The sequence below is a fragment of the Mesorhizobium sp. B2-5-7 genome (assembly GCF_006440875.1).
Taxonomy (GTDB): Bacteria; Pseudomonadota; Alphaproteobacteria; order Rhizobiales; family Rhizobiaceae; genus Mesorhizobium; species Mesorhizobium australicum.
Genome location: NZ_VFUO01000009.1, coordinates 111,429 through 157,950, shown reverse-complemented (window position 1 = coordinate 157,950; position 46,522 = coordinate 111,429). Strand labels below are relative to the sequence as shown.

At 62.6% G+C, this 46,522-nt stretch carries 49 protein-coding genes and 2 pseudogenes (1 of these 51 running past the window's edge); 34 read left to right on the top strand and 17 right to left on the bottom strand.

What is annotated here, in order from left to right; translation table 11 throughout:
- Positions 1 to 974 (bottom strand): annotated as a pseudogene (locus FJ543_RS29460) (lytic transglycosylase domain-containing protein); the annotation flags it as partial.
- 347 nt (positions 975 to 1,321) lie between these two features.
- On the opposite strand from FJ543_RS29460, the gene dapA reads away from it, so the two are divergent.
- The 3 genes from dapA (at position 1,322) to FJ543_RS29445 (ending at position 3,617) form a co-directional block, all read left to right on the top strand.
- The gene (dapA, locus tag FJ543_RS29455; RefSeq protein ID WP_015318586.1) at positions 1,322 to 2,203 is read left to right on the top strand and encodes a 4-hydroxy-tetrahydrodipicolinate synthase; all 882 of its coding nucleotides are present in this window, start codon (positions 1,322 to 1,324) and stop codon (positions 2,201 to 2,203) included.
- A 150-nt stretch (positions 2,204 to 2,353) separates the two neighbouring features.
- Positions 2,354 to 2,833, top strand: coding sequence for an SsrA-binding protein SmpB (smpB, locus tag FJ543_RS29450; RefSeq protein WP_006202221.1), 480 nt, complete (start codon positions 2,354 to 2,356; stop codon positions 2,831 to 2,833).
- A gap of 73 nt (positions 2,834 to 2,906) precedes the next feature.
- Positions 2,907 to 3,617, top strand: a complete 711-nt coding sequence (locus FJ543_RS29445) for a GH25 family lysozyme (protein ID WP_140878637.1) — start codon at positions 2,907 to 2,909, stop codon at positions 3,615 to 3,617.
- Positions 3,618 to 3,679: 62 nt separating this feature from the next.
- On the opposite strand, the gene FJ543_RS29440 is transcribed toward FJ543_RS29445, so the two are convergent.
- Complete coding sequence (locus FJ543_RS29440) at positions 3,680 to 4,603, bottom strand: DMT family transporter (RefSeq protein ID WP_140618496.1); 924 nt, start codon at positions 4,601 to 4,603, stop codon at positions 3,680 to 3,682.
- Positions 4,604 to 4,749: 146 nt separating this feature from the next.
- Between FJ543_RS29440 and FJ543_RS29435 the strand changes: the two genes are divergently transcribed.
- On the top strand, positions 4,750 to 5,223 hold the full coding sequence (locus FJ543_RS29435; RefSeq protein WP_015318584.1) for an Lrp/AsnC ligand binding domain-containing protein: 474 nt from the start codon (positions 4,750 to 4,752) through the stop codon (positions 5,221 to 5,223).
- A 33-nt stretch (positions 5,224 to 5,256) separates the two neighbouring features.
- Here the strand turns inward: FJ543_RS29435 and FJ543_RS29430 are convergent, their stop codons facing one another.
- Together FJ543_RS29430 and FJ543_RS29425 are read right to left on the bottom strand one after the other, a co-directional pair.
- Positions 5,257 to 5,913 (bottom strand): uracil-DNA glycosylase, encoded by a 657-nt coding sequence (locus FJ543_RS29430; RefSeq protein WP_140663089.1) that lies wholly within the window; start codon positions 5,911 to 5,913, stop codon positions 5,257 to 5,259.
- Positions 5,914 to 5,924: 11 nt separating this feature from the next.
- Complete coding sequence (locus FJ543_RS29425) at positions 5,925 to 6,506, bottom strand: NYN domain-containing protein (protein ID WP_015318582.1); 582 nt, start codon at positions 6,504 to 6,506, stop codon at positions 5,925 to 5,927.
- Positions 6,507 to 6,823: 317 nt separating this feature from the next.
- Here FJ543_RS29425 and rpoZ point away from each other — a divergent pair, with 317 nt between their 5' ends.
- The 18 genes from rpoZ to FJ543_RS32330 all read left to right on the top strand — a co-directional run bounded on the left by rpoZ (position 6,824) and on the right by FJ543_RS32330 (position 25,140).
- Entirely contained in the window at positions 6,824 to 7,225 is a 402-nt protein-coding gene (rpoZ, locus tag FJ543_RS29420; RefSeq protein WP_015318581.1) for a DNA-directed RNA polymerase subunit omega, read from the top strand.
- A 212-nt stretch (positions 7,226 to 7,437) separates the two neighbouring features.
- Positions 7,438 to 9,666 (top strand): bifunctional (p)ppGpp synthetase/guanosine-3',5'-bis(diphosphate) 3'-pyrophosphohydrolase, encoded by a 2,229-nt coding sequence (locus FJ543_RS29415; protein WP_023771627.1) that lies wholly within the window; start codon positions 7,438 to 7,440, stop codon positions 9,664 to 9,666.
- 24 nt (positions 9,667 to 9,690) lie between these two features.
- Positions 9,691 to 10,269, top strand: a complete 579-nt coding sequence (pyrE, locus tag FJ543_RS29410) for an orotate phosphoribosyltransferase (protein ID WP_140878636.1) — start codon at positions 9,691 to 9,693, stop codon at positions 10,267 to 10,269.
- A gap of 13 nt (positions 10,270 to 10,282) precedes the next feature.
- A complete protein-coding gene (locus FJ543_RS29405; protein ID WP_140878635.1) occupies positions 10,283 to 10,663 on the top strand; it encodes a VOC family protein in 381 nt (126 codons plus the stop codon).
- A 335-nt stretch (positions 10,664 to 10,998) separates the two neighbouring features.
- Positions 10,999 to 11,598 (top strand): DUF2062 domain-containing protein, encoded by a 600-nt coding sequence (locus FJ543_RS29400; protein ID WP_015318577.1) that lies wholly within the window; start codon positions 10,999 to 11,001, stop codon positions 11,596 to 11,598.
- On the top strand, positions 11,595 to 12,008 hold the full coding sequence (acpS, locus tag FJ543_RS29395; RefSeq protein ID WP_015318576.1) for a holo-ACP synthase: 414 nt from the start codon (positions 11,595 to 11,597) through the stop codon (positions 12,006 to 12,008). Before FJ543_RS29400 ends, acpS begins: the two co-directional genes overlap by 4 nt.
- Before the next feature lie 78 nt (positions 12,009 to 12,086).
- Positions 12,087 to 12,836 (top strand): signal peptidase I, encoded by a 750-nt coding sequence (lepB, locus tag FJ543_RS29390; RefSeq protein ID WP_027144187.1) that lies wholly within the window; start codon positions 12,087 to 12,089, stop codon positions 12,834 to 12,836.
- Positions 12,836 to 13,552, top strand: a complete 717-nt coding sequence (gene rnc / locus FJ543_RS29385) for a ribonuclease III (protein ID WP_140618724.1) — start codon at positions 12,836 to 12,838, stop codon at positions 13,550 to 13,552. The genes lepB and rnc overlap by 1 nt, the downstream gene beginning before the upstream one ends.
- A complete protein-coding gene (gene era, locus FJ543_RS29380) occupies positions 13,549 to 14,469 on the top strand; it encodes a GTPase Era (RefSeq protein WP_015318573.1) in 921 nt (306 codons plus the stop codon). The genes rnc and era overlap by 4 nt, the downstream gene beginning before the upstream one ends.
- A gap of 728 nt (positions 14,470 to 15,197) precedes the next feature.
- The gene (locus tag FJ543_RS29375) at positions 15,198 to 16,358 is read left to right on the top strand and encodes a porin (RefSeq protein ID WP_140878634.1); all 1,161 of its coding nucleotides are present in this window, start codon (positions 15,198 to 15,200) and stop codon (positions 16,356 to 16,358) included.
- A gap of 133 nt (positions 16,359 to 16,491) precedes the next feature.
- Positions 16,492 to 17,268, top strand: a complete 777-nt coding sequence (recO, locus tag FJ543_RS29370) for a DNA repair protein RecO (protein WP_140878633.1) — start codon at positions 16,492 to 16,494, stop codon at positions 17,266 to 17,268.
- Positions 17,265 to 17,783 (top strand): PaaI family thioesterase, encoded by a 519-nt coding sequence (locus FJ543_RS29365; protein WP_015318570.1) that lies wholly within the window; start codon positions 17,265 to 17,267, stop codon positions 17,781 to 17,783. Before recO ends, FJ543_RS29365 begins: the two co-directional genes overlap by 4 nt.
- A gap of 82 nt (positions 17,784 to 17,865) precedes the next feature.
- A complete protein-coding gene (locus FJ543_RS29360) occupies positions 17,866 to 20,613 on the top strand; it encodes a DUF2339 domain-containing protein (protein WP_140878632.1) in 2,748 nt (915 codons plus the stop codon).
- Between the two features lie 161 nt (positions 20,614 to 20,774).
- Positions 20,775 to 21,293 carry an RNA polymerase sigma factor gene (locus FJ543_RS29355; protein ID WP_140618480.1) on the top strand — a complete coding sequence of 173 codons (519 nt, stop codon included), beginning with the start codon at positions 20,775 to 20,777 and terminating at the stop codon, positions 21,291 to 21,293.
- Positions 21,290 to 22,081, top strand: coding sequence for an anti-sigma factor (locus FJ543_RS29350; RefSeq protein WP_140663082.1), 792 nt, complete (start codon positions 21,290 to 21,292; stop codon positions 22,079 to 22,081). The genes FJ543_RS29355 and FJ543_RS29350 overlap by 4 nt, the downstream gene beginning before the upstream one ends.
- Positions 22,082 to 22,289: 208 nt before the next feature.
- On the top strand, positions 22,290 to 23,387 hold the full coding sequence (locus tag FJ543_RS29345) for a peptidase C39 family protein (RefSeq protein ID WP_140663080.1): 1,098 nt from the start codon (positions 22,290 to 22,292) through the stop codon (positions 23,385 to 23,387).
- A complete protein-coding gene (locus tag FJ543_RS29340) occupies positions 23,387 to 24,850 on the top strand; it encodes a RimK family protein (protein WP_140663078.1) in 1,464 nt (487 codons plus the stop codon). Before FJ543_RS29345 ends, FJ543_RS29340 begins: the two co-directional genes overlap by 1 nt.
- Complete coding sequence (locus FJ543_RS32330) at positions 24,814 to 25,140, top strand: DUF3303 family protein (RefSeq protein WP_224622142.1); 327 nt, start codon at positions 24,814 to 24,816, stop codon at positions 25,138 to 25,140. The genes FJ543_RS29340 and FJ543_RS32330 overlap by 37 nt, the downstream gene beginning before the upstream one ends.
- A 14-nt stretch (positions 25,141 to 25,154) precedes the next feature.
- Here FJ543_RS32330 and FJ543_RS29330 read toward each other — a convergent pair whose 3' ends face one another.
- Positions 25,155 to 26,072 carry a LysR substrate-binding domain-containing protein gene (locus tag FJ543_RS29330; protein WP_140878631.1) on the bottom strand — a complete coding sequence of 306 codons (918 nt, stop codon included), beginning with the start codon at positions 26,070 to 26,072 and terminating at the stop codon, positions 25,155 to 25,157.
- Between the two features lie 111 nt (positions 26,073 to 26,183).
- Between FJ543_RS29330 and FJ543_RS29325 the strand changes: the two genes are divergently transcribed.
- Positions 26,184 to 27,074, top strand: a complete 891-nt coding sequence (locus FJ543_RS29325; RefSeq protein ID WP_015318563.1) for a fatty acid desaturase family protein — start codon at positions 26,184 to 26,186, stop codon at positions 27,072 to 27,074.
- Positions 27,075 to 27,089: 15 nt separating this feature from the next.
- On the opposite strand, the gene FJ543_RS29320 is transcribed toward FJ543_RS29325, so the two are convergent.
- The 3 genes from FJ543_RS29320 to FJ543_RS29310 all read right to left on the bottom strand — a co-directional run bounded on the left by FJ543_RS29320 (position 27,090) and on the right by FJ543_RS29310 (position 30,792).
- A complete protein-coding gene (locus FJ543_RS29320; protein WP_140878630.1) occupies positions 27,090 to 29,231 on the bottom strand; it encodes an EAL domain-containing protein in 2,142 nt (713 codons plus the stop codon).
- A 65-nt stretch (positions 29,232 to 29,296) separates the two neighbouring features.
- Positions 29,297 to 29,932, bottom strand: a complete 636-nt coding sequence (locus FJ543_RS29315) for an HD family hydrolase (RefSeq protein WP_015318561.1) — start codon at positions 29,930 to 29,932, stop codon at positions 29,297 to 29,299.
- Positions 29,932 to 30,792, bottom strand: a complete 861-nt coding sequence (locus FJ543_RS29310) for a folate-binding protein YgfZ (RefSeq protein ID WP_140878629.1) — start codon at positions 30,790 to 30,792, stop codon at positions 29,932 to 29,934. The genes FJ543_RS29315 and FJ543_RS29310 overlap by 1 nt, the downstream gene beginning before the upstream one ends.
- Positions 30,793 to 30,868: 76 nt before the next feature.
- Here FJ543_RS29310 and FJ543_RS29305 point away from each other — a divergent pair, with 76 nt between their 5' ends.
- Together FJ543_RS29305 and FJ543_RS29300 are read left to right on the top strand one after the other, a co-directional pair.
- Positions 30,869 to 32,200, top strand: coding sequence for a dihydroorotase (locus FJ543_RS29305; RefSeq protein WP_181173086.1), 1,332 nt, complete (start codon positions 30,869 to 30,871; stop codon positions 32,198 to 32,200).
- A gap of 62 nt (positions 32,201 to 32,262) precedes the next feature.
- Positions 32,263 to 32,489 (top strand): annotated as a pseudogene (locus FJ543_RS29300) (hypothetical protein).
- Positions 32,490 to 32,693: 204 nt separating this feature from the next.
- Here the strand turns inward: FJ543_RS29300 and FJ543_RS29295 are convergent.
- From FJ543_RS29295 to FJ543_RS29280, 4 genes are all read right to left on the bottom strand, one after another.
- Entirely contained in the window at positions 32,694 to 33,479 is a 786-nt protein-coding gene (locus FJ543_RS29295) for a hypothetical protein (protein WP_015318557.1), read from the bottom strand.
- 70 nt (positions 33,480 to 33,549) lie between these two features.
- Positions 33,550 to 33,807 carry a hypothetical protein gene (locus tag FJ543_RS29290; protein WP_015318556.1) on the bottom strand — a complete coding sequence of 86 codons (258 nt, stop codon included), beginning with the start codon at positions 33,805 to 33,807 and terminating at the stop codon, positions 33,550 to 33,552.
- Between the two features lie 351 nt (positions 33,808 to 34,158).
- Entirely contained in the window at positions 34,159 to 34,536 is a 378-nt protein-coding gene (locus FJ543_RS29285) for a TIGR02301 family protein (protein ID WP_140718306.1), read from the bottom strand.
- A 129-nt stretch (positions 34,537 to 34,665) separates the two neighbouring features.
- Complete coding sequence (locus FJ543_RS29280) at positions 34,666 to 35,088, bottom strand: NUDIX domain-containing protein (RefSeq protein ID WP_140823755.1); 423 nt, start codon at positions 35,086 to 35,088, stop codon at positions 34,666 to 34,668.
- A gap of 128 nt (positions 35,089 to 35,216) precedes the next feature.
- Here FJ543_RS29280 and FJ543_RS29275 point away from each other — a divergent pair, with 128 nt between their 5' ends.
- Positions 35,217 to 35,978 (top strand): SOS response-associated peptidase, encoded by a 762-nt coding sequence (locus FJ543_RS29275; protein WP_140663063.1) that lies wholly within the window; start codon positions 35,217 to 35,219, stop codon positions 35,976 to 35,978.
- A 75-nt stretch (positions 35,979 to 36,053) separates the two neighbouring features.
- Here the strand turns inward: FJ543_RS29275 and FJ543_RS29270 are convergent, their stop codons facing one another.
- Positions 36,054 to 36,209 (bottom strand): hypothetical protein, encoded by a 156-nt coding sequence (locus tag FJ543_RS29270; RefSeq protein ID WP_015318552.1) that lies wholly within the window; start codon positions 36,207 to 36,209, stop codon positions 36,054 to 36,056.
- A gap of 414 nt (positions 36,210 to 36,623) precedes the next feature.
- Here FJ543_RS29270 and cysS point away from each other — a divergent pair, with 414 nt between their 5' ends.
- The 8 genes from cysS (at position 36,624) to rarD (ending at position 43,690) form a co-directional block, all read left to right on the top strand.
- The gene (gene cysS, locus FJ543_RS29265; RefSeq protein WP_140878627.1) at positions 36,624 to 38,075 is read left to right on the top strand and encodes a cysteine--tRNA ligase; all 1,452 of its coding nucleotides are present in this window, start codon (positions 36,624 to 36,626) and stop codon (positions 38,073 to 38,075) included.
- A 280-nt stretch (positions 38,076 to 38,355) separates the two neighbouring features.
- Positions 38,356 to 38,760 carry an endonuclease domain-containing protein gene (locus FJ543_RS29260; RefSeq protein WP_015318549.1) on the top strand — a complete coding sequence of 135 codons (405 nt, stop codon included), beginning with the start codon at positions 38,356 to 38,358 and terminating at the stop codon, positions 38,758 to 38,760.
- Positions 38,757 to 39,143 (top strand): VOC family protein, encoded by a 387-nt coding sequence (locus FJ543_RS29255; RefSeq protein ID WP_015318548.1) that lies wholly within the window; start codon positions 38,757 to 38,759, stop codon positions 39,141 to 39,143. The genes FJ543_RS29260 and FJ543_RS29255 overlap by 4 nt, the downstream gene beginning before the upstream one ends.
- 6 nt (positions 39,144 to 39,149) lie before the next feature.
- Complete coding sequence (locus tag FJ543_RS29250; protein WP_015318547.1) at positions 39,150 to 39,641, top strand: GFA family protein; 492 nt, start codon at positions 39,150 to 39,152, stop codon at positions 39,639 to 39,641.
- A complete protein-coding gene (locus FJ543_RS29245) occupies positions 39,638 to 40,114 on the top strand; it encodes a GFA family protein (protein WP_140663054.1) in 477 nt (158 codons plus the stop codon). Before FJ543_RS29250 ends, FJ543_RS29245 begins: the two co-directional genes overlap by 4 nt.
- Positions 40,111 to 41,061, top strand: a complete 951-nt coding sequence (pip, locus tag FJ543_RS29240) for a prolyl aminopeptidase (RefSeq protein WP_140878626.1) — start codon at positions 40,111 to 40,113, stop codon at positions 41,059 to 41,061. The genes FJ543_RS29245 and pip overlap by 4 nt, the downstream gene beginning before the upstream one ends.
- On the top strand, positions 41,058 to 42,680 hold the full coding sequence (gene cimA, locus FJ543_RS29235) for a citramalate synthase (RefSeq protein ID WP_181174111.1): 1,623 nt from the start codon (positions 41,058 to 41,060) through the stop codon (positions 42,678 to 42,680). Before pip ends, cimA begins: the two co-directional genes overlap by 4 nt.
- Positions 42,681 to 42,763: 83 nt before the next feature.
- Positions 42,764 to 43,690 (top strand): EamA family transporter RarD, encoded by a 927-nt coding sequence (rarD, locus tag FJ543_RS29230; protein ID WP_140878624.1) that lies wholly within the window; start codon positions 42,764 to 42,766, stop codon positions 43,688 to 43,690.
- Here rarD and FJ543_RS29225 read toward each other — a convergent pair.
- The 4 genes from FJ543_RS29225 to FJ543_RS29210 form a co-directional block, all read right to left on the bottom strand.
- Complete coding sequence (locus tag FJ543_RS29225) at positions 43,668 to 44,666, bottom strand: transporter (RefSeq protein ID WP_015318542.1); 999 nt, start codon at positions 44,664 to 44,666, stop codon at positions 43,668 to 43,670. The two genes, rarD and FJ543_RS29225, sit on opposite strands and share 23 nt — an antisense overlap.
- Positions 44,667 to 44,774: 108 nt before the next feature.
- On the bottom strand, positions 44,775 to 45,557 hold the full coding sequence (locus tag FJ543_RS29220) for a glucose 1-dehydrogenase (protein WP_140878623.1): 783 nt from the start codon (positions 45,555 to 45,557) through the stop codon (positions 44,775 to 44,777).
- A 159-nt stretch (positions 45,558 to 45,716) separates the two neighbouring features.
- The gene (locus FJ543_RS29215; protein WP_140878622.1) at positions 45,717 to 45,947 is read right to left on the bottom strand and encodes a hypothetical protein; all 231 of its coding nucleotides are present in this window, start codon (positions 45,945 to 45,947) and stop codon (positions 45,717 to 45,719) included.
- Between the two features lie 29 nt (positions 45,948 to 45,976).
- Positions 45,977 to 46,522: the 3' portion of a TIGR00730 family Rossman fold protein gene (locus tag FJ543_RS29210; protein ID WP_140878621.1), read on the bottom strand. Its footprint extends 66 nt past the window's final position; only the last 546 of its 612 coding nucleotides appear in the window; its start codon lies beyond the right edge, outside the window — the gene reads right to left on this strand; the stop codon is at positions 45,977 to 45,979.

The window sequence follows — 46,522 nt, the reverse complement described above, 5'->3', positions numbered from 1 at the left end:
GTGGCGACTATCTTGTATGCCGTCTTCATGTCGCCCCGGTCGACCAGTTCGCGCGACAGCACCCGGCGTTCGACCCACCAGGCATCCGGATCGACCAGGAAGTCACGGTCCGCCGGCGCCTTCATGACAACCGCCGCGGCGCCCGCAAAATCCTGCTGCTTGCGCAGATACTCGGCCTGCGCGAAGAAATAGCCGGCCGAACGCTGCGCCGCCGGTACCGCCTTTAGGAGTTTGGCGGCATTCTTGTCGCTCCTGTCGGCCGCCGCCCAGGCGTCGGCAAGCTGCTGGGCGCCGGCGAGGCCGGCGACACGCAAGGCGGAACTCACCCGGTCGGCATAGAACATGCGCTCCATGCGAAAACGGTGGTCGGCTGCAGGAACAAGGCTGCCGAACTCCTTGATCAGAGCCGTCTCGTCCTTGGCCTCCAGGATCGCGGTGCGCCAGAACGGCGACAGCACCGATCGCGCCGCCTTGGCGTTGCCGGACGACACATAGGCGCGCGCGAGAACCATCACGCCTTCGAATGTCTGCGGCTGGCTGCCGTCGAATGCCTTGACGACGACATCCGCCGCCGGGTTTTCGCGGTAGAGCGCGCGCTCGCTGTTCTTGCGCAAGGCGACGGTGCCCGGCCAGTTGGGCAGCATCTTCGCGGCCGCCGCGATGTCGCCGCTCGGAACCTTGTCTCCGCCGTAAAGCGCGATCGCCCAGGCCAATATGTGCTGGTCGAGCGATTGTGCGGGCAGTGCATCACGCACGCCGCGCGCGCCGGCAATATCGCCGGCCGCCAGCGCATCCAGCCCACTTTTCAACCGCGCGACGCTGGGTGAGGGGGCCTGTTGCGCCTTGTCCTGTACACCAGGCACCGGGATGGCCGAGGTGACCCGCACATCGACGCTGCCGCTGATCGCCACGCCGGGCATCAGCGCGGCGACGGCGCCAAGCAGCGCGAAGAGATGGGGCCGACTGGTCGGCATGATCGCGTGTCTTTCCTTAATCCAGTATTTTACCGGCGGCGAAGAAGCCTTGAAGCCTAAACTTAGGTCGTGAAGGGCTCGTAAACAAAGGGTTATCGAGGCCGTTCGAATTACGCTTGCTGGCACCATGGCAATGCTTGCCGCGCAACAATGTCGAGACTATGGTGCGCGGCTTCGCTTTCGGTTAGAAGGCGCACCACGAAACACCGATGCATGGCGCCCAAAAGTGGATACCGGTTTTGGGGTAACGACATGCACAACCAACAAAGTGCATGGCGCCCAAAAGTGGATACCGGTTTTGGGACAACGACATGCGTGAACCGAGAAGTCCCAAGGAGTTGGACGACATGCTGAGAGGCTCGCTTACCGCGCTCGTGACACCGTTCGAAAAGAGCGGGCGTTTCGACGAGAAAGCCTTTCGCGCATTCGTCGACTGGCAGCTTGGCGAGGGCACGACAGGCCTGGTTCCTGTCGGCACAACGGGCGAGTCGCCTACGCTGTCGCATGACGAGCATCGCCACGTCGTCAAGATCTGCATCGAGGTGGCCAAGGGCCGCGCCCCGGTGGTTGCCGGTGCCGGTTCCAACAACACCGAGGAAGCCGTCGGGCTCGTGCAGTATGCCGAAAAGGCCGGCGCCGATGCTGCCCTGGTCGTAACGCCCTATTACAACAAGCCGACACAGCGCGGCCTCTACGAGCATTTTGCCGCGGTCGCCCGGGCGACCAAGCTGCCGATCATCATCTACAACATCCCGCCGCGCTCGGTCATCGACATGATGCCGGAGACGATGGGCCGGCTGGCGCACGACTTCAAGAACATCGTCGGCGTCAAGGACGCCACCGGCAAGGTCGAGCGCGTGTCGGAGCAGCGCATGACCTGCGGCAAGGATTTTATCCAGCTTTCGGGCGAGGACGCTTCCGCGCTGGGTTTCAACGCGCATGGTGGTGTCGGCTGCATCTCGGTGACCTCGAACGTCGCGCCGCGGCTCTGCGCCGAATTCCAGGAAGCAACGCTTTCGGGCGACAGTGCGAAGGCGCTGGAGCTGCAGGACCGTCTCTTGCCGCTGCACAAGGCGATCTTTATCGAGCCCGGCGTGTCCGGCGCGAAATATGCACTGTCGAAGCTGGGCAAGGTCGAGAACGTGCTGCGTTCGCCGCTGGTGACTGTTGAACCGGCAACGGCCGAGAGGATCGATGCGGCCATGAAGCACGCCGGCTTGATCAATTAGCGAGCCGTTTGGGAAGTCTGCTCCCGCGATCATCTGAAGGCGCCACCTGCGCTTCCGGTGTTCCCGTACTATATGTACGCTCCGCTCCGGTTCCCGGTAGCACCATCATCTGACTCGCGGGAGCGAGTTTCGAAACGGACTCTAGACCTCATGAACCAAGTCAGAAAAGCCGATCCCAACAACAAGACCGTTGCCGAAAACCGCAAAGCGCGGTTTTCCTATGAGGTGCTCGACACGATCGAGGCCGGCCTTGTGCTGACCGGAACCGAGGTCAAGTCGCTGCGTCAGGGCCAAGCCAACATCCAGGACAGCTATGCCTCGGTCGAAGGCGGCGAGATCTGGCTGATCAATTCCTATCTGCCCGAATATCTGCAGGCCAACCGCTTCAACCACGAGCCGCGCCGCCGCCGCAAACTGCTGCTCAACAAGCGCGAAATGGCCAAGCTGTCGCAGAGCGTGGACCGCGAAGGCATGACGCTGGTGCCGCTGAAAATCTATTTCAACGACCAAGGACGCGCCAAGCTGCTGCTTGCCGTCGGCCGCGGCAAGAAACTGCACGACAAGCGCGAGACCGAAAAGCAACGCGACTGGTCGCGCGAAAAAGGCCGGCTGTTGAAGGAACGCGGGTGATCGGGAGATAGCCTGGAAAGCCAGCGGTCGGGTTTTCAACGTCGAACACCGGCAAGTTCAACAGGGGATGGTCTTGAAGAAGCGGATTGTTCTCTGGGGCGTAGCCAGTCTTGCCCTGGCATGTGTCATTGCTGCGGGGGGAGTGGCCTATTTCCGCACCTACTCTCCCGACCGCGGCCGATATCCGGTCAGGGGCATCGACGTCTCCCATCATCAGGGCCGGATCGACTGGCGGCGTGTTGCCGCCGATGATGTGGCTTTCGTCGTCATCAAGGCGACTGAAGGCGGCGACCATGTCGACGACGCCTTCGCCGGCAATCTGCGCGAGGCCCGCGCCGCCGGACTCGCCGTCGGCGCCTATCATTTCTTCACCTTCTGCCGGCCGGGCGCCGACCAGGCGAGGAATTTCATCTCGGTGGTGCCGCACGATCAACCGCTGCTGCCGCCCGTGGTCGACATCGAGTTCGGCGGCAACTGTCCGCGGCGTCCGTCGCCCGAACAGTTGAATGCCGAACTCCAGGCCTTCCTCGGACCTGTCGAGGCGGCATTCGGCAAGCCGGCGATCGTCTATCTTACGGATGAAGCCGAGGCCGCTTATGCCGGGCAAATCGCCGCTCGCCCACTCTGGCTACGCTCACTGCTCATGGAACCGGACCGCCGTGACTGGATCTACTGGCAGTACCACAACAGGGGGCGCGTGAACGGCATCGAGGGGGACGTCGATCTGAACGTTTTGCAGGGCGGGCCGGAGAAGTTGGCGGCGCTGCTCGCCTCCACACCTTGATGAACAGGCCCGATCCGATGCCGGTCCGGTTCTTCGGCAGCCTGCCATGCCCCTCAAACCATTCACGATCCAGCTGATGTCGAGACAGCCAGATTTTCCCTGGTGCTGCGTCGACCCATCGCCGAATAACCCATCCCGGCGGCCATGATGGCGATGGCCACGCATTGGATAGCCAGCGGGGTCTCGCCAAGCACGACCATGCCGACCATCACGGTGGCGACCGGCACACCCGGCAGGAACAATGATGCAGCCTGTGAGCCCAATCGGTCGACAATGTAAGTGTAGAGGAACATTGCGGCAGCGCCCGCGAGAAGACCTTGAATGACGATCTGGCTGGCGATTTCGGCGCCTGCGGCGGCATGGAGGCCGCTTGGCGCCAAGACATAAAGAAGTGGCAGCGGCAGGCAGGACAAAAGCACGACGCTCGCGGTCGCCGTGACCGGGTCGACACGCCATCGCTGCACAAGAACGGCATATGTGGAAAACATCGCGCCCGATCCGATAAACAGCAGGTCCCCGAACAGGACATCGCTGGCGCCGGTGCGCGCCGGCGCTATGAACAGCAACAAGCCGGCGATGATCGTGACGACGCCAATGATCCGCCGACGCGACGCGCTTTCCCTGAACAGCGACAATAGGAACGAGAAGAACACGATCGAGGCCGGGCAGAGCGCCGCGGCATGGGCGGCGGGCGCGTGGGTTAGACCCCAGTTGATGATCAGCGGATAGGGCAATCCGGCCAGTGCAGCCAACGTCAGTCCACGCCGCCAGCCCAGCGCCTTCATGGTCGCCAGGCCGCGCCTCCAGACGATCGGCAGGAACACCGCGCCGGCACCGGCAAAGCGCAGGCTGGCCATGTCGGTGGCCGTCAGATGCTCCCTGAGGCTGAAGCGGGCGGCGACGAACTGCGCTGCATAGATGGCGATCATGACAAGGCCGGCGATCACCGCCAGTCTTGTGTCTCCCGTGTCTCGTCCGTCCGCCATGTCAGTTCCGCCGCATGTTCATGTCGCCAGGAGGAGACAGCCCTCGACCTTGCGATGAAGCGCAGCCTATGGTCGAAATGATCGCGACAAAATACGCTGTTTTTTAGAATTTGAAGTGTAATTCACGCAAATAGGAGGGCTTGAACGTGAATCCTGAACCAGTTGACCTGGACGCCGTCGACCGCAGTCTTCTGCGACTGCTGCAGGAAGATGGGCGCCGCACCACGCTCGACCTGGCAGCGCGCGTCGGCCTGTCACCAACCGGGGCCAGCCAGCGCGTGAAACGCCTGTTTCGCGACGGGTTCATCACCGCCGTCAGGGCGGTGCTCAATCCGGCAAAGATTGGCCGCGGCATGCTTGTCTTCATCGAGGTGCGGCTCGATCACGCGGCCCCGCATATCTTTGACCGCTTCGCCGAGGCGGTGGCAAAGGCGCCCGAGGTTCTGGAATGCCACATGGTCGTCGGCGGCTTCGACTATCTCGTGAAGGCCCGCATTGCCGAGATGGCCGACTATCAGGACTTTCTCAAACGCGTCATCCTGCCGCTGCCGGGGGTGAAGGAGACACATACCTATGCCTCGATCGGCGACGTGAAGCCGGATGCCTTGCTGCCGGTGTGAGCAGGCACCGCAGACCGCGCGGTATCCGAGAGCTCAGTTCTTCAGGAATGCCGCGATCTCGCCAAATACCCTGACGAACATGTCTTCGGTCAACACACCGGTATTGGTGTTGTAGCGCGAGCAATGGTAGCTCGAAAACAGCATGATGCCGCCGGCTTCCAACTGGCCGCCATGTTTGAACGGATAGGCGGCGACGCGCCCGCCCAGTGCCCGCACGGTCGACTGGTGCGCGATCGATCCCAGCGCCAGCACGGCGCGCAGGTTGGGAAAGCGAGCGATCGTCGGCACCAGGAATGTCCGGCAGGTAGCGATCTCGGCACCGACCGGCTTGTTCTCCGGCGGCACGCAGCGCACCGCGTTGGTGATCGCCGTGCCGAGGAGTTCCAGCCCATCATCGGGCCGCGCCTTGAACTCGCCGCGTGCGAAGTTGTGGGCAATCAGTGTCGAATAGAGCAGGTCGCCGGCATAGTCGCCGGTAAAGGGGCGCCCGGTGCGGTTGGCGCCGCGCAGGCCAGGCGCCAGACCAACGATCAGAAGCTGGACGGTATCTTCGCCGCCCAGTGGCAGGAAGGTCGGCACCGGCGCGTTGAACCATGACGGCTCGCGCTGCCGCCATTCGGCGATGAAATCATGCAGCCGCGGGCAGAGCGGGCAATCGCGGCTGGGTTCGGAAAGCGAAGGGGCGGTCAAGTCGACCGGCCTCAGTAGTCGTCCTCGTCGACTTCAGCCGGTTCGGGCCGCCGTGCCGGTCGTTCGGAGGGATCGCGGCCGACTTCGTTCTTCAGCGTCGCCAGGTCGATGAAATGGTCGGCCTGCCGGCGCAGGTCGTCTGAGATCATCGGAGGTTGCGAGGCCATGGTCGAGACGATCGACACCTTGCGGCCACGCCGTTGCAGCGCTTCGACCAGCGTTCGGAAATCACCGTCTCCGGAGAATATGACATAGTGGTCGACGACATCGGCGAGTTCCAGGGCATCGACGGTAAGCTCGATGTCCATGTTGCCCTTGATCTTGCGGCGGCCCGTCGAGTCGGTGAATTCCTTGGCCGGCTTGGTGACCACCTTGAACCCGTTATAGTCGAGCCAGTCGATCAGTGGCCGGATCGAGGAGTATTCCTGGTCCTCCACCAGCGCGGTGTAATAATAGGCGCGCAACAGGTAACCGCGCTTATGGAAGCTCGCCAGGAGCTTGCGATAGTCGATGTCGAACCCGAGCGCGCGCGATGTGGCGTAGAGATTGGCGCCGTCGATGAACAGGGCGATTTTTTCACGAGGGTCGAACATGGAAATAATCCTTTTCGAAAAAACGGCCGTCTAAACGAAATGCGGTAGCGACTATCGGTCAGGCTCTAATAACCGGCCGACCTTGGACCAATCGAGATAACGCCAGTTTGGTGGCAATCCAAGGGCATGTGGCGCACTGCAAGCAATTGTGATCGTGGCGCCGAACCCTGGACCCGGCTGCTTTGCTAGATCGGGAGTTCGATATTGAGATTGAGTGCCCTGTGGGCCCGCATTGCCATGATGCTTGTATTTTGGCGCCGTTCGGGTTATGGACCGCGCCTGTTTTCCATCAAATCCAGGCATGAAAGGGGCAGTCCATGGCCCGCGTAACCGTTGAAGATTGCATCGACAAGGTCGACAACCGCTTCGAGCTGGTGCTTCTGGCCGGCCACCGCGCCCGTCAGATCAGCCAGGGCGCGCAGATCACCGTCCCGCGCGACAACGACAAGAACCCCGTCATCGCACTGCGCGAGATCGCCGACGAGACGCTGTCGCCCGATGATCTCAAGGAAGATCTGATCCATTCGCTGCAGAAGCATGTCGAGGTCGACGAGCCCGAAGCCGATGGCGAAGTGATCGCCGATCAGACCGGCGGCGCTGTTGCGGCCGCCGAAGCCGACGACGCCGAGGAGAACGTCACCTTCGACCGGATGACCGAGGAAGATCTCCTGGCTGGCATCGAAGGCCTGGTGCCCCCGGAAAAGAGCGACGACTACTAAGCCCTCCGTTCCGGCGGTCGCTGGAACAATCTTCCGGCACTTCCGTCCCGGCGGTTTCGTGGCTATCTAGTACCAACTGTCGCAAATACCAGAATGCAGCTTTGGCCGCACTTGGCATAATGCGTGAATCTGGTATTTGCGACAGTTGGTACCGGCATGCGCCGTACGACAGTGCGGCGCATGATTCATTTCATCGCCGAGAGATTTAGCCCATGATGCGTCAGTATGAGCTTGTCGAGCGCGTCCAGCGCTACAAGCCTGACGTCAACGAGGCGTTGCTCAACAAGGCCTATGTCTACGCCATGCAGAAGCATGGTCACCAGAAGCGCGCTTCCGGCGATCCCTATTTCTCGCATCCGCTCGAAGTCGCCGCCATCCTCACCGAGATGCACATGGACGAGGCGACCATCGCCGTCGCACTGCTGCACGACACCATCGAGGACACGACGGCGACGCGGGCCGAGATCGACGATCTGTTCGGCCCCGAAATGGGCAAGCTGGTCGAGGGCCTGACCAAGCTCAAGAAGCTCGACCTCGTCTCCAAGAAGGCCGAGCAGGCGGAGAACCTGCGCAAGCTTTTGCTGGCGATCTCGGAAGATGTTCGCGTGCTGCTGGTCAAGCTCGCCGACCGTTTGCACAACATGCGCACCCTCGATCACATGCCCGAGGCCAAACGCCTGCGCATCGCCGAGGAGACGATGGATATCTACGCGCCGCTGGCCGGGCGCATGGGCATGCAAGGCATGCGCGAGGAGCTGGAAGAGATCGCCTTCCGCTTCATCAATCCGGAAGCCTACCGGGCCGTCACCGCGCGGCTCGCCGAGATATTCGAGCGCAACAAGGGCGTGCTGACCGACATTGAAAAGGCGCTGTCGGCCCTGTTTGAAAAGCACGCCATCAACGCCGGCGTGAAGAGCCGGCAGAAGAAGCCATGGTCGGTGTTCCGCAAGATGGAGGCCAAGGCGCTGTCCTTCGAGCAGCTGTCCGACATTTTCGGCTTCCGTGTTGTCGTTGACAGCGTCGAGGACTGCTATCGCGCGCTGGGTGCCATCCACACCACTTGGTCGATGGTGCCCGGCCGTTTCAAGGATTACATCTCGACCCCGAAGCAGAACGACTACCGTTCGATCCACACCACCATCGTCGGGCCTTCGCGCCAGCGCGTCGAACTGCAGATCCGCACCCGCGAGATGAACAAGATCGCCGAATACGGCGTCGCCGCCCATTCGATCTACAAGGACACCGGCGGCAAGACGAACGGCGCCGGCCATGCGATCTCGAAGGAGACCAACGCCTACGCTTGGCTGCGCCGTACCATCGAGCAGTTGGCCGAGGGCGACAATCCCGAGGATTTTCTCGAGAACACCAAGCTGGAGCTGTTCCAGGACCAGGTGTTCTGCTTCACGCCGAAAGGCATGCTGATTGCGTTGCCGCGCGGCGCCACGCCGATCGATTTCGCCTATGCGGTCCACACCGATGTCGGCGATACCTGCGTCGGCGCCAAGGTCAATGGCCGCATCATGCCGCTGATGACGGAACTGAAGAATGGCGACGAGGTCGAGATCATCCGCTCCAAAGCGCAGGTGCCACCAGCCGCATGGGAATCGGTCGTTGTCACCGGCAAGGCGCGCGCCGCCATCCGCCGCGCCACCAAGAATGCGATCCGCAAGCAGTATTCTGGCCTTGGCGCGCGTATCCTGGAGCGTGCCTTCGAACGAGCTGGCAAGACCTTCACCAGGGAAAGCCTGAAGCCCGTGCTGCACAGGCTGGCACGCAAGGACATCGAGGATGTGCTGGCATCCGTGGGGCGCGGCGAACTGGCCTCAACCGATGTCATGAAGGCGGTGTTCCCCGACTACAAGGACGAGCGCGTCACGCCGGCAGCGCCCAAGCAGCGCGAGGAGGGCTGGTCGAAGATCCGCAACGCCGCAGGCATGCTGTTCCAGATACCTGGCCGGGCCGCGCGCAAGGACAAGGACCAGCCAGGCGCCGGCGCCGTGCCGATCCGCGGCGTGCGCGGCGACCTGCCGGTGCGCTTCGCGCCGGAAGGCGCGGTCCCTGGCGATCGTATCGTCGGCATCGTCCAGCCGGGCACCGGCATCACCATCTACCCGATCCAGTCTCCGGCGCTGCAGGCCTTCGACGATCAGCCGGAGCGCTGGATCGACGTGCGCTGGGACATCGACGAGCGCACCAAGGAACGGTTCCCCGCGCGCGTCTCGGTCACCGCCATCAACGCGCCGGGTTCGCTTGCCGATATCGCCCAGGTCGTTGCCTCCAACGACGCCAACATCCATACGCTGTCGATGGTGCGCACCGCGCCCGATTTCACCGAAATGCTGATCGATCTCGAAGTCTGGGACCTGAAGCATCTCAACCGGCTGCTGTCGCAGCTCAAGGACAATTCGAGCGTCAGCGATGCGCGGCGCGTCAACGGCTAGCGATAGCCGACCATGGGGGACGAGATGAATACCGACGAAGTGCTGGACATATTCCGCGGGGCTGGCGCTGTTCTGGAGGGTCATTTTATCCTGACGTCGGGCCTGCGCAGTCCAGTTTTCCTGCAGAAGGCACGCGTCTTCATGCATGCCGACAAGACCGAGCGGCTGTGCAAGGCGCTGGCCAAGAAGATCCGCGCCGCCGAGCCAGGCAAGATCGACTATGTCGTCGGGCCGGCGATCGGCGGCTTGATCCCGGCATACGAAACCTCGCGCCACCTTGGCGTGCCGGCGATCTGGGTGGAGCGGGAAGGGGGCGAGTTCCGCCTGCGCCGCTTCGAGATCGATCGAGGCGCCCGCGTCGTCATCGTCGAGGACATCGTCACCACCGGTCTGTCGATCCGCGAAACCATTGATTGCCTGCGCGACGTTGGCGCAGAGGTGGTCGCGGCCGCCTGCATCATCGACCGTTCGGCCGGCAAGACCCATGTCGGTGTGCCGTTGATCGCGCTTGCCGAATATGAAGTTCCAGCCTACCCGCCGGACAGGTTGCCGCCGGAGCTTGCCGCCATCCCGGCCATCAAGCCGGGCAGCCGCAACATCTGACGAGGAGGTCGAAATGATCGCCGGCATCGACCATTTCGTGCTGACGGTCCACTCGGTTGAAGCGACCTGCGACTTCTACCGGCGCGTGCTTGGCATGCGGCGCCTGGATCAGCCGAACCGGCCGACAGCGCTTCTGTTCGGTTCGCAGAAGATCAACCTGCACGAAGTCGGCCGCACTTTCGAGCCAAAGGCGAGGACGCCGACGCCGGGTTCTGGCGATTTCTGCCTCGTGTCGGCGGTGCCTCTCGCCGAAATCCAGGCCGGCCTCGCGGCCGACGGCGTTGCCATCGAAGTCGGTCCGGTTGAGCGCATCGGCGCGCGAGGACCTATGATGTCGGTCTATTTCCGCGATCCCGACGACAATCTGGTCGAGGTCAGCGAATATCTGAAGTAGGCACCGCGCCGGAAGGATATCGTCTCGGCCCCGGATGGTGACCTTGTCGAAGCCGGCCGGAACCCTTGGCCGCATATCGGTCATCCGGCTGCGACAATTAGCCGAAACCACTTCTCAAATTCGCCGCGATTGTCCGATGTGGAGAAGATGGATCTGACCAAAAATCTGGCGCTGCGGACGCTGAGCGTACGGCCTTCGGTTGTTGTTGGGCTTGCGGATGGCTATATCAAAGTCGCGATTGCCTTCTGGCGACCGTAAAGCGCAAGATGTGGCGGTCGAAGCCTGGCTGGAAACAGCCGGCGTGTAGGCTGTGAACTGTCGGGAATTGGAAGAGAGTGCTTTTTCGTCGCCGCAAGCCTGATGGCCTTTTCGAGCGGGTGCGTACCTATCTGTGGCCGCGCCGTTCGTTTTCGCGCTCGCTTCAATATTTCTCCAAGCGCATTCTGCGGCTGAAGGCCACCCCGCATGCGGTGGCGGCCGGCGTCGCCGCGGGTGTCTTTGCTTCGTTCTTCCCCGTCGGTTTCCACTTCATCATTGCCGCCGTTCTGTGTTGGGTGATCGCCGGCAATCTGGTGGCCGCCGCTCTGGGAGCCGTATTCTTCGGCAATCCGCTGACTTTTCCGCTCTTGTGGGGCGCATCCTGGGAAACCGGCAAGCTCATCCTGCACGATCGCCTGCCGACACACGGTCCGCCGGCGCATCTGGGCGAGATGCTGCACACGCTGTCCTTCGCCAAACTATGGCATCCCGTCCTGGAGCCGATGCTGATCGGCGCGGTGCCGCTCGGGCTGGTGTTCGGCCTGGTGTTCTACGGCATCACGCGCTGGGGCATGAATGTCTTCCGCGAACAGCGGCGCAAGCGGCTGGCCGAGCGCGCGAGACGCCGTGAGCATTCGCCTCATCCCGGCGGAAGCGTCGGTTCCGCCGCCCAATGATCATCGGCATCGGCAGCGACCTGATCGACATCACACGCATCGAGAAATCGCTTGAGCGTCACGGCCAGCGCTTCATCCAGAGGATCTACACCGAGGTGGAACAGGCGCGTTCGGAGAACCGGCGCGCCCGCGCAGCTTCCTACGCCAAGCGCTTTGCCGCCAAGGAGGCGTGCGCCAAGGCACTGGGCACTGGTCTGGCACAAGGGGTCTTCTGGCGTGACATGGGTGTCGTCAACCTGCCCAGCGGTGCGCCGACGATGGCGCTGACCGGCGGGGCGCTGGCGCGGCTGGAAAAGATCCTGCCTCAAGGTCATCGGGCGGCGATCCACCTCACCATCACGGATGATTTCCCGCTCGCTCAAGCCTTTGTGATCATAGAGGCGTTACCGGTCGAAGAAGCGCCACATTGATTGCATCTGACGACCGGCATGGACGTTGCCCAGCGCGCGCCGAGACTCTATACCATCCAACGCACAATCGAGGACGACATGAGCGTGGCTGAAAAATCTCAGAAGAAATCCGGCGGGCTTGGCGAAACCGTCAGCGTCATCGTCCAGGCGCTTTTGCTCGCCCTGGTCATTCGCACGCTGCTGTTCCAACCGTTCTCGATCCCGTCGGGCTCGATGCGGCCGACGCTTCTGGAAGGCGACTATCTGTTCGTCACCAAATGGTCCTACGGCTATTCACGCTATTCGCTGCCTTTTGGACCGGACATTTTCTCGGGCCGCATCTGGGGCTCCGAGCCCAAGCGTGGCGACGTGGTGGTGTTCAAGTTCCCGCCTGATCCGTCCGTCGACTACATCAAGCGCGTCATCGGCCTGCCCGGCGACAAGATCCAGATGAAGGATGGCCAAGTCTTCATCAATGGCGTTGGCGTGCCGCGCGTCAAGACCGGCCAGATCGACAATCCCGACATCACGGAAAAGGATTATCCGATCGACGTCTATCGCGAGACGCTGCCCGATGGTGTCAGCTACGACACGCTCGACCTGTCGCCGAACTCGATTGGCGACAACACCCGCGAATTCGACGTGCCCCCCGGCCACTATTTCATGATGGGCGACAACAGGGACAATTCCGCCGACAGCCGCTTCACCGTCGGTTATGTTCCGGCCGAGAACCTGGTCGGCCGCGCCAACCTTGTCTTCTTCTCGATCGCCGGCAAGGCTAGCCCGCTCGAAATCTGGAAGTGGCCGTCGCTGATGCGCGCTTCGCGCCTGTTCCACTTCGTCAACTGATGGCCTTGAAGCGCCCGACAGGCGAGACTCTGGCCGGTTTGGTGATGGCCAGGACCGGCCATGTTTTCAGGGACATCCGCTTACTTGAGACCGCCTTGACGCATTCCAGCGCGGTCAAGGCGGCAAGCAACAATCAGCGTCTTGAATTCCTTGGCGACCGCGTGCTTGGTCTTGTCGTCGCCGATATGCTTTTCGAGAAATTCCCCGATGCACCGGAAGGTGAAATCGCGCCCCGTTTCAATGCGCTGGTCGATGCAAAGACATGCTCGGAAGTCGGCATCGAGATGCAGCTGGAGAATCTGGTTCGAGCCGACGCCGCCTTGAAGGCGCGATCGCGCGGCTCTGGCGGAAATTATCTGGCTGATGCCGTCGAAGCGCTAATCGCGGCAGTTTATATCGATGGCGGTATCGACGCCGCGCGGCGGTTCGTTCTGCGTTATTGGGAGCCACGTTCGAGCACGGTTGTGACGAAGCCACTTAATCCGAAATCCGATTTGCAGGAATGGATTGCCAAGACGAGTGACGCGCGACCCGAATATGTGATCGAAAAACGCGAAGGGCCCGACCATCAGCCGGTCTTCACTATTTCTTTGCAGGTTAGCGGCTTTGCACCTTCCGTCGGTACCGGCGGCTCCCGCAGGGCGGCTGAAGAAGCGGCGGCTTCGGCATTTCTCGTGCGCGAAGGCGTGTGGGCCAATAAAGGGAGCGCGGCATGACCGCAGAAGACACTGCAGCCGCTCCCGTCACGCACTCCGGCTTCGTTGCGCTGATCGGCGCGCCTAACGCGGGCAAGTCAACGCTGGTCAACCAGCTGGTCGGCGCCAAGGTCTCGATCGTCACCCATAAGGTGCAGACGACACGCGCCATCGTGCGCGGCATCGCCACGCACGACAACGCGCAGATCGTCTTTGTCGACACACCGGGCATCTTCAAGCCCAAGCGGCGGCTCGACACCGCGATGGTGACCACCGCCTGGGGAGGCGCCAAGGACGCCGACATCGTGCTGCTGCTGATCGATGCCGAGCGCGGCATCAGGGGCGATGCTGATGCCATCCTCGAACGGCTGAAGGACGTGCGCCAACCGATGGTGCTGATTCTCAACAAGGTCGATCGGGTCAAGCACGAGGCGCTGCTGGCCCTGTCTGCGGCAGCGAACGAGAAAGTGCCGTTCCAGCGCACCTTCATGGTCTCCGCGCTGACCGGTTCCGGCTGCAAGGACCTCCTCGACTATCTGGCGCAGGCGCTGCCGGCCGGCCCCTGGTACTATCCGGAAGACCAGATTTCGGACCTGCCGATGCGCCAGCTGGCTGCCGAGATCACCCGCGAAAAACTCTATCTCAGGCTGCATCAGGAACTGCCCTATTCCTCGCACATCGAAACGGAGAAATGGGAAGAGAAAAAGGACGGCTCGGTGCGCATCGACCAGACCATCTTTGTCGAGCGCGACAGCCAGAAGAAGATCGTGCTCGGCCACAAGGGCGAGACCATCCGCGCCATCGGGCAGGCCGCGCGGATGGAAATATCAGGCATACTGGAACAGAAGGTGCACCTGTTCCTGTTCGTGAAAGTGCGCGAGAACTGGGGCGATGATCCCGAGCGCTACCGCGAGATGGGGCTGGAGTTCCCCCGCTAAGGCCGAAAAATCCTGGCGCGCCATCGCGCGGTGGCCGACCACAAGCATTGGGCGTGAGGCTAATGCATGTCGCCCGGAAGTGTCCTCGGTTCCGGGACAACGACAAAATCAGAAGCTTACAGCAGGTCGGCGAATCCGATTCGCCGCGACGTGCTGTAGAGCACGTCGCGGTTTACGCGAACCGCTCCCGGGTGCTGGGAAGCAGACTAAGGCGAAGCGCGGGCTCCACCATGCGGCCCGCGTTGGCGCGAGACCAACTCAGATTCTTGGCAAGCCGCCAACGAAGCGGCGACGCGCGCTGAGGCCGGCTTTCCGCGCCGTGATCTGGAGCCGCCGCTGGTTTTGTTTTCACAACAACAGCAATACGAGGATCGAAACACAAATTTATCGAGCTATTTTAGATTTAGAAGACCAAAATTCATAGAGTATACTGGTAAATGGCAAGAGATTCGCTGAATTATTACAAAAATATGACGATGTTCCATTTGTGCCATTTTAAATTCAAGCCAGCTCTCATTAGTGTTATTTGTGCAACACGTATTTAATCTGTGGCGAGAATCCAGCGCATTTATGGAATTGTCATTGAAGGTGGACGATTGGTGGGTATGTTCGCCGCGAAAAGGGGACGCGGTGCGGGCCTTTTTCATTGTGGGGGTGAGGCGGGAAAACATATCCGCCAGCCACAATTCAGAAGCCATTTTTTCAAACTTGACTGGAGAGGTCAGAAAATGAACATCAAGAGCCTCCTTCTCGGCTCAGCCGCGGCTTTGATCGCGGTGTCCGGCGCGCGCGCCGCGGACGCGGTTGTCGTCGCCGAACCGGAACCGGCCGAATACGTCAAGATCTGCGACGTCTACGGCGCCGGCTATTTCTACATCCCGGGCACCGAGACCTGCCTGCGCATCGGCGGCTATCTCCGCTATGACATCGGCGTCGGCGATTCCGGCACGCTGGATGGCGTCAACAACGTTGGCGATCACATGGACGGCGGAAACCACGACACCTACTACAAGAACATGCGCTTCACGCTGAGGACGTATACCGGCCAGGAAACCGAACTCGGCACGTTGAAGACCTTCACCGAGACCCGCTTCCAGTTCGGCAACTCCTCGGGCGACTATGATGGAAGCTCGAGCACTGGCTGGCAGGCCGGCAACAAGACCACCAGCCTCAACTTCGCCTGGATACAGCTCGGTGGCCTGCGCGTCGGTAAGGATGAAACTGCATACGACCAGTTCATCGGTTACGCGGGCAACGTCATCCAGGACACGATCATCCCGTACGGCGTCAAGGACACCAATGTCGTCCAGTACTATTTCGACGCTGGCAGCGGCTTCACGGGCGTGGTCTCGCTCGAAGAAGGCACGGGCGTCAACACCATCGACAGCTATGTTCCGCATGTCGTCGGCGGCTTGAAGTACAAGGGCGACTGGGGCGCGATCACCGGTGTTGTCGCCTATGACAGCAACTACGAGGAAGTGGCCGGCAAGGTTCGCCTGGATGTCAACGTCAGCAAGGAACTGTCGCTGTTCATCATGGGCGGCTACGGCACCGACGACAACCTCACAGACGACGCCCACAATGCCATCGACGTACATGGCCGCAGCCAGTACAAGCCGTGGGGCGGCAACTGGGCCGTCTGGGGCGGCGGTACCTACAAGTTCAACGAGAAGACCTCGTTCAACGTCCAGGCTTCGGCTGACGACGACAAGAACTATGCTCTCGCCGCGAACGTCGCATACACCATCGTCCCGGGCTTCACGGTCACGACCGAAGTCGACTGGGATCACTACGGCAATTTCGGCAATCCATCCATCTACGGCAACTGGTCCAAGGCCGACAAGAAGGACAGCGTCGGCGGCATCGTCCGCTTCCAGCGCAACTTCTAACGGATCGACTGACCTCACCAACCGCCCGCAGCACATTGCTGCGGGCGGCTTTTTTATGCCTCGTTGCGAGAGCCGGCACAGGCGCCAGACCCATACCTTGATTTCGCCACCCGATCGGTGAAAAGCTCCTGATATGGAATGGCGCGACGAGGGAATCATTCTCGGCACCCGCAGGCATGGCGAAACCAGCGCCATTCTCGAGGTGATGACGCGCGCCCATGGCCGCCATCTCGGCCTCGTGCGCGGTGGCCGCTCGCGCAAGCAGCAGCCCGTTCTCCAGCCAGGCAATCGTGTCGATCTCTTGTGGCGCGCGCGCCTCGACGAGCACCTGGGCACTTTCCAGGCCGAAGCCATCGAGATGAACGCCGCCCGGCTGATGGACAGTGCCATTGCCGTCTACGGCCTTCAGACGATGGCGGCGCATCTGCGCCTGCTGCCCGAGCGCGATGCCCATGGCGGCCTCTACGAGGCGCTTTCGGTGATGATCGTTCATCTCGACGACGCAGATGCCGCCGGCGAATTGGTGGCGCGCTTCGAGCTTCTGATCCTTGATGAACTCGGCTTTGGCCTCGATCTCAGCCAATGCGCCGCCACCGGCACGAGGCAGGATCTGGCCTATGTCTCGCCTAAATCCGGACGCGCGGTGTCGCGCGGGGCCGGCGCTCCGTGGCACGACAAGATGCTGGTGCTGCCCGCCTTCCTGCAGCGCGGCTCCGGCCAGCGCGCCAATCATGCGGCGATCGCGGACGCCTTCCGCCTGACCGGCTTCTTCTTCACCCGTCACGTCTACGAGCCGCGCGGCATCGATCAGCCCGATGCGCGCGCCGGCTTTCTGGCCGCACTGCGCAAGCACCACGCAGCGCAGAAGCCCATCGCCGGAGAGAGCGCGGCCGGAGAAATCATCCGATGAGCGAAGTCGAACTCTATCCGGGCCGGGTCTCGCCGCTCGGCCTCGGCACCATTCCTCATGCCGACATCCTGAAATACACCGGCTTGGAATTGCTGCAGCGAATCGTCGACGGCAAATACCCGGCACCACCGATCTCCTTCCAGCTCAGCTTCGCGTTGACCGAAGTATCGGAAGGTCGCGCCGTGTTCCGGGGCGTGCCGAACGAACGCCACCTCAACCCGCTGGGCGGCGTTCACGGCGGCTGGGCGGCGACGCTGCTCGATTCAGCGTTGGCGTGCGCGGTGCAGACCCTGCTCGACAAGGGCGAGGCTTACACCACTGCGGAGTTCAAGGTGAACCTGACGCGGCCGATCACGCCCAGGACCGGTGAGGTTGTCTGCGAAGGCAAGGTGGTTCACAAGGGCCGCACGCTTGCCGTTTCGGAAGCGACGCTGAAGGATGCCGGCGGCAAGCTGCTGGCTTTCGGTACCGAGACATGTTCGATATTTCCAGCCGCCAATCTGGCGGCACGTTGAATTTTCAGCCGTTTAGCCGCCGTATTTCAATGTCAGTGAGATGAAGCGTCAGTGAAAACTGGCCTGGTTTGGGGGAACCGCCATGTTTGAGAGCCTGATCGGCCTCGTCGCCATCATTGCCTTGTTCGTCATCATTTCGCGTCAGCAGGGCCGCATCGGTCTGATCGAGCGCGAACTTGGCGCACTGCGCAGCCTCGTGCTTTCGGGCGCGGTATCGCCCACGGTCAAGCCGTCGGAACTGGAGGCGGCGCAGGGCAGGGCCGACACGGCTCCGGTGGCCAGGCCTGCCGACATCGCCCCGGCACCAATCGGCGAGCCGGCCCCCGCGCTACAGGCCACGGAGGCGGAAATCCCGGCCGGAGGGCCCGGCCCTTGGAGCGCCCCCGAGATCACACCGAAAACGCCAGAGGTCGCGCCGGCCGCAGTCGCCAAAGCCGCTCGCCAGTCCGACGTTGAAACCGCGCTCGGCACGCGTTGGGCGGTCTGGGTCGGCGGCATTGCGCTGGCTCTGGGCGGCTTGTTCCTGATCCGCTACACCATCGAGGCCGGCATTTTCGGACCCGGCGTGCGGCTCACCATGGCGGCGGTGCTCGGGTTGGTGCTGGTCGCCGGCGGCGAGTTCATTCGCCGCACCGGCTTCAAGGTACCGGTGCAAGGTATTGCCGGCGCTTATATTCCGGCGATCCTGACCGCGGCCGGCGCCTTCATCCTGTTCGGCACCGTCTATGCCGCCCATGGCATTTACGGCTTTATCGGCCCGGCGCTTGCCTTCACGCTGCTCGGTGCGATCGGCGTTGCGACCATAGCCGCCGCTCTCGTCCATGGCCAGGCGCTGGCCGGCATCGGTCTCGTCGGCGCCATGGTGACGCCGGTGCTGATCGCTTCGCAGGCGCCCAATCCGTGGGCGTTGTTCGGCTATCTCGCCATCGTGCTCGCCGCCACTGGCGTGATCGCCCGCATGCGCGACTGGAAGACGCTGATGGCGGCCGCTTTTTTCGGTACCGGCGTCTGGACCATCCTCTACATGACCGACGCACCGGGCGCGAACCTCTCCGCCATACTGTTCATCGATGCTGTGACGCTGGCTGTGCTTGCCCTTGTCTGGCTGAGCAGTCGTGGCGGCGAGACCGGACTAGCAGGGACCTTTGACTGGCCATCCATCGTGCCTGGACTGTTCGTCGCCTTCTCGGCGCTTGGCCTCTCGGTTGACCCGGTCTTCGCCGCTGCCGGTGATGCTTTGCCGGGCGCGGTGCTGCTTATCGTGATGGTAGCGGTCGCGCTCTACCGCCCACTGGCGCTGCCACTGCTTTATGGCGCGGGACTGGTGACGGTGCTGATCTATCTCGGCATCATCCCGCCAACGTCTATCGCTTCCGACTTTTCGGGCGGCGCTTTGGGTGTTGATGGGGTGCCCTTGGCCACCGCTGACGCGCTGAGCTTGCGTATCGGTATTGGTCTCGGTCTTGTTTTCGTCGCCGCTGGTTTGTGGGCCGCGCGCCGCTTCGCCGCCACGGCGCAGGTCCGAGCAGCCTCTTGGGCTGCATGGGGTGTCATCGTGCCGCTGGTCGTCCTGCTGGCGCTCTGGTTCACCTTCGGCAATCTCGACCGCGACTTTGTCTATGCCGCCATCGCGGCCCTGCTGGTCCTGGTCTTCGCCGCCGGCGGCGAGTGGATCGCGCGGGCCGAGGAACCGCCGCTCAAGGGCGGAGCCGCAGTGTCGTTTGTTTTGGGCGGCGCGGCAGTCGCCGGCCTCCTGATGCTGCATATGGCTTTTGATTCCGGTTGGACCACCATCCTGCTGGGTGCCGCCGCGATCGTGCCGGCGCTCGCCACGCGCTGGCGCTCCTATCCTGTGCTCGGCTGGATTTCGGTCGCCGCTACCATCGCAGTGCTTGGCCGCGCCGCCTTCGATCCGACGATCGTCGGCGCCGAATTCCTGTCGACGACACCGGTTTTCAACTGGTTGCTGCCGGGCTACGGCGTGCCGGCGCTCGCCTTCGGCTTGGCGGCTTGGCAACTCGCCCGCACCACGGATGGCCGTCCACGCCTGGCCATGGAAGCGGCGGCGGCACTGTTTGCGCTGCTGACGCTCGCCATGCTGGTGCGTCACGCCATGCATGGCGGCGTCATCAACAACGATGCGCCGACGCTCGCCGAACAGGCGATCTACACGCTGATCGCTATCGGTGCCGGCGCCATCCTGATCGCCATCGACAGGCGATCGCCAAGCTCGGTGCTGCGCTATGGTTCGATGGCGGTGGGCGTGCTTTCGGCCGCCTTCATCGTCATCCAGCATTTCCTGGTGCTCAATCCGTTGTTCACGGACGAATCGACCGGCCGGATACCGGTCTTCAACCTCTTGTTCCTCGCCTATCTCCTGCCGGCCGTCGCCGCCGGTGCTCTGGCGCTCTATAGCAGGGGCAAGCGGCCGAAATGGTATTCGGCCATGCTGGCGCTGATGGCGGCGCTGCTTGCCTTCGCCTATGCCACGCTCTCGGTCAGGCGCCTGTTCAAGGGCGAGTTCATCGGCATGTGGAGCGGCCTTGGGCAGTTGGAGACCTATACCTATTCGGCGCTCTGGCTGGTTATCGGCGTGGCGCTGCTCACGGCTGGCGTCTGGCTGAAATCGCAGGTACTGCGCATCGCCTCCGCCGCGCTGATCGCGGTGGCCGTCCTGAAGGTCTTCCTGTTCGACATGTCGGAACTGGAAGGGGTGCTCAGGGCGCTGTCCTTTATCGGGCTCGGCGCCGTTCTGATCGGCATCGGCCTGTTCTACCAGCGGCTGCTGACGCGGGCGGCAAAGGAGAAATTGTCGGCCGGCGAACAATAATAGCCGGAATTCAACGCTGTGCGGGAATAAACCGGCATCCGCCGGCGTTATCTCGTTGCTTGGGTGACCGGAGCGGTGGACCGCTTCGCGCTGGCTGCTTGCGCCGTGCCGGGAAGGCGCGTTCTATCGGATCAACAAGGGCGACCTCAGAACCAGCGGTCATGGACGAAAAAAAGGCAGCAATCCTTGGCGAAATACCGCGCCTGCGCCGCTACGCACGCTCGCTTCTGCGCGGCCGTGATGCTGCGGACGACCTCGTTCAGGACTGTCTTGAGCGCGCGCTGTTGCGGCTCGACAACTGGCAGACGGGAGAAAGCCCCAGGAGGTGGCTGTTTACGATCATGCATCATTTGTTCATCGACCAGATGCGCAAGGTGAACCGCCGCGGCGAAGCGGCGATGCTGCCGCTGGAGGCGGGCGAGGCGGTTGCCCAGCCGCCCGAACAATTGGAGGGCATCGCTTCGCGCGAGATCATCGACGCGTTGCAGGCGCTCAGCCCCGATCGCCGCGCGGCCATTGTCATGGTTGCCATAGAAGGCTTTTCCTATGCCGAGGCTGCCAACATTCTGGGTGTTCCCGCCGGCACGCTGATGTCGCGCATCGCGCGGGGGCGTGAGGAATTGCGCGGGCTGCTGGACGACACAGCGCGCCGCCGCGCCATAAGGATCGTCGAGAAATGATCCGCCGCGATTTTTCCGAACGGGACATCCATATGGCGCTCGACGGCGAACTGCCGGCCGATGAGCGCGCCGCCTACGATGCCTGGCTCGACGCCAATCCCGAGATGAAGGCCAGGAGCGCCCGCTTCACCGCCGACCGGGAGGCGTTGCGCTCGGCCTTCGCCGGCGTGCTGGACGAGGTGGTGCCAGTGCGCTTGCGCAAGGTGGTGCTCGGTGAAGCGCCTGTTAAGGCAGCAGTGCCACGCTCACGCTGGTGGCTAGCCGCCGCCGCGGCCGTGCTTCTCGCCACGGGCGGATTTGGCGGCTACTTTGCGGGTATCGGAGGGATCGGGCAGGAGGATCCGGCGGAGGATCAGCTCGCCGAACAAGCGATCGCCGCCCATGTCATTTATGCCGCCGAGAAGCGGCACGCGGTGGAAGTGCCGGCCAGCGACAAGGATCATCTGCAGACCTGGCTGTCCAGTCGGGTCGGCCTGAAACTGGTGGCACCGGACCTGAGCGCGAACGGCTTCCAACTGGTTGGCGGCCGGTTGCTGCCGGCGGGGGAAAGCAAGGCCGCGATGCTGCTCTACGAAGACGATAAGGGCGAGCGCATATCCCTCTTCGTGACGGCGGAATCGACCGAGAATGCCAAGGGCACCTATGCTTCGGCGCAGGACGGTCCGCAGGCCGTCTACTGGCTGGATAAAGGCTATGGCTGTGCCGTCGTTGGTTCGCTGCCGCGCGAGCAGTTGGCGGCCGTGGCCAAGAGCGCGTATGGCCAGCTTCTGGCCGGTCTCTCCAGCTGAGCCGGCTGCGATCTTGCGCGGTCGGCTGGCATGAAAACAGCGATTCCGTTCAAAGCTTGTCAGCTTCCCTGCCGTCGCGGAAAGTGTCACAATTCGGCCCTAATCAAGGAGCGATAGCGCTTGATGAATACCGGCGCTTCGGCCGGTGTTTGCGACGCTTTTCGACCGGGGACGTTGCCGCAACGCAATCGAGGTTTTCTCAAGCCGCATGCCTGCCGAGATCCGCACGGCCCGCGCGTCTGACGTCGATGACCTCGCCGCCATCGAGAAAGCTGTATTCTCGAGCGACCGCATTTCCCGCCGCTCCTTCCGCCTGTTCATCGAGCGCGAGACCGCCGAGACGCTGGTCGCCGAAATCGATGGCCGCGTCGGCGGTTATGCGATCGTGCTGTTTCGCAAGGGCAGTGGGGTAGCACGGCTCTATTCGATCGCCGTCGGACCGTTTTTCGGCGGGCTCGGCATAGGTCGCCAATTGCTGGCCGCGGCCGAAGAGGCAGCCTTCGAACACGACCGCATGATGCTGCGTCTCGAAGTGCGCGAGGACAATGGCCGTGCCATCAGCATCTATGAACAGGCCGGCTACCGCAAGATTGGCCGCGAGCCCGGTTACTACGAGGACGGCGCGACGGCACTGCGCTATGAAAAAACCCTGCGCGGCGACCTTCCGGTCGCCACCAGGGTGCCATTCTATCAGCAGACCTGCGAGTTCACCTGCGGTCCATGCTGCCTGATGATGGCCATGGCCAATTTCGATCGTGGCTTCGTGCCCGACCCGGTGATGGAAATCCGACTCTGGCGCGAGGCGACGACCGTCTTCATGATGTCAGGACCGGGCGGCTGCGAACCATTCGGCCTGGCTGTCTCGGGCTACGAAAGCGGGCTTGCGGCGGAGATTTACGTTTCCTTCTACGGCGCATTGTTCCTGCAGTCGGTGCGTAGCGAGGACAAGCGCCGGGTCATGGAACTGGCACAGGTCGACTTTCGCCGCCGCGCGGAACTTTACGGCATCCCGGTGAATTACCGTCCATTCACCATCGACGATATCAGGGCGGCTCTCGCCGGGGGCAAACTGGTGCTGGTGCTGATCAGCGGCTTCCTGATGTTCGGCAAGAAGGTGCCGCACTGGGTGCTGGCCATCGGCGATGATGGCGATCATATTCTGATCCACGATCCGTGGGTCGAGGATGAAAGGCAGGAAACCATCCTTGATGCCGCCAACATTCCCGTGCCTTACGGCATCTTCATGAACATGGCGCAGTTCGGCCGCGACGGACTGCGTGCCGCCATCACTTTGGGAAAGAGATAATGACCTGGGTCATTCTTACCGGCAGGCAGAGCGATCTCGACCAGGTGGCGACGCCGCACAAGATCATCACCAATCGCGACTATCTCGCGCATCCCTCGCTGTTTCGCGGTCAGCGGCCTAAGGTCATCAACCTGTCGAACAACTACGGCTATCAGAGCCGCGGCTACTATGCCTCGCTGCTGGCGAGTTCGCGCGGCCACAAGGTCATCCCGACTGTGGAGACGATGATCGACCTGTCGGAGCGCAAGCTCTACGAGCACGCCTTGCCGGAACTGGAACTGGCGCTCAACAAATGCCGCAAGGATCTCGGCGGTGTATTTCCGGCGAAGGTCTGCATCTTCTTCGGCATCGGCCCGTCCAAGGTCTGGGACCGTTTCGCCAAGCTGTTGTTCGACTGGTTCCGGGCGCCGGCGCTCGAAGTCCATATCAAGGACAGCGCCGAATGGGCTTCGATCCGCAAGGTCGGCTTCCACCCGCTGGCTCGGATGACGGAGGACGAGGAAAAAAGCTTCATCCAGTGCCTGGAGACCTACACCAACCGCGAGTGGCGCGACACCAAGGGCCGCACGCCGGCGCGCTACACCTTCGCCACGCTGGTCGATCCGCATGAGGAATTGCCGCCTTCGGAAATCTCTTCGCTGCGCTACTGGGCCAAGATCGCCGAAAAGATGGGGGTCGAAATCGAGCCGATCACCAGAAAAGATCTGGCCAAGCTCGCGAATTACGATGCACTGTTCATCCGCGAGACCACCTCGATCTCCAACCATACTTACCGCTTCGCTCGCCGCGCCCAGCAGGAAGGCATGCCGGTCATCGACGACCCGCTGTCCATGATCCGCTGCACCAACAAGGTCTATCTCAACGAACTGATGGCCTACAACAAGGTGCCGGTGCCGCCGACGGTGATGATCGCCGGCACCTCTGACCTCGAACTGGCCGCACAGACGCTGGGTTTTCCCCTAGTGTTGAAGATCCCCGATTCGTCCTTCTCGCGCGGCGTCAAGAAATGCGAGACCCTGGAGGAACTGACGCGGCTCGCGACCGAATGGCTGGAGGATTCCGACCTTCTCATCGCGCAGAAATTCATCCCGACCGAATATGACTGGCGTGTCGGCGTGCTCGGTGGCCAGCCGCTGTTTGCCGTGCACTATCTGATGGCCAAGAAACATTGGCAGATCGTCAACCACAAGGCCAATGGCAAGCCCGACCAGGGCGGCATCAAGACCTTCACGCTGAAGGAGACGCCGGCCCATGTCGTCGAGACCGCCGTCAAGGCGGCGCGCTGCATCGGCGACGGCCTCTACGGCGTCGACCTCAAGGAGACCAAGGACGGCGTCTTCGTCATCGAGGTCAACGACAATCCAAACCTCGATCACGGCTGGGAAGATTCCGGCGAGAAGGACGAGGTCTGGGTGCGGCTGACGCAGTGGTTCCTGGAGCGGCTCGACCGGCCGGGGCGGTAATCATCCGAGGGGAAATATGCAGTTCATCGTCATTGAGGATTTCACCGGCTGCGACCGCAAGGAAATCTACCGCCGGTTCCGCGCGACCGCGGCCGCCTGAAGCCGGAGGAGCTGTCGTGCATCACAGCTGGATCGCGGCTGACATGAGCCGCTGTTTCCCGCTGGTGGAGACCGATGACGTCACGTCGCTGCAGCGCTGGGTCGTCGAATGGGCTGATCTGGTCGAGTTCGAGATCGTGCCCGTGGCGACCAGCAAGGACATGGTGGCGGTCTTGAGCGGGCACCTCTGACCATCCCCTCCAGGTCAGCGCAGCGCCGGCGAGCCAACCGCGCGCTGGCATTGGTTGACCAGCCAATCGCGGAACGCGGCCACGACATCGCGGCTTGCGCTTCGCTCTGGAACCGTCAGGCAATAGGGCTGGCGCAATGCAATCGCGCCGCCGGCCGGCCGGACCAGCCTGCCGTCCTCCACCGCTTCGGCACAATAGACCCCTTGCGCCAGCGCCACCCCCAACCCCGAAATGGCGAGGTCGAGGGCCGCGCGCGATGAATTGGCCGAAAGGCCGCGCCGTGCCGCTCGGCCAGGGTGAGCACCCTCGGCCTCGAACCAGTTGGGCCAGGACGGAAACGATGCGCCTGTCGGCCCCCAGTCGGTGTGGATGAGCGGCAGCCCGGCGAGCGGCTCGCCGCCCGCCTTGGTGATGCCGGCAAGCCCTGGCGCGCAGACGGGATAGACGGCGTCCCTGGCGATCTCCTCGGTCGGGTGCTCGCGATAATGCGGACCATAGGAAAGCCTGATGTCGATCAACTCGCGGTCGAACGACACCGGGTCGTCATCGCCCCGGAGCGATATGTCGGCGGCGCCGTGGCTTGCGACAAAGCCGGCGAGGCGCTGCGAGAGCCAGCCCATGGCCATGGATGGCGGCACCGACACCACCAGGCGCGGGCGGAATACATCGGCGCCCAGTTCGCGCGAGACGCTGCCGATCTCCTGGAAGGCCACGGTCAGCCGAGGCAGCATTTCCACGCCGGCCTCGGTGAGGACAACGCGGCGGTTGATCCGGTGAAACAGCTTGCGTTCCATCTGCACCTCCACGGTGCGGATAAGCTGGCTGACGGCGGCGGCCGAAACCGAAAGCTCTTCCGCCGCCGCGGTAAAGCTGCCCGTGCGCGCCGCGGCCTCGAAAGCCTGAAGTCCTTTCAGGGATGGGGATGTGGCCATGATCGCTAGATAGGTAAGGTAAGCTTATCTAAATCGCAGAAATCGTCGTTTCTGGAAAGCTTTTTCGTCGACTAGAATGGCTTCATCATTCTTCAGCATGGATCGAAGCCGATGGACCATCGCGACATTATCGCCTCATTGACACCGGAAGAGCGCAATCGCCTGACGGCCAAGTCCGATGTTGCGGGCCTGTTCCAGCTCTGCACTCACTTGGGTGCGATTATCTTCATTGGATCACTGATCGCGGCCGAGGTCCCATTCTGGCCGTTGCTGATGCTGCCGCAAGGCATCCTGATCGTGTTCCTGTTCACGCTGCTGCATGAGACGGCGCACCGCACGGCTTTCGAAACACAGTGGCTGAACGACGGCGTGGCGCGGCTGTGCAGCCTGGCCATCGCGCTGCCGGCCGACTGGTTCCGCTACTTCCATTTCGCTCACCACCGGTACACGCAGGATCCCGAAAACGACCCCGAGCTTGCCTCCCCGAAGCCCGAAACCCTGCGGCAATACATTGTCCACGTCTCTGGGCTTCCGGTGTGGTGGGGCCATCTCAAGACACTCTACGCCAATGCGATTGGCGGTAGTCAGGAGAGCTATGTACCGCTGAAAGGCCGACGCAAGGTGCGGGCCGAGGCGCGCGCCATGATTGCCTTCTACGCTGTCCTCATTCTGCTCGCCGTCTATTTCCGGCTCACCGTGCTTTTCTATGTCTGGATCATTCCCGCTCTGCTCGGACAGCCATTCCTGCGCCTCTATCTGCTGGCCGAGCACGGTCGTTGCCCGCTGGTGGCCAACATGCTGGAAAACACCAGGACGACGCTGACCAGCTGGGGGGTGCGCAAGCTCGCCTGGAACATGCCGTTCCATGCCGAGCATCATGCCTATCCCGGCGTTCCGTTTCACCAATTACCGCGGTTTCATGCGCTGATCGAGCGGCATCTGAAGGTGGTCGAGCCCGGCTATGTCAGCTTCCATGAGAAATACCTGGAAACGCTGCGCTGACTTGCGCTGACGCCATCAGCCGGTCTGGCTGCGTGTCGCACGCGACTTCAGCAGGCGCTGGATGTCGGCCGGCTTTGACGGCACGCCGATCAGATAGCCTTGCGCCTCGACACAGCCATTGTCGCGCAGCATGTCGAGTTGCGCCTCCGTCTCGACGCCTTCGGCCGTGACGACGACGCCAAGCTCGGCACCCAGCCCGATGATGGTCCGAACGATGGCCGCCGTGTCGCGGTTGCCCATGTCGCGAATGAATGATCGGTCGATCTTGATCTTGTCGACCGGAAAACGCCTGAGGTAGCCGAGCGAGGAATAGCCGGTGCCGAAATCGTCCAGGGCGATGCGGATGCCGAGCTCACGCAACTGGCGCAGCGTTTTCAGCACGGCCTTGCTTTCGTCCATCAGCACGGTTTCGGTGATCTCCAGCTCCAGCCGTCCAGCCGGAACGCCGGAAAAAGCCAGCGCCGAGATCACCCCGCGGGCAAACCCGTTGCTTTTGAGCTGCACGGCCGAGACATTGACCGCAATGCGTAGGCCGGGTGGCCAGCTTGCGGCCTCTGCGCAGGCTTTCCTCAGCGCCCACTCGCCGAGCGGCACGATCAGCCCGGTCTCTTCGGCGACCGGGATGAAGTCGTCCGGCGCGACAGTGCCACGCCCTGGTGAATGCCAGCGCATCAAGGCTTCCGCGCCGGTGATCTCGCCGGAAGTGATGTTCATGATGGGCTGGAAATGGAGATCGAACTCCTGGCGCGGTAGTGCTGCCTCGAGGTCCACTTCAAGCGCCCTGCGGGCCTGCACGACAGCATCCATTCCGGGCTCGAAGAAGCGATACAGGTTTCGTCCTTCGCTCTTCGCCCGGTAGAGCGCCGTATCCGCGTTTTTCAGCAGCGTGTCGGCGTCCCTGCCGTCGTTGGGGAAAACGGCAATGCCCATGCTGATGCCGACATGCATGTCCCGGCTCTTGTCTCTAAATGGTTTTGCGATTGCTTCGACGATGCGCTTTGCCAGTTTTTCGGCATCGCCAATGCCCTTGAAATGGAACTGCATGACGACGAACTCGTCGCCGCCGAAGCGGGCGACGATGTCCGTTTCGTTGCGGACGCAATGCCGCAGCCTCTCGGCTACGCTTCTCAGCAGCCAGTCGCCTGCGGGGTGTCCCCAGGTGTCGTTGACCGCCTTGAAGCGGTCGAGATCGAGCGAGAAGATCGCCAACGGCTTGGCTGCCGCGTCCTCCAGCGCAAGATCGAGCCGTTCGCGAAACTTCGAGCGGTTGGGCAGTCCGGTCAGCGTGTCGTGATGCGCAAGATGGATCATGCGCTCTTCGGTCCGGCGGCGCTCGGTCACGTCGTCGAAAGTCACCACCCAACCGCCGCCGCTCATCGGCCGGCGTGTGACCAGAACCGTCCTGCCGTCGGTCAGATGCCGGTAGGCCGAATGCGTCTTTGCCGCCGCCAGACAGGCTTCGGTTTTGGCGACTTCGCTGTCGACGTCGATCTTCATGTAGATGCCGAGTTCCAGCAATCGTTCGAGTGCGTTGCGGTGCGTCGTTCCAAGCGGGAAGTCCTCCGCAGTGACGTTATAGAGCTCCAGAAAACGCCTGTTGCGCACAATCATCTTGCCGTCGGCGTCGTACATCAGCAGGCCTTGCGACATGTTGGCGAGTGCCGCGTCGAAACGGCGATGCTGCTCCTTGAGATCCTGCTCGGCGCGCCGCTTTTCGGTGATGTCCTCGTAGATCGAAACCCATCCACCCAGGGCAAGCGGACGGTGCGAGATGTTGATGATGCGGCCGTCAGACAGCGTCTCCTCGTAAGTTGAGGGTTTTGCCTGGTCGATATAGGGCTTGCGGATGGCGTAGAGTTCTTCGGCGCTTTGCGAGGCAACCCCGATATCGACGCTGTGCCGCAGAATGTCGACGAAGCGGATACCTGGCCGTACCACTTTGGCGTCGAGCCGGAAGATGTTGATATAATTGCCGTTGCAGATGATCATGCGCTCGTCGGCGTCGAACATGCACAGGCCATGCGACATGTTTTCGACAGCAGCTGAAAAGCGTTCGTTCTGCTCGCGCAGCTCATCTTGCATGCGGCGCGGGTGTTCCATGCCTCCGGCCGCCCGTTCCGGGACGACCGAACCACCCTTGACATCCACGACGGGCATGAGGCGCCCCTGCGATGCTTGATCGAACACCACACTGTTGACGCTTCCGGTTAATTTAGCGTTTTCTATCCTAGCGCGGACGTCGGAACGTGATGCCGCGACTTCTCGATCGCCGAAAACCGCTTCAGGAACGCATTCTGCGCTGAGGTCACCGAGCGTGGCGCGAAGTCGAAGCGCTCGGCGGAAAAACCGCGCGGCCGGCCGAAGAACTCGGTCGCCTCGGCGGTCGAAAACCCGGCAAGCAGCGTCGCCTCGAAATAGGCGGCGATCTGGTCGGCGCGCTTGATCTCCTTGCGCAGGATGGCACCCGGTTCCGGCGGCAGCGAGAAGCGCAGATGGATGGCGCGCTGCAGGCGCACTTCGCAGTCCTTGTAGCTGCCGCCCATCACCGACTTGAATGGCGAGATCATATCGCCGATGACATATTCGGGCGCATCGTGCAGCAGCGCCGCCAATTGGTCGTCGGCCGAAGCCTTGGGCACCAGCTCGTTGAACAGTGCCTCGACCAGCAGTGAATGCTGGGCAACCGAAAAGGCGTGCTCGCCGCTGGTCTGGCCGTTCCAGCGGGCGACGCGGGCAAGCCCATGGGCGATGTCCGAGATCTCGATGTCGAGCGGCGAAGGGTCGAGAAGGTCGAGCCGGCGGCCGGACAGCATACGCTGCCATGCCCGTGGCGGCGCACCGGCGCGGTCTGCCGCCATCAGGCTTCCTCCGCGCCGGCGATTTCCTGCGGAAAGCTGAATTTGGCCCAACTGGGGATGATGAGCGTCACCGGTACGTCACCCGCCAGGATCGGCTGGCCGGCATCGAGCGCCGCCTTCACCCTGTCGATGCGGGCGATGGCGAGCCCTGTCACGGTAGCACTCGAGCCGAGCGTGCCGACCGGCCGCCCGCCGACGGTTAGCTCGGCACCCGCAGCGGGCAGGGGAAGCCCAGCCTGGACAATCAGCACCCGCCGCCGGGCGGTGCCTCGATGCTGCATGCGCGAGACGACCTCCTGGCCGACATAGCAGCCCTTCTTGAAGCCGACGCCGCCCATTTCGTCGAGCAGCACGTCATGCGGGAACGCATCGCCAAGTGCATAGTCGGCCCCGCTCTCGGCGACGCCGTGGGCAATGCGAAAGGCCTGCCACGCGCCAATGTCGCCAGCGTCCGCGGTGCCGGCATGGAAGCGCGTGACGCCTTCGTCACCAAAGCGCCTGTCGGCAAGCGCGGTTGAATCACTTTCTGAGGCGATTGACTCTTTTCCCCAGGCGACAGTGACAAGTGCCTGTCCCGACTTCGCAATCTCGACCTTGGCGCGAAGCTTGTAGAGCATCAGCCGGCGAATGAAATCGTCTGAAATGTCGGCACGGCATTCGATGCGGAAGGCATTTTCGCCTGCCCGTGAGATCAGGAAGTCGAACAGGATCTTGCCTTGCGGCGTCAAAAGCGCGCCCGGCTTTGCCTCGCCATTGCCAAGCGTATCGAGATCGGTGGTCGCGATGTTCTGCAGAAAATGCTCGGCATCGGGGCCGGAGACGGTGATGAGCGCGCGATCTTTCAGCAGGGCAAAGGGCATGGGGCGGATTAAAAGCCTGATCTTGCAAAACGGTTGGCCATTACGTAAGCCGCTGACACTCCTCCCGCAAGAGAGCATCACCATGACCTACGACCTCATCCTGACAGGCGGCATAGTGGTCAATCATGACGGCGAGGGGCCACGCGACATCGGCGTGAAGGGCGGGCGCATCGCCGCGATCGGCGATCTGCGCCAGGCATCGGCTGGCGAGACGATCGACTGCCGGGGCCTGCATATCCTGCCCGGTGTCGTCGACAGCCAGGTGCATTTCCGTGAGCCGGGACTGGAACACAAGGAAGACCTGGAAACGGGTTCGCGGGCCGCGGTGCTGGGCGGTGTCACCGCCGTGTTCGAAATGCCCAACACCAATCCGCTGACCACCAGCGAGGCAACGCTTGCCGACAAGGTCCGGCGCGGCAGCGGCCGCATGCATTGCGATTTTGCTTTCTGGGTTGGCGGTACCCGCGACAACGCCAGGGACGTCGGCGAGCTCGAACGTTTGCCGGGGGCTGCGGGAATAAAGGTCTTCATGGGATCGTCCACCGGTGACCTGCTGGTCGAGGACGATGAAGGCGTCGCCTCGATCCTGAGGAATACCCGCCGTCGCGCCGCTTTTCATTCGGAAGACGAGTTCCGGCTGCGCGAGCGCCTGGACGAGCGCGTCGAGGGCGATCCGTCATCGCATCCGGTCTGGCGTGACGAGATCGCCGCCTTGCGCTGCACCGAGCGGCTGGTGCGCATCGCGCGCGCCGTTCGTGCCCGCATCCATGTCCTGCACATCTCGACCGCCGAGGAGATCCTGTTCCTCGAACAGCACAAGGATGTTGCGACCTGTGAAGCCACGCCGCACCATCTGACGCTGAGCGCCGACGACTATGCGCGGCTTGGCACGCTGATCCAGATGAACCCGCCGGTGCGGGACAAACGCCATCGCGACGGCGTCTGGCATGGCATAGCGCAAGGCATCGTCGACGTGCTCGGCTCCGACCACGCGCCGCACACGCTGGCCGAGAAGGCAAAACCCTATCCGGCCTCGCCCTCGGGTATGACCGGCGTGCAGACGCTGGTGCCGATCATGCTCGACCATGTCAACGCCGGCCGGCTGACCCTGCAGCGCTTCGTCGATCTCTCCAGCCATGGCCCGCAGCGCATCTTCGGCATGGCCAGAAAAGGCCGCATCGCCGCCGGCTATGACGCCGACTTCACCATTGTCGACATGAAGCGGCGCGAGACCATCACCAACGCGCAAGCCGGCTCGAAAGCCGGCTGGACCCCCTATGACGGCAAGCAGGTCACGGGATGGCCGGTCGGCACGATCATTCGCGGTCAGCGCATTATGTGGGACGGCGAAATCGCGACGCCAGGCCAGGGGACGGCGGTGGAGTTTTCCGAGGCGCTGCCGGGTTAGCCACCTGTGGCTGTGCGTCACGTCTTTGATTTTTAAGCGTTCCGCATTATGTTCAAGGCATCATGCGGACACATGTCGCGCCTATGATTGACCCCGTCGAGTTTCCAGAGCTGCAAGCGCTCCTGTGGAATCGCGATGTCGCGCGACTGATCCCGGCCAACGAAGCATTTGCGTTGTACGAGCGCAATTGGCGCTTTGTCGATCAGACACGGCTTACGACGCGCGAGAAATTGCTTATCCAGAACTCGCCAGGGAATTCGGTCACGGTATCCTTCTGACTGCCGGCTGAATTGTCCTCCCGTGGTGTTTTTCGCCTCGTATCTGCAACATCAAACCGGACACGTCGCGTGCGCTAGCGGTGCTATTTCGGTTCTTCGAAACGAAAGCATTCGCATTTGGCCGGATGCCGACGTCAGTGCAAAACCTGCCGGCCCGCTCAAATAGCAACATCGTCCACGATGCTGTTCGCATCCTGGCGCAACCAGGGGGGCCTTCAGTCGCCGGCGACGAAGAAGGTCCATTGCCCGGCTGGCGTGATGCCGACGCGATAGAAGATGTAGGCTCCGAACTGCTTCATGTCGTCGAAATCGCCGGCGGTAACGATCTTGAACAGCTCGACCCGTTGCTTGGCGTCGAGCTTGTCCAGCGGCAGCGCGAAGAAATACGGCCAGACATAGAGGTCCTGTGGCGTGCCTGCGTCGACATGGACGTAGCCTGCGGAAAGCACCTCCTCCAGAATGGCCAGGATCTCCTGGCCGTCAGGGTCGCCGGACAGCCCTTTGAGGAAGGTGATGGCGTCGCCGTCGATGTCGGCCAGCGACAGCTGGGTCATGCTGTCGCCCTTGCCGATCAAAGGCCTGAGCTTCTCGATGTCACCGCTCTTGCAGGCCTCGATGATCAAGTCATGCATGCGCCGCACGGGCTCGGGCAGCTTGCCGAGATCATAGACGACTTCCGGCAGAGGTGCCTCGGGATCGACACGCGGCCTGTTGCTGCCGCCATCCGATGGGCTGTCCGGCTCAGCGGCGTCGGGAGCGGCCGGCTGGCTTGTCGAAGGCGGCGTTCCCACCGGGTCAGGCATGGGAATCGTGCTTCCGGGCGGCGAAACATCGTCGTCCGACGGTGTGGCTGGAGCGGGGAGCTCTTCGCGTTTGATCTCGCTCAGCGCATGAGCCGGACTGCTGGCCAGGCAAGTCGTGAAGGTAACCGCGGCACAGCAAGCAGCGAGGCGGATGTAGAGGCCCAAGCCCTTCGGCTTGCCTGACATCGGAAAATTCACTGCCCGTATCTCCCTACTTCCGGGCATGACGCCCGAACGGCATTCGATCGTCAGAGAACCTGATATCGGTTCAGTGCCGCAGCCGCTCAGGTTCGAAGGCGCCTGCGATCACCTTCTCGCGCATGCGGTCGAGCAGGGCAAGGGCCGAGGTTTCGCCGTTGGCGCGCAACATTTCACCGAATGCCGTCTCAAGGGCCGCCTCGGCGATGATTTCTGGCTCAATGCCGGCCGAGAGGCCTTCCGCCCAGGCTTCGCTGTGGCTCTCAACCGCCGTCAGGCGCTTCTCTTCCCTGACCAGCGCGTCGATGTCGTTGGCAGCATGTTCCATAAGCGATGTCCACCCTTCCAAGCGGCAACCCATCAGTGTGGATCAGGCTTGATCTGTTCCATTCATAGGCAGCTTCAAGTAAGTATCTGTAAATACGACATTTTTTTGATCGTCATTTACAGGGGCCAAGTGTGTTTGGCGAAGCTGCGTTTCAACCCGGATCAAACTTAGCCGATTAGGCTGGCCTGCGGGGCGAAAACCTTCAGTTTGAGTTAATTGCGCCTTCGCGTGATAACGTTTGATTAACGCTGTTGCAGAAGTGCAACATCAGAATTGCACCAGAATGTGGGCGGCCACAAGCCGGATATATCGAGATCCCTGGCGGCGGGCCTGATATCTGTTGATGAATGCTCAGTTGCCATACCGCGAGGCGATATCGCGCGACAGCGTCTCGCCTTCTTTCATGTAACGGCTGATGGCTTCAGTGGCCGAAGCGGTGCACTGGGTGTAAGTGCCACCGAAGGAACGGTAGCCGCGATTGAAGCTGGCGATGAAGCGGGCGCGGCGCTCTGGGTCCGGGTTTTCCGAATCGAGCAGTTTTTCCATCTCGCCACGCCACTGGTCGCCCTTCTCCCCGCACAGATTGCGCAGGAAATGCAGCGACCCAAGAACTTCCGCCAATCGCATCAGCCCCGGCTCGAACGGCGACTCGGCACTGAAGGCAGGCCGCGCCGGGACGACCGCGCTGACGGCAAGGCAAATGGCAAGGAGCACTGACGGACGGTTCATAAACCTTCTCTGCCTGACGGCTTAGGCCTTGTGGTCTGCCTGATGGCCTGAGACGTCGTGGCTGGCGAGACAACATAAGCCTTGTGACGAAACAATTTGTCGCCTGCAAGGCGGTTTTTCAGTGCTGCGTCAGCGGGCTTGAACGGGACCGAGGAGTTCCTCGGCGACCGCGAACACCGAGCCGGCGAGCGGCAGCAGGGTCATCTCCTTGAGTGTATAGAAGGCGGCTGTCTCGGCGTCGTCGCTGGCCTCGGCCTCGCCACCGGCATAGATGGCGCCGAAGACCGTGAGGAGATAATCGACCGGGTGGCTGTCTTGCCTGCCGTCGATGTGGATTTCCCGAAGCGGGCGAAAGCCGGCGGCGCGCAAGCCGGTCTCTTCCATCAGTTCACGCCGTGCCGCGTCCTCCAGCGTCTCGCCGGCTTCGACCTTACCGCCGGGAAAGGCGTAGAGCCCTTGCGAGGGCGAACGCGCCCGCTTGACCAAGAGTACGGTGTCGCCGCGCACGACGGCTACGGAAACGGCCGGAAGTACCTTGCGTGCTGTGTCCATCGATCCTTGATCAACTCATTTGAGACAGGTCTTTTGTGGACCGAAAGCATGGGCAAGCTTTAGCGGTTGCGCAACGCCGGTTCGATCGCCACTTTCAACACCGAACTATTCGAAAGACACAATCGATCATGTGCGGACGTTTTGCCTTGACCGCCACGCCGGACCAGACCGCTGCCTTGCTGGGCCTTGCGGAGCTGGAGGATTTCCCGGCCCGCTACAACATCGCACCGACACAGCCGGTCCTGATGGTGACCGCTGGCGTGCCGCGAGCCCCAGGCTCCAATCTGCCGGACCGACAGCCGATGCTGGTGCGCTGGGGCCTGATCCCAGCTTGGGTGAAGGACACCAGGGAGTTTCCGCTGCTGTTCAACGCGCGCTCCGAAGGTGCGATCGAGAAGGCCTCGTTCAAGGCCGCCATGCGCCATCGCCGCGCGCTGGTGCCGGCGTCCGGTTTCTACGAATGGCGGCAGACCGGAGGCAAGAAGGGGCAACCCTATTGGATCCGGCCCAGGCATGGCGGGTTGATCGCCTTTGCAGGTCTGATCGAAACCTATGCCGAGCCCGGTGGCTCGGAGATGGACACCGGCGCTATCCTGACCGTCAACGCCAACGCCGATATCGCCCATATCCATGACCGCATGCCGGTGGTGGTCGATATTTCTGACTTTGCCCGTTGGCTGGATTGCCGCACGCTCGAACCGCGCGATGTCGTCGATTTGCTGCGGCCGGCGCAGCCCGATTTCTTCGAGGCGATCCCTGTCTCCGACCTCGTCAACAAGGTTGCCAACACTGGACCGGAGATTCAAGAGAGGGGCGAAATCGGGCCGGAACCCGAGAAGGTCAGGCGCCAGAAACCTGGCGCGGACGACAGTCAGATGACGCTGTTCTAGCGAAGCCGGTCGAAGTCTAAGTTCAGGACGCCTGTTCTCGCCCTCATCGTCGGCGATTGCGCCAGCCGCGTCATCTCAGGCAGCGCGAGGCGACACGATCTTCTGCGCCGGCTTCTTCTTCTTGGCGGTATGAAGAAGGGCGGCGACGATGGCGGCCGGGCCGATTGCGCGATAGTGGTTGGCCAGCGCCGGTTGCTTGGCGCGGTTGGCTTCCTGCTTGCTTCGAGGCATGTTTCTCTTCCCTGGTAACATTTCCGTGTCTGCGTTTGCTGGTTGATTCCGACCAAATCGTGACGCGTGGTGATCTAGCCGGCGAATGTTTCATGACTGTGCCGACATGTTTAATAAAATGTTTCACTGACTGATTCCGCATGACCGGGCGATGCGTTTGCCAGCCCTCGCTACCTTTTTCCCGGAATCCGCGACTTGACGGCAACACTGGTCAGGGCGATAAAGCCGCCGATGAAAACGTCTTTCGCCATTTGTGGCATTTGCATTATTGGCTAGCCTCGCGCTGGTCCGGACGTTTTCGCCTCATCTTCCCCAGATTGGACAAACGCCCCGGCCAGCAGGCTGGAACCTGATTTGCGCCTTGGCGCTGGGCTGGCTCCATCCAGACAAGAAGTTCTGAACGGGAAGCATGGAATGTCTGACGCATCAAAGGGCCTGCGCCTCTACAACACGCTGACGCGCACGAAAGAGGGCTTCGTGCCGATCGATCCGCTTGACGTGCGCATGTATGTCTGCGGCCCGACCGTTTACGATTTCGCCCATATCGGCAACGCCAGGCCGGTGATCGTGTTCGACGTGCTGTTCCGCTTATTGCGCCACCTCTACGGCGAGACGCACGTGACCTATGTGCGCAACATCACCGACGTCGACGACAAGATCAACGCGAGGGCGCTGCGCGATTTCGGCGGCGAGATCGCTTCGGGAACCCTTTCGCTCAACGAAGCGATCCGACGGGTGACCGAAAAAACGGCCGACCAGTTCCACAGGGATGTCGCCACGCTTGGCTGCCTGGAGCCGACGGTCGAACCGCGCGCCACCGCATTCGTCGAACCCCGCGCCGACGGCAAGGCTGATATGATCACCTTGATTAAAAGCCTGATCGAACGCGGCCATGCCTATGTCGCGGCAGGCGAAGTTCTGTTCGATACGGCCTCGATGCCGGACTATGGTCAATTGTCGAAGCGCAATCTCGACGAGCAGCAGGCCGGTGCCCGCATCGCCGTCGAGGCCCACAAGAGGAACCCCGGCGATTTTGTGCTGTGGAAACTGTCATCGCCGGAAGAGCCCGGCTGGCAAAGTCCATGGGGCAGGGGCCGGCCCGGCTGGCATATCGAATGCTCGGCCATGTCGGCCGCCTATCTCGGCGAGGTCTTCGACATCCATGGCGGCGGCCTCGATCTGATCTTCCCGCATCATGAGAACGAGATCGCCCAGTCGCGCTGCGCCCACGGCACCGATGTCATGGCCAATGTGTGGATGCACAATGGTTTCCTGCAGGTCGAGGGCCAGAAAATGTCGAAGAGCCTCGGCAATTTCTATTCGATCCACGAATTGCTCGAGACCGAGACCTTCGGCGGCCGCAGATGGCCTGGCGAGGTGCTGCGGCTGGCGATGCTGATGACGCACTACCGCGAGCCGATCGACTTTTCCGTGCGCAAGCTTGAGGAGGCGGAGAACACGCTACGCAAATGGAAACGCGCGTCGGACCTGGCGCCGGCTGCGGGAAGCCAGGTGCCGGCGGAAGTCGTGGAGGCGCTGTCGGATGATCTTGCGACCTACGCGGCCTTCCAGCAACTGACCCAGCTTGCCGGTGAGGCAACCGACTTCAGCGGCGCTGGCGAGAATGGCGCCGCGGCTTCCTTGAAAACCTCGCTCGCGTTCCTCGGTTTCGACGTCGGCGCGGCCAAGGTCGACGAGGCCGCGATTGCGGAAACCATCGCCAGGCGCCTGCAGTTCATCGCCGCCAAGAACTGGGCCGAGGCCGACCGCATCCGCGATGAACTCCTGGCGCAAGGCGTGCAGTTGAAGGATGGCAAGGATCCGGTCACCGGCGAGCGCGTGACGACGTGGGAGGTGAAGCGGTGAGGGTGGCGCCAGGCGCCTTTGCGGTTTTGGCGGGGGCGCCGGTGACAGCCGATCTCCCCCCTTGCGGGGGAGATGTCCGGCAGGACAGAGGGGGGTGTGACGGAACACCGGCGTTTCCGTTTGTTCACCCTCGCCGCAAACATTTATTGAGAAGGCAGTGGTCGCAAGCTGATAGATCGGCGGGACAGCACCCCCCTCTGCCCTGCCGGGCATCTCCCCCGCAAGGGGGGAGATCAGCTCTCGTCGCCGATTTCGCTAATTGCTGGCGAAGGGGTGTTTGATGGGGCACGATCTCGTTCCGTCCCGTCAACGCAAGAATGCAAAATCCATGCGGCGCGTCATGACCGATGCCGAGCTGAAGCTTTGGAATGAGTTGCGTGCTCACCGGCTGATGGGAATGAGCTTTCGGCGGCAGGTGCTGATTGGGCCTTATATCGTTGACTTTGCTTGCTCGGCTCATCGCTTGATAGTCGAAGTTGACGGCAGCCAGCATGCCGACGCGGAACATTCAAAACGCGATCAGGCAAGAAGCGCTTATCTGAGCGCCAGCGGTTGGACCATCCTGCGCTTCTGGAATGACGACGTGATCCGCGATATCGACAATGTCTGCCAGCACATCGTTATCGCGGCCGGTCTGGCCGGCGCCAACGTGCCGGAACCAGCAACGGAGGAGCTCGTTTCATGATCGACCATCTCGGCATCACCGTTTCCGATTTCGATGCCTCCAAGGCTTTCTACGACAAGGCGATGGCGCCGCTGGGTGGCTCGCTGCTTTATATGGTGCCGCAGGAATACACTGGTGGCGCCAAGGTCGGCGGCTATGGCCGCGACCGGCCGGTGTTCTGGTTGAGCGCGGCCAGGGAAAAGCCCCGAGATCATCAGCACGTCGCCTTCACCGCGCGCAGCCGCGCCGAGGTCGACGCCTTCCACGCCGCCGCCCTTGCAGCCGGCGGCAAGGACAATGGCGGACCGGGCCTGCGTCCGCACTATCACCCCAACTATTACGGCGCCTTCGTCCTCGATCCCGACGGCAACAATGTCGAGGCGGTCTGCCATGATCCGGAGTGAAAACCGATGAGCCTCGACAACCGGCCAGTCTACACAGGCGGCTGCCAGTGCGGTGCGGTGCGCTTCCGCGTCGAAGGCGCGCTCGGCGACGCCTCGGTCTGCCACTGCCGCATGTGCCAGAAGGCCAGCGGCAATTTCTACCTGCCGCTGGTCTCGGTGCGCGGCGCCAAGGTCGACTGGACGCGCGGCGAACCCAAGCGGTTCCGTTCCTCCAATGTCGTATGGCGCGGTTTCTGCGCCGAATGCGGCACGCCGCTGACCTTCGAGGCGCCCGACGGCATGGCTCTGGCGATCGCCGCCTTCGACGATCCGGCTGGTATCGCGCCGACCATCCAGTGGGGCACGGAAGCAAAACTGCCCTATGTGGATTCCATTCCGCGATTGCCGGGCGAGGACACGATGGCGGATATCGGCTCGGCTCCTTATCTCGCCGAGCTCGTCTCCTATCAGCATCCCGACCACGACACCGACCAATGGCCGCCGGAGGAAAGACCATGACCGAAACTGTCCGAACCGGCGGCTGCCAATGCGGCGCCGTGCGCTTCCGCATCAAGGGGGCGCTGGGACGTGCGTCCATCTGCCATTGCCGCATGTGCCAGAAACAGTTCGGCTCCTTCTTCGGCGCGCTGGTGACGGTACCTAAGGATGGCGTCGAATGGACCCATGAAGAACCAAGTTATTTCCAGTCTTCGGTCAACATCGATCGCGGCTTCTGCGCCCGTTGCGGCACGCCGCTGACCTACCGGCAGCCCGGCGGGCTCGAGATCGCCATCGGCGCCTTCGACGACCGCTCGGATCTGGCGCCGCGGATCCAGGTCAACTATGCGGCACGGCTGCCTTGGGTCGAGACGATCTTCGACCAGCCTGTCCACCAGGATCCCGATTATTACGCGCGGCAGGAGCAGATCATCTCCTTCCAACACCCCGATCACGAAACGGCCAACTGGCCGCAACAGGGCCTGAAAATATGAGCTTGCGCACCCTCTACCCGGAAATCGAACCGTTCGACTCGGGGATGCTCGATGTCGGCGACGGCCATATGGTCTATTGGGAGCGGTCGGGCACCAAGGGCGCCAAGCCGGCCGTGTTCCTGCACGGTGGACCGGGCGGCACCATTTCGTCAAAACACCGGCGGCTGTTCGACCCCAAGCTCTACGACGTCATCCTGTTCGATCAGCGCGGCTGCGGAAAATCGACGCCGAACGCCTCGCTGGAGGCCAACACGACATGGCATCTCGTTGCCGACATCGAGCGACTGCGCGAAATGGCCGGCTTCGACAATTGGCTGGTGTTCGGCGGTTCCTGGGGCTCGACGCTGGCGCTCGCCTATGCCGAGACACACCCTGATCGCGTCAGCGAACTGGTGGTGCGCGGCATCTACACGCTGACCCGCGCCGAGCTCGAATGGTACTATCAATTCGGCGTTTCGGAGATGTTCCCCGACAAATGGGAGCGTTTCCTGGCGCCGATCCCGCAGGCCGAGCGCGGCGACATGATGGCAGCCTACCGCAAGCGGCTGGTCGGGTCCGACCGAAAGGTGGAGATCGAGGCCGCCCGCGCCTGGAGCCTGTGGGAGGGCGAGACGATCACGCTGCTTCCTGAACCCGAAACCAGCGGTCCGTTTGGCGAGGACGACTATGCCGTCGCCTTCGCCCGCATCGAAAACCACTATTTCGTCCATGCCGGCTGGCTCGAGGAGGGGCAGTTGCTCCGCGATGCCGGGAAGCTCAAGGACATCCCCGGAACCATCGTCCACGGCCGCTACGACATGCCGTGCCCGGCGCGCTACGCCTGGGCGCTGCACAAGGCCTGGCCGAAGGCGGACTTTCATCTGATCGAAGGCGCCGGCCATGCCTATTCGGAGCCCGGCATCCTCGACCGGCTGATCCGCGCGACGGACAAGTTTGCGGGCAAATGACGATGAGCCGCGAGCGCCTCTATCTCTTCGACACCACGCTCCGCGACGGCCAGCAGACGCCGGGCATCGACTTTTCGGTCGAGGACAAGATCGCGATTGCCAAACTGCTCGACGAGTTCGGCTTCGACTATGTCGAAGGTGGTTATCCCGGCGCCAATCCGACCGACACTGCATTCTTCCAGCAGAAGCGCACGGCACGCGCAAAATTCGTTGCGTTCGGAATGACCAAGCGGGCTGGGGTCTCAGCCTCTAACGATCCGGGGCTGGCGGCGCTTGTCCAATCGAAATCGGACGCCATCTGCTTCGTCGCCAAGAGCTGGGACTACCATGTTCGCGTGGCGCTCGGTTGCACCAACGAGGAGAACCTCGACTCCATAAAAGTGTCCGTCGAGGCATCGGTCGCTTCGGACAAGGAAGCAATGGTCGATTGCGAGCATTTCTTCGACGGCTTCAAGGCCAATCCGGACTATGCGCTCGCTTGTGCGAAAACGGCCTACGACGCCGGTGCGCGCTGGGTGGTGCTATGCGACACGAATGGCGGCACGCAACCCTCGGAAGTGCGGGCAATCGTCGAGAAGGTCATTGCCGCCGGCATTCCGGGCGAGCAGCTCGGCATCCATGCCCATGACGACACCGGCCAGGCGGTGGCCAATTCCCTTGCCGCCGTCGAGGCCGGCGTGCGCCAGATCCAAGGCACGCTGAATGGCATCGGCGAACGTTGCGGCAACGCCAATCTGATCTCGATCGTGCCGACACTGGCGCTGAAGCCGGCTTTCGCCGACCGCTTCGAGACGGGAATCTCAGCCGAAGCGCTGACCGGCATTTCGCGCCTGTCGCGCGCTTTCGACGAATTGTTGAACCGCGCTCCGGAAGCGCAGGCGCCCTATGTCGGCTCCTCCGCCTTTGCCACCAAGGCGGGTATCCACGCTTCGGCGCTGGCCAAGGAGTCGGCGACCTATGAGCATGTGGAGCCGCAGGCCGTGGGCAACCGCCGCCGCGTCATGGTCTCCGACCAGGGCGGCAAGGCCAATTTCCTCGCAGAGTTGAAGCGGCGCGGCATCGATGTGCCGAAGGACGACCATCGGCTCGACGCCCTGATATCGGTGGTCAAGGAGCGTGAGGCCTCGGGCTACGCCTATGAGGGCGCCGACGCCTCCTTCGAACTCCTGGCGCGCAAGATGCTGCATGGCCTGCCCGAATTCTTCCACGTCACCTCGTTCCGCTGCATGATTGAACGCCGCTTCGATGCCAATGGCCAGTTGAAGACGGTGTCGGAAGCAGTGGTCAAGGTGCTGGTCGAGGGCGAGGAGAAGATGTCGGTGGCCGAGGGCCATGGCCCCGTCAACGCGCTCGACATTGCGCTGCGCAAGGATCTCGGCAGATACCAGAACGAGATCGCGGATCTCGAGCTTGCCGACTTCAAGGTGCGTATCCTCAATGGCGGCACCGAGGCCATCACCCGCGTGCTCATCGAATCGCATGACGGTACCGGTGCGCGCTGGTGGACGGTCGGGGTCTCGGAAAACATCATCGACGCCTCGTTTCAGGCGTTAATGGATTCGATCGTCTACAAGCTGATGAAGAATCGCGAGATGGCGGGGCTGGTGGCGGCGGAGTAAGTTTGAACCATCAGCGAAAGTCCATTGATCCATCAGAACTTTGCGATGGTCTTGCCAAGATTACTGGGCCATAGCGTTGGGCCATGGCCGCTGAAGCAATTACCCCCGATGCAGAATCGAAAGCCCGCCGCGGCTTCTTGCTGGCGCTGGGTGCCTATCTCTTGTGGGGGTTGCTGCCCTTCTACATGAAGGCGGTGGCGCATCTGCCGCTTGCCGAGGTGATTGCACACCGCATCGTCTGGTCGGTGCCGATTGCCGCGGCGGTCTTGGTCTGGGCCGGCCGCACGGCCGACTTCAAGGTGGCGATCCGCTCGCCCCGCACCATCGCCATGGCGGCGCTGACGGCGGCGCTGATCTCGATCAACTGGGGCATCTATGTCTGGGCGATCGCCGTCGACCGCACCGTCGAGACGGCATTGGGCTATTACATCAACCCACTGGTGAACGTTGTGGTCGGCGCACTGCTGCTCGGCGAGCGGCTCGACCGATTGCAGATCGCGGCGGTGGTGCTTGCGGCGGTCGCCGTCGCCGTGCTGACAATCGACGGCGGCAAACTGCCCTGGGTGTCGCTGGCATTGGCGTTTTCCTTCGCCGCCTACGGCTTCTTCCGCAAGACGCTGCCGATCGGTCCCAGCCAGGGCTTCCTGCTCGAAGTGCTTTTGCTGTCGGTGCCGGCGCTGGGCTACATCGTCTTCCTTATCGCCACCGGACAGGACCATTTCGTCTCCAGCAATGGCACCGACACCGCGCTGCTCATCGGCTGCGGGCCGGTGACGGCCGTGCCGCTGCTGCTGTTCGCCTTTGGCGCCAAGCTGCTGCGCCTCTCGACCATCGGCATCATGCAGTACATAGCGCCGACCATGGTGTTTCTGATTGCCGTGCTGATCTTCGACGAGCCGTTCGGCACCACGCAGGCCATCGCCTTTGCCCTGATCTGGGCGGCCCTTGCGGTCTATTCCTGGTCCATGCTGGCGACGGCGCGCCGGGCTACAGCTGTCCGAGCCGCCTGACGAAAAGATAGGTCACGCCCGCGATCAGCAGCGACGCGCCCGTGATCACCCAAAAACCCAACGGGGTGTTGACCAGCGGCAAACCGCCGACATTCATGCCGAACAGGCCTGAGATGATGGTCATCGGCAACAGCACTGCCGTCATCACCGAGAGCACGTAAAGCAGCCGGTTCGACTGCGTCGTCAGCTTGGCCATCAGCTCGTCCTGCAGCAGCCGCGTGCGCGCCTGCAACTGCTCGCCGTCATAGTGCAGTGTCTGTGCGCGGTGCGAAAGCCGCGCCGCCATGTCGTTGATCGAATCCGGCAGGTCGTTGCGGTGCGAATGGTCGAGATGGCGAAACAGGTTGGTCAGCGTCGCCATCTGCCGGTGGATGACCACCAGGTGCCGGCGTGCATCGACCAGCGCCTGCCGCTCGTTGTGCCATGCGTCGCAGACGATGCGGTCCTCAATGCCGTCGAGACTGTCGCTGAGTGCCGCGAGTTCGGTCGCCATCCCGTCGAACGACTGGCCGACGACAGCCTCGATCAGCTCGGCCGGAGAGCGGAACTTGCGCGATCCGTTCTCGATCGCCTTGCGGATGTTGTCGACCGATTGCAGCGGCTGTTTGCGGGCGCCGACCAGCATCGTGTCGTTGAGGGCGAAGCGGAAATGACCAAGCCCGCCGGCTTCCGCTGAATAATCATGACGCAGGTCCGGCAGATCGCCATAGAGCCAGTCATCCTCGAGGTCGATGTGGCAGCCATGGCTGGCGGTCAGGAAGGCTTCGCGCACCGGTGCCGGCAAGGCCTGATCGGCGCCGATCTCGTGGCGGGCGCGCATGTCGGAAAGCTGGTAGCTGCGCCATGTCCAATGCGCTGCGGCGGTATCCCTGGTCCGCACCCCCTCGGTGGTAAAGTGGTAGATGAAGAACAGACCGTGCTCATCGGGCAGGTAAGGCGACAGGTCAGTGCCTTCGGAGGGGATGGCGATGTTCATGGCGGCTTCGCCGGTCTCTGATGCGGTCGGGGTCGCGGGGGCGGCCAAGCGCGATTTCTAGCACGGCATCCCCGATTTAGTGTGACTGTTCCGTGACGGCGTGCCCGCTTACAGGACGCTGGTGATCCCGCCATCCACCAGCAGCGTCTGTCCGTTCACGAAACTGGCGGCGTCGGACGCCAGGAACACGGCAGCGCCCGCGAGTTCCCTCACTTCGCCCCAGCGCCGCATCGGCGTGCGGCCGGTCAGCCAGGCGGAGAATGTCTCGTCGGCGACCAGCGCGGCGTTGAGCTCGGTCTTGCAATAGCCCGGCGCGATGGCGTTGATACGCACGCCGTGCTGGCCCCATTCGCCGGCCATCGACTTGGTCAGCATGGTGATGGCGCCCTTGCTCGCCGCGTAGGGCGCGATCGAGGGGCGGGCGAGCACGCTCTGCACTGAGGAGACATTGATGATCGACCCCCTTTGGCGCGCGATCATGCCCTTTACGACGGCCCGGCTCACCTTGAACACGCCGTCCAGGTTGGTGGCCATCAGCGCGTCCCAGTCGGCGTCGCTGAAGGTCTCCAACGGCGCCCGTCGCTGGATGCCGGCATTGTTGACCAGGATGTCTATCGGTGCGGTGCCGGTTTCCGCCGCCGCGATTGCCTGGTCGACCGACTGGGTGTCGGTCACGTCGATCACCGCTTCCGTGATCGAATGGCCCGCGGCGCGCAACTTGTCCGCGGCCGCTTTGAGATCGTCGGCCTTGCGGCCGCCGATCGTGACGCGCGCGCCGGCGCTCGCAAGCGCCTCCGCGAAGGCGAGGCCCAGGCCACGGCTGGCGCCGGTTATGAAGGCATGCTTGCCTTCGAGGCCGAACAGTTGGCCGAGATAGTCGGTCGAATGCAATTTGCACCTTCATCGGTTGCGATTTGTCGCCCGTCAGTCAAAGGCTCGTTCGGCCCTTGGCAAGCGGCAGCGCCAGCGTGCCGCGTGGCTTGATGAGATGCAAGGCGCTTGTCGGCCTGGCGGTCCTGCTGACCACCTCGATTGTCGCGGCCGTCGGCCTCAGCGCTTCGGCCCAAATCCCGGACAGGGATTGAGTGGCACGATCGCGGCAATGTCCATCATGCCAGCCTTGACCAGTGGCAAGGTGGCGAGATGGCCGCGCACATCGGCATCGCTGCCGACCTCGAACATCATGCCGCTGCCGGGAATGTCGCCGATCTGCAGCAGGCTGCTCGGAGTAGGGAGTAGGGAGTAGGGAGTAGGGAGTAGCGAAAGTGTACGCTCCGGCACTGCAAACCTACTGCTCTACTCCCGTAACTTTACATCTTGTCGATCACCGACTGGACGCCCTCGGTCGGCGCGTCGACCGAGGAGCCGGCGACCATGATGGCGGCGACGATCGCCTCGGGATCGTTGACGACCAGCGGCTTCACACGCTGCGCGGTATGAATGAAGCCTTCCGCCGCCATGTGATCAAGCAACGCCGTCATCGGATCCCAGAATCCGTTGACATTGCCGAAGACGATCGGTTTGCGGTGATGGCCAAGTTGCGCCCAGGTCATGATCTCGACGATCTCCTCGACTGTGCCGATGCCACCAGGCAGCGCCACAAAGGCGTCGGATTTCTTGAACATCTTGTGTTTGCGCTCGTGCATGTTGTCGGTGATCGACAACTCGTCGAGCCGGTCAAGCGCGGTTTCGGTTGCTTCCTTGTTGATCAGGAAGCGCGGAATGATGCCCGTCACCTTGCCGCCGGCCTTGAGCGCGCCTTCGGCGACGGCGCCCATAATGCCTTTGGTGCCGCCGCCATAGACCAGCCGCAGGCCTGCCTTTGCAATTGAGCGTCCAAGCAGGTGGCCGGCCTT

What these genes read in the sequence shown, in the direction of transcription:
- dapA (WP_015318586.1), top strand. Translation starts at nt 1,322, where the DNA reads ATGCTGAGAGGCTCGCTTACCGCGCTCGTGACACCGTTCGAAAAGAGC.
- smpB (WP_006202221.1), top strand. Translation starts at nt 2,354, where the DNA reads ATGAACCAAGTCAGAAAAGCCGATCCCAACAACAAGACCGTTGCCGAA.
- FJ543_RS29440 (WP_140618496.1), bottom strand. Translation starts at nt 4,603, where the DNA reads ATGGCGGACGGACGAGACACGGGAGACACAAGACTGGCGGTGATCGCC.
- FJ543_RS29425 (WP_015318582.1), bottom strand. Translation starts at nt 6,506, where the DNA reads ATGTTCGACCCTCGTGAAAAAATCGCCCTGTTCATCGACGGCGCCAAT.
- rpoZ (WP_015318581.1), top strand. Translation starts at nt 6,824, where the DNA reads ATGGCCCGCGTAACCGTTGAAGATTGCATCGACAAGGTCGACAACCGC.
- FJ543_RS29415 (WP_023771627.1), top strand. Translation starts at nt 7,438, where the DNA reads ATGATGCGTCAGTATGAGCTTGTCGAGCGCGTCCAGCGCTACAAGCCT.
- pyrE (WP_140878636.1), top strand. Translation starts at nt 9,691, where the DNA reads ATGAATACCGACGAAGTGCTGGACATATTCCGCGGGGCTGGCGCTGTT.
- FJ543_RS29405 (WP_140878635.1), top strand. Translation starts at nt 10,283, where the DNA reads ATGATCGCCGGCATCGACCATTTCGTGCTGACGGTCCACTCGGTTGAA.
- acpS (WP_015318576.1), top strand. Translation starts at nt 11,595, where the DNA reads ATGATCATCGGCATCGGCAGCGACCTGATCGACATCACACGCATCGAG.
- lepB (WP_027144187.1), top strand. Translation starts at nt 12,087, where the DNA reads ATGAGCGTGGCTGAAAAATCTCAGAAGAAATCCGGCGGGCTTGGCGAA.
- rnc (WP_140618724.1), top strand. Translation starts at nt 12,836, where the DNA reads ATGGCCTTGAAGCGCCCGACAGGCGAGACTCTGGCCGGTTTGGTGATG.
- era (WP_015318573.1), top strand. Translation starts at nt 13,549, where the DNA reads ATGACCGCAGAAGACACTGCAGCCGCTCCCGTCACGCACTCCGGCTTC.
- FJ543_RS29375 (WP_140878634.1), top strand. Translation starts at nt 15,198, where the DNA reads ATGAACATCAAGAGCCTCCTTCTCGGCTCAGCCGCGGCTTTGATCGCG.
- recO (WP_140878633.1), top strand. Translation starts at nt 16,492, where the DNA reads ATGGAATGGCGCGACGAGGGAATCATTCTCGGCACCCGCAGGCATGGC.
- FJ543_RS29365 (WP_015318570.1), top strand. Translation starts at nt 17,265, where the DNA reads ATGAGCGAAGTCGAACTCTATCCGGGCCGGGTCTCGCCGCTCGGCCTC.
- FJ543_RS29360 (WP_140878632.1), top strand. Translation starts at nt 17,866, where the DNA reads ATGTTTGAGAGCCTGATCGGCCTCGTCGCCATCATTGCCTTGTTCGTC.
- FJ543_RS29355 (WP_140618480.1), top strand. Translation starts at nt 20,775, where the DNA reads ATGGACGAAAAAAAGGCAGCAATCCTTGGCGAAATACCGCGCCTGCGC.
- FJ543_RS29350 (WP_140663082.1), top strand. Translation starts at nt 21,290, where the DNA reads ATGATCCGCCGCGATTTTTCCGAACGGGACATCCATATGGCGCTCGAC.
- FJ543_RS29345 (WP_140663080.1), top strand. Translation starts at nt 22,290, where the DNA reads ATGCCTGCCGAGATCCGCACGGCCCGCGCGTCTGACGTCGATGACCTC.
- FJ543_RS29340 (WP_140663078.1), top strand. Translation starts at nt 23,387, where the DNA reads ATGACCTGGGTCATTCTTACCGGCAGGCAGAGCGATCTCGACCAGGTG.
- FJ543_RS29330 (WP_140878631.1), bottom strand. Translation starts at nt 26,072, where the DNA reads ATGGCCACATCCCCATCCCTGAAAGGACTTCAGGCTTTCGAGGCCGCG.
- FJ543_RS29325 (WP_015318563.1), top strand. Translation starts at nt 26,184, where the DNA reads ATGGACCATCGCGACATTATCGCCTCATTGACACCGGAAGAGCGCAAT.
- FJ543_RS29320 (WP_140878630.1), bottom strand. Translation starts at nt 29,231, where the DNA reads ATGCCCGTCGTGGATGTCAAGGGTGGTTCGGTCGTCCCGGAACGGGCG.
- FJ543_RS29315 (WP_015318561.1), bottom strand. Translation starts at nt 29,932, where the DNA reads ATGGCGGCAGACCGCGCCGGTGCGCCGCCACGGGCATGGCAGCGTATG.
- FJ543_RS29310 (WP_140878629.1), bottom strand. Translation starts at nt 30,792, where the DNA reads ATGCCCTTTGCCCTGCTGAAAGATCGCGCGCTCATCACCGTCTCCGGC.
- FJ543_RS29290 (WP_015318556.1), bottom strand. Translation starts at nt 33,807, where the DNA reads ATGGAACATGCTGCCAACGACATCGACGCGCTGGTCAGGGAAGAGAAG.
- FJ543_RS29285 (WP_140718306.1), bottom strand. Translation starts at nt 34,536, where the DNA reads ATGAACCGTCCGTCAGTGCTCCTTGCCATTTGCCTTGCCGTCAGCGCG.
- FJ543_RS29280 (WP_140823755.1), bottom strand. Translation starts at nt 35,088, where the DNA reads ATGGACACAGCACGCAAGGTACTTCCGGCCGTTTCCGTAGCCGTCGTG.
- FJ543_RS29275 (WP_140663063.1), top strand. Translation starts at nt 35,217, where the DNA reads ATGTGCGGACGTTTTGCCTTGACCGCCACGCCGGACCAGACCGCTGCC.
- FJ543_RS29270 (WP_015318552.1), bottom strand. Translation starts at nt 36,209, where the DNA reads ATGCCTCGAAGCAAGCAGGAAGCCAACCGCGCCAAGCAACCGGCGCTG.
- cysS (WP_140878627.1), top strand. Translation starts at nt 36,624, where the DNA reads ATGTCTGACGCATCAAAGGGCCTGCGCCTCTACAACACGCTGACGCGC.
- FJ543_RS29260 (WP_015318549.1), top strand. Translation starts at nt 38,356, where the DNA reads ATGGGGCACGATCTCGTTCCGTCCCGTCAACGCAAGAATGCAAAATCC.
- FJ543_RS29255 (WP_015318548.1), top strand. Translation starts at nt 38,757, where the DNA reads ATGATCGACCATCTCGGCATCACCGTTTCCGATTTCGATGCCTCCAAG.
- FJ543_RS29250 (WP_015318547.1), top strand. Translation starts at nt 39,150, where the DNA reads ATGAGCCTCGACAACCGGCCAGTCTACACAGGCGGCTGCCAGTGCGGT.
- FJ543_RS29245 (WP_140663054.1), top strand. Translation starts at nt 39,638, where the DNA reads ATGACCGAAACTGTCCGAACCGGCGGCTGCCAATGCGGCGCCGTGCGC.
- pip (WP_140878626.1), top strand. Translation starts at nt 40,111, where the DNA reads ATGAGCTTGCGCACCCTCTACCCGGAAATCGAACCGTTCGACTCGGGG.
- cimA (WP_181174111.1), top strand. Translation starts at nt 41,058, where the DNA reads ATGACGATGAGCCGCGAGCGCCTCTATCTCTTCGACACCACGCTCCGC.
- rarD (WP_140878624.1), top strand. Translation starts at nt 42,764, where the DNA reads ATGGCCGCTGAAGCAATTACCCCCGATGCAGAATCGAAAGCCCGCCGC.
- FJ543_RS29225 (WP_015318542.1), bottom strand. Translation starts at nt 44,666, where the DNA reads ATGAACATCGCCATCCCCTCCGAAGGCACTGACCTGTCGCCTTACCTG.